At 61.7% G+C, this 57,135-nt stretch carries 54 protein-coding genes, 1 tRNA gene and 2 pseudogenes (1 of these 57 only partly in view); 25 read left to right on the plus strand and 32 right to left on the minus strand.

Annotation, left to right across the window (positions count from 1 at the left end; translation table 11 throughout):
* The 5 genes from XH81_RS15955 to mdeB all read right to left on the minus strand — a co-directional run.
* On the minus strand, positions 1-455 hold a 455-nt coding region (locus XH81_RS15955), incomplete at its 3' end, for a biotin carboxylase N-terminal domain-containing protein (RefSeq protein ID WP_271596275.1).
* An 8-nt stretch (positions 456-463) separates the two neighbouring features.
* Complete coding sequence (locus XH81_RS15960) at positions 464-1,993, minus strand: acyl-CoA carboxylase subunit beta (RefSeq protein WP_028140588.1); 1,530 nt, start codon at positions 1,991-1,993, stop codon at positions 464-466.
* Between the two features lie 17 nt (positions 1,994-2,010).
* Entirely contained in the window at positions 2,011-3,723 is a 1,713-nt protein-coding gene (gene lpdA / locus XH81_RS15965; protein WP_028140589.1) for a dihydrolipoyl dehydrogenase, read from the minus strand.
* An 8-nt stretch (positions 3,724-3,731) separates the two neighbouring features.
* Positions 3,732-5,012: a 2-oxo acid dehydrogenase subunit E2 gene (locus XH81_RS15970; protein ID WP_028140590.1), complete on the minus strand. Its 1,281-nt coding sequence runs from the start codon at positions 5,010-5,012 to the stop codon at positions 3,732-3,734.
* Between the two features lie 17 nt (positions 5,013-5,029).
* The gene (gene mdeB / locus XH81_RS15975) at positions 5,030-7,708 is read right to left on the minus strand and encodes an alpha-ketoglutarate dehydrogenase (RefSeq protein WP_038974831.1); all 2,679 of its coding nucleotides are present in this window, start codon (positions 7,706-7,708) and stop codon (positions 5,030-5,032) included.
* 371 nt (positions 7,709-8,079) lie between these two features.
* On the opposite strand from mdeB, the gene XH81_RS15980 reads away from it, so the two are divergent.
* On the plus strand, positions 8,080-8,940 hold the full coding sequence (locus tag XH81_RS15980; RefSeq protein ID WP_173015766.1) for an AraC family transcriptional regulator: 861 nt from the start codon (positions 8,080-8,082) through the stop codon (positions 8,938-8,940).
* Between the two features lie 72 nt (positions 8,941-9,012).
* Here XH81_RS15980 and XH81_RS15985 read toward each other — a convergent pair whose 3' ends face one another.
* From XH81_RS15985 to XH81_RS16040, 12 genes are all read right to left on the minus strand, one after another.
* Positions 9,013-10,236: an ABC transporter substrate-binding protein gene (locus XH81_RS15985; protein ID WP_028140593.1), complete on the minus strand. Its 1,224-nt coding sequence runs from the start codon at positions 10,234-10,236 to the stop codon at positions 9,013-9,015.
* A gap of 77 nt (positions 10,237-10,313) precedes the next feature.
* Positions 10,314-12,179 carry an AMP-dependent synthetase/ligase gene (locus XH81_RS15990; RefSeq protein WP_028140594.1) on the minus strand — a complete coding sequence of 622 codons (1,866 nt, stop codon included), beginning with the start codon at positions 12,177-12,179 and terminating at the stop codon, positions 10,314-10,316.
* A gap of 1 nt (position 12,180) precedes the next feature.
* Positions 12,181-12,960 carry an enoyl-CoA hydratase/isomerase family protein gene (locus tag XH81_RS15995; RefSeq protein WP_028140595.1) on the minus strand — a complete coding sequence of 260 codons (780 nt, stop codon included), beginning with the start codon at positions 12,958-12,960 and terminating at the stop codon, positions 12,181-12,183.
* Between the two features lie 16 nt (positions 12,961-12,976).
* Complete coding sequence (locus tag XH81_RS16000; protein ID WP_007594451.1) at positions 12,977-14,110, minus strand: LLM class flavin-dependent oxidoreductase; 1,134 nt, start codon at positions 14,108-14,110, stop codon at positions 12,977-12,979.
* Between the two features lie 167 nt (positions 14,111-14,277).
* Positions 14,278-15,069, minus strand: a complete 792-nt coding sequence (locus tag XH81_RS16005) for a creatininase family protein (protein ID WP_028140596.1) — start codon at positions 15,067-15,069, stop codon at positions 14,278-14,280.
* A 4-nt stretch (positions 15,070-15,073) separates the two neighbouring features.
* The gene (locus tag XH81_RS16010) at positions 15,074-15,838 is read right to left on the minus strand and encodes an enoyl-CoA hydratase/isomerase family protein (RefSeq protein ID WP_028140597.1); all 765 of its coding nucleotides are present in this window, start codon (positions 15,836-15,838) and stop codon (positions 15,074-15,076) included.
* A 105-nt stretch (positions 15,839-15,943) separates the two neighbouring features.
* The gene (locus XH81_RS16015) at positions 15,944-16,663 is read right to left on the minus strand and encodes an ABC transporter ATP-binding protein (RefSeq protein WP_028140598.1); all 720 of its coding nucleotides are present in this window, start codon (positions 16,661-16,663) and stop codon (positions 15,944-15,946) included.
* On the minus strand, positions 16,656-17,381 hold the full coding sequence (locus XH81_RS16020; protein ID WP_028140599.1) for an ABC transporter ATP-binding protein: 726 nt from the start codon (positions 17,379-17,381) through the stop codon (positions 16,656-16,658). The genes XH81_RS16015 and XH81_RS16020 overlap by 8 nt, the downstream gene beginning before the upstream one ends.
* The gene (locus XH81_RS16025) at positions 17,378-18,409 is read right to left on the minus strand and encodes a branched-chain amino acid ABC transporter permease (protein WP_240536500.1); all 1,032 of its coding nucleotides are present in this window, start codon (positions 18,407-18,409) and stop codon (positions 17,378-17,380) included. The genes XH81_RS16020 and XH81_RS16025 overlap by 4 nt, the downstream gene beginning before the upstream one ends.
* A complete protein-coding gene (locus XH81_RS16030; RefSeq protein WP_028140601.1) occupies positions 18,393-19,262 on the minus strand; it encodes a branched-chain amino acid ABC transporter permease in 870 nt (289 codons plus the stop codon). The genes XH81_RS16025 and XH81_RS16030 overlap by 17 nt, the downstream gene beginning before the upstream one ends.
* A 114-nt stretch (positions 19,263-19,376) precedes the next feature.
* The gene (locus XH81_RS16035; protein ID WP_018316668.1) at positions 19,377-19,901 is read right to left on the minus strand and encodes a flavin reductase family protein; all 525 of its coding nucleotides are present in this window, start codon (positions 19,899-19,901) and stop codon (positions 19,377-19,379) included.
* Positions 19,902-19,991: 90 nt separating this feature from the next.
* Positions 19,992-20,345, minus strand: coding sequence for a VOC family protein (locus XH81_RS16040; protein ID WP_028140602.1), 354 nt, complete (start codon positions 20,343-20,345; stop codon positions 19,992-19,994).
* A 675-nt stretch (positions 20,346-21,020) separates the two neighbouring features.
* On the opposite strand from XH81_RS16040, the gene XH81_RS16045 reads away from it, so the two are divergent.
* Entirely contained in the window at positions 21,021-21,578 is a 558-nt protein-coding gene (locus XH81_RS16045) for an Lrp/AsnC family transcriptional regulator (RefSeq protein WP_240536499.1), read from the plus strand.
* A gap of 142 nt (positions 21,579-21,720) precedes the next feature.
* Entirely contained in the window at positions 21,721-22,797 is a 1,077-nt protein-coding gene (gene ribB / locus XH81_RS16050) for a 3,4-dihydroxy-2-butanone-4-phosphate synthase (protein WP_028140605.1), read from the plus strand.
* Here ribB and XH81_RS16055 read toward each other — a convergent pair.
* The gene (locus XH81_RS16055) at positions 22,756-23,694 is read right to left on the minus strand and encodes an AraC family transcriptional regulator (RefSeq protein WP_028140606.1); all 939 of its coding nucleotides are present in this window, start codon (positions 23,692-23,694) and stop codon (positions 22,756-22,758) included. The two genes, ribB and XH81_RS16055, sit on opposite strands and share 42 nt — an antisense overlap.
* Before the next feature lie 189 nt (positions 23,695-23,883).
* On the opposite strand from XH81_RS16055, the pseudogene XH81_RS16060 reads away from it, so the two are divergent.
* Positions 23,884-24,342 (plus strand): annotated as a pseudogene (locus XH81_RS16060) (FUSC family protein); the annotation flags it as partial.
* A 69-nt stretch (positions 24,343-24,411) separates the two neighbouring features.
* On the opposite strand, the pseudogene XH81_RS16065 reads toward XH81_RS16060, so the two are convergent.
* The 3 genes and pseudogenes from XH81_RS16065 to XH81_RS16075 all read right to left on the minus strand — a co-directional run.
* Positions 24,412-24,651 (minus strand): annotated as a pseudogene (locus XH81_RS16065) (DUF3363 domain-containing protein); the annotation flags it as partial.
* Positions 24,652-24,755: 104 nt separating this feature from the next.
* Positions 24,756-25,031 carry a hypothetical protein gene (locus XH81_RS16070; RefSeq protein ID WP_085968048.1) on the minus strand — a complete coding sequence of 92 codons (276 nt, stop codon included), beginning with the start codon at positions 25,029-25,031 and terminating at the stop codon, positions 24,756-24,758.
* Positions 25,032-26,442: 1,411 nt separating this feature from the next.
* Positions 26,443-26,787: a DUF1488 domain-containing protein gene (locus tag XH81_RS16075; RefSeq protein ID WP_049801955.1), complete on the minus strand. Its 345-nt coding sequence runs from the start codon at positions 26,785-26,787 to the stop codon at positions 26,443-26,445.
* Positions 26,788-27,282: 495 nt separating this feature from the next.
* Between XH81_RS16075 and XH81_RS16080 the strand changes: the two genes are divergently transcribed.
* The 3 genes from XH81_RS16080 to XH81_RS16090 all read left to right on the plus strand — a co-directional run bounded on the left by XH81_RS16080 (position 27,283) and on the right by XH81_RS16090 (position 29,571).
* On the plus strand, positions 27,283-27,666 hold the full coding sequence (locus XH81_RS16080; RefSeq protein ID WP_028140609.1) for a response regulator: 384 nt from the start codon (positions 27,283-27,285) through the stop codon (positions 27,664-27,666).
* A gap of 77 nt (positions 27,667-27,743) precedes the next feature.
* The gene (locus XH81_RS16085; protein ID WP_028140610.1) at positions 27,744-28,628 is read left to right on the plus strand and encodes a transglutaminase family protein; all 885 of its coding nucleotides are present in this window, start codon (positions 27,744-27,746) and stop codon (positions 28,626-28,628) included.
* A 130-nt stretch (positions 28,629-28,758) separates the two neighbouring features.
* Positions 28,759-29,571 carry a transglutaminase-like domain-containing protein gene (locus XH81_RS16090; protein ID WP_028140611.1) on the plus strand — a complete coding sequence of 271 codons (813 nt, stop codon included), beginning with the start codon at positions 28,759-28,761 and terminating at the stop codon, positions 29,569-29,571.
* 222 nt (positions 29,572-29,793) lie between these two features.
* On the opposite strand, the gene XH81_RS16095 is transcribed toward XH81_RS16090, so the two are convergent.
* A complete protein-coding gene (locus XH81_RS16095; protein ID WP_028140612.1) occupies positions 29,794-30,471 on the minus strand; it encodes a Crp/Fnr family transcriptional regulator in 678 nt (225 codons plus the stop codon).
* A 502-nt stretch (positions 30,472-30,973) separates the two neighbouring features.
* Between XH81_RS16095 and XH81_RS16100 the strand changes: the two genes are divergently transcribed.
* The 3 genes from XH81_RS16100 to XH81_RS16110 all read left to right on the plus strand — a co-directional run bounded on the left by XH81_RS16100 (position 30,974) and on the right by XH81_RS16110 (position 33,819).
* Positions 30,974-31,345, plus strand: coding sequence for a hypothetical protein (locus XH81_RS16100; RefSeq protein ID WP_028149229.1), 372 nt, complete (start codon positions 30,974-30,976; stop codon positions 31,343-31,345).
* 561 nt (positions 31,346-31,906) lie between these two features.
* On the plus strand, positions 31,907-32,701 hold the full coding sequence (locus XH81_RS16105; protein WP_028140614.1) for an alpha/beta fold hydrolase: 795 nt from the start codon (positions 31,907-31,909) through the stop codon (positions 32,699-32,701).
* Between the two features lie 26 nt (positions 32,702-32,727).
* Positions 32,728-33,819: a PAS domain-containing sensor histidine kinase gene (locus tag XH81_RS16110; RefSeq protein ID WP_049801957.1), complete on the plus strand. Its 1,092-nt coding sequence runs from the start codon at positions 32,728-32,730 to the stop codon at positions 33,817-33,819.
* Positions 33,820-33,886: 67 nt separating this feature from the next.
* On the opposite strand, the gene XH81_RS16115 is transcribed toward XH81_RS16110, so the two are convergent.
* Both XH81_RS16115 and XH81_RS16120 read right to left on the minus strand, forming a co-directional pair.
* Entirely contained in the window at positions 33,887-35,059 is a 1,173-nt protein-coding gene (locus tag XH81_RS16115; RefSeq protein WP_038944704.1) for an AI-2E family transporter, read from the minus strand.
* 178 nt (positions 35,060-35,237) lie between these two features.
* Positions 35,238-36,275 carry an alpha/beta fold hydrolase gene (locus tag XH81_RS16120; RefSeq protein ID WP_028149230.1) on the minus strand — a complete coding sequence of 346 codons (1,038 nt, stop codon included), beginning with the start codon at positions 36,273-36,275 and terminating at the stop codon, positions 35,238-35,240.
* Between the two features lie 174 nt (positions 36,276-36,449).
* Here XH81_RS16120 and XH81_RS16125 point away from each other — a divergent pair, with 174 nt between their 5' ends.
* Together XH81_RS16125 and XH81_RS16130 are read left to right on the plus strand one after the other, a co-directional pair.
* A complete protein-coding gene (locus tag XH81_RS16125; protein WP_049810602.1) occupies positions 36,450-36,686 on the plus strand; it encodes a hypothetical protein in 237 nt (78 codons plus the stop codon).
* A 351-nt stretch (positions 36,687-37,037) separates the two neighbouring features.
* Positions 37,038-37,262 (plus strand): hypothetical protein, encoded by a 225-nt coding sequence (locus XH81_RS16130; RefSeq protein ID WP_028149231.1) that lies wholly within the window; start codon positions 37,038-37,040, stop codon positions 37,260-37,262.
* Positions 37,263-37,921: 659 nt separating this feature from the next.
* On the opposite strand, the gene XH81_RS16135 is transcribed toward XH81_RS16130, so the two are convergent.
* On the minus strand, positions 37,922-38,131 hold the full coding sequence (locus tag XH81_RS16135; RefSeq protein WP_014493181.1) for a cold-shock protein: 210 nt from the start codon (positions 38,129-38,131) through the stop codon (positions 37,922-37,924).
* Between the two features lie 1,038 nt (positions 38,132-39,169).
* On the opposite strand from XH81_RS16135, the gene XH81_RS16145 reads away from it, so the two are divergent.
* Positions 39,170-39,313, plus strand: coding sequence for a hypothetical protein (locus XH81_RS16145; RefSeq protein ID WP_240536492.1), 144 nt, complete (start codon positions 39,170-39,172; stop codon positions 39,311-39,313).
* A gap of 113 nt (positions 39,314-39,426) precedes the next feature.
* On the opposite strand, the gene XH81_RS16150 is transcribed toward XH81_RS16145, so the two are convergent.
* The 4 genes from XH81_RS16150 to XH81_RS16165 all read right to left on the minus strand — a co-directional run bounded on the left by XH81_RS16150 (position 39,427) and on the right by XH81_RS16165 (position 42,223).
* The gene (locus tag XH81_RS16150) at positions 39,427-39,624 is read right to left on the minus strand and encodes a hypothetical protein (RefSeq protein WP_080670088.1); all 198 of its coding nucleotides are present in this window, start codon (positions 39,622-39,624) and stop codon (positions 39,427-39,429) included.
* A gap of 188 nt (positions 39,625-39,812) precedes the next feature.
* Positions 39,813-40,151, minus strand: coding sequence for a response regulator (locus XH81_RS16155; RefSeq protein WP_256379480.1), 339 nt, complete (start codon positions 40,149-40,151; stop codon positions 39,813-39,815).
* 331 nt (positions 40,152-40,482) lie between these two features.
* Entirely contained in the window at positions 40,483-41,643 is a 1,161-nt protein-coding gene (locus tag XH81_RS16160; protein WP_028140621.1) for a sensor histidine kinase, read from the minus strand.
* Positions 41,644-41,986: 343 nt separating this feature from the next.
* The gene (locus XH81_RS16165) at positions 41,987-42,223 is read right to left on the minus strand and encodes a DUF6894 family protein (RefSeq protein WP_028140622.1); all 237 of its coding nucleotides are present in this window, start codon (positions 42,221-42,223) and stop codon (positions 41,987-41,989) included.
* Between the two features lie 859 nt (positions 42,224-43,082).
* On the opposite strand from XH81_RS16165, the gene XH81_RS16170 reads away from it, so the two are divergent.
* The 3 genes from XH81_RS16170 to XH81_RS16180 all read left to right on the plus strand — a co-directional run bounded on the left by XH81_RS16170 (position 43,083) and on the right by XH81_RS16180 (position 46,192).
* On the plus strand, positions 43,083-43,274 hold the full coding sequence (locus XH81_RS16170; RefSeq protein ID WP_028149236.1) for a hypothetical protein: 192 nt from the start codon (positions 43,083-43,085) through the stop codon (positions 43,272-43,274).
* A 292-nt stretch (positions 43,275-43,566) separates the two neighbouring features.
* Complete coding sequence (locus XH81_RS16175) at positions 43,567-43,938, plus strand: hypothetical protein (protein WP_049801952.1); 372 nt, start codon at positions 43,567-43,569, stop codon at positions 43,936-43,938.
* Between the two features lie 763 nt (positions 43,939-44,701).
* Positions 44,702-46,192, plus strand: coding sequence for a recombinase family protein (locus XH81_RS16180; protein WP_063615303.1), 1,491 nt, complete (start codon positions 44,702-44,704; stop codon positions 46,190-46,192).
* A gap of 162 nt (positions 46,193-46,354) precedes the next feature.
* Here the strand turns inward: XH81_RS16180 and XH81_RS16185 are convergent.
* Positions 46,355-46,431: transfer RNA gene (locus tag XH81_RS16185), tRNA-Met, on the minus strand.
* Between the two features lie 367 nt (positions 46,432-46,798).
* On the opposite strand from XH81_RS16185, the gene XH81_RS16190 reads away from it, so the two are divergent.
* Together XH81_RS16190 and XH81_RS16195 are read left to right on the plus strand one after the other, a co-directional pair.
* Positions 46,799-48,175 (plus strand): coniferyl aldehyde dehydrogenase, encoded by a 1,377-nt coding sequence (locus XH81_RS16190; RefSeq protein ID WP_249155796.1) that lies wholly within the window; start codon positions 46,799-46,801, stop codon positions 48,173-48,175.
* Between the two features lie 128 nt (positions 48,176-48,303).
* A complete protein-coding gene (locus tag XH81_RS16195; RefSeq protein WP_028140628.1) occupies positions 48,304-49,902 on the plus strand; it encodes a GMC family oxidoreductase in 1,599 nt (532 codons plus the stop codon).
* 175 nt (positions 49,903-50,077) lie between these two features.
* Here the strand turns inward: XH81_RS16195 and XH81_RS16200 are convergent, their stop codons facing one another.
* Positions 50,078-50,839, minus strand: coding sequence for an SDR family oxidoreductase (locus tag XH81_RS16200; protein ID WP_028140629.1), 762 nt, complete (start codon positions 50,837-50,839; stop codon positions 50,078-50,080).
* 111 nt (positions 50,840-50,950) lie between these two features.
* On the opposite strand from XH81_RS16200, the gene XH81_RS16205 reads away from it, so the two are divergent.
* Entirely contained in the window at positions 50,951-51,463 is a 513-nt protein-coding gene (locus XH81_RS16205) for a CvpA family protein (RefSeq protein ID WP_028140630.1), read from the plus strand.
* Positions 51,464-51,592: 129 nt separating this feature from the next.
* Positions 51,593-52,375: an SDR family oxidoreductase gene (locus XH81_RS16210; RefSeq protein WP_028140631.1), complete on the plus strand. Its 783-nt coding sequence runs from the start codon at positions 51,593-51,595 to the stop codon at positions 52,373-52,375.
* A 177-nt stretch (positions 52,376-52,552) separates the two neighbouring features.
* On the opposite strand, the gene XH81_RS16215 is transcribed toward XH81_RS16210, so the two are convergent.
* Complete coding sequence (locus tag XH81_RS16215; protein WP_028140632.1) at positions 52,553-53,029, minus strand: DUF3775 domain-containing protein; 477 nt, start codon at positions 53,027-53,029, stop codon at positions 52,553-52,555.
* A 127-nt stretch (positions 53,030-53,156) separates the two neighbouring features.
* Between XH81_RS16215 and XH81_RS16220 the strand changes: the two genes are divergently transcribed.
* The 5 genes from XH81_RS16220 to XH81_RS16240 all read left to right on the plus strand — a co-directional run.
* A complete protein-coding gene (locus XH81_RS16220) occupies positions 53,157-54,005 on the plus strand; it encodes an MBL fold metallo-hydrolase (protein WP_028140633.1) in 849 nt (282 codons plus the stop codon).
* 241 nt (positions 54,006-54,246) lie between these two features.
* Positions 54,247-55,089 (plus strand): fumarylacetoacetate hydrolase family protein, encoded by an 843-nt coding sequence (locus XH81_RS16225; protein WP_038973158.1) that lies wholly within the window; start codon positions 54,247-54,249, stop codon positions 55,087-55,089.
* 183 nt (positions 55,090-55,272) lie between these two features.
* Positions 55,273-55,884 (plus strand): glutathione S-transferase family protein, encoded by a 612-nt coding sequence (locus tag XH81_RS16230; protein ID WP_028140635.1) that lies wholly within the window; start codon positions 55,273-55,275, stop codon positions 55,882-55,884.
* A 123-nt stretch (positions 55,885-56,007) separates the two neighbouring features.
* Positions 56,008-56,874, plus strand: coding sequence for an MBL fold metallo-hydrolase (locus tag XH81_RS16235; protein ID WP_028140636.1), 867 nt, complete (start codon positions 56,008-56,010; stop codon positions 56,872-56,874).
* A gap of 128 nt (positions 56,875-57,002) precedes the next feature.
* Positions 57,003-57,135, plus strand: the 5' end (the start) of a protein-coding gene (locus tag XH81_RS16240; RefSeq protein WP_049801951.1) for an alpha/beta hydrolase. 1,052 nt of this gene lie beyond the right edge of the window; only the first 133 of its 1,185 coding nucleotides appear in the window; its start codon is at positions 57,003-57,005; its stop codon lies off the right edge, out of view.

The following is a 57,135-nucleotide window of genomic DNA, read 5'->3' on the forward strand; positions in this document are numbered from 1 at the left end:
CCGATCTCGTCGGCGATCCTGACCGCGTGCTTGTCGTCCTCGATGACGCCGAGATAGCCGGGCACGGTCGAGACCCTGGCCTTGGCGGCCGCCTTCTTCGACTCGATCTTGTCGCCCATCGCCGCGATCGCGCCCGGGTTCGGGCCGATGAAGACGATGCCTGCGGCCTCCAGCGCGCGCGGAAACGCCTCGCGCTCGGACAGGAAGCCGTAACCGGGATGCACGGCCTCGGCGCCTGTCTTGCGGCAGGCCTCCACGATCTTCTCGATCACCAGATAGCTCTCGGCTGCCGCCGGCGGGCCGATCAGCACGGCCTCGTCGGCCATCTCGACATGGAGGGCGTCGCGGTCGGCCTCGGAATAGACGGCAACCGTCTCGATTCCCATCTTGCGGGCAGTCTTGATGACCCGGCAGACGATTTCGCCGCGATTGGCGATCAGAATCTTCTTGAACACAGCTCTTCCTACAACGGAATGTTGTCGTGCTTCTTGGCCGGCATCTCGACCTTCTTGTCCCTAAGCATCTCCAGCGCGCGGGCGATGCGCTTGCGGGTCGAGTGCGGCATGATGACGTCGTCGATGTAGCCGCGTTCCGCCGCGATGAACGGCGACAGGAAGCGGTCTTCGTATTCCTTGGTGCGCGCCGCGATCTTGTCGGGGTCGCCGATGTCGGAGCGGAAGATGATCTCGACCGCGCCCTTGGCGCCCATCACCGCGATCTGGGCGGTCGGCCAGGCGTAGTTGAGGTCGGCGCCGATCTCCTTGGAGGCCATGACGTCGAAGGCGCCGCCATAGGCCTTGCGGGTGATGATGGTGACGAGCGGCACGGTGCACTGCGAATAGGCGAACAGCAGTTTCGCGCCGTGCTTGATCAGGCCGCCATATTCCTGCGCGGTGCCCGGCAGGAAGCCCGGCACGTCGACGAAGGTGACGATCGGGATGTTGAAGGCGTCGCAGAAGCGGACGAAGCGCGCGGCCTTGCGCGAGGCGTCGCTGTCGAGCACGCCCGCCAGCACCATCGGCTGGTTGGCGACGAAACCGACAGTACGGCCCGCGATACGGCCGAAGCCGGTGACGATGTTCTTGGCAAAACCCTCGGCGATCTCGAAGAAGTCGCCCTCGTCCACGACTTTCAGGATCAGTTCCTTCATGTCGTAGGGCTTGTTCGGATTGTCGGGGATCAGCGTGTCCAGCGACATGTCGACCCGCTCGATGGAATCGAAGCTCGGCCAATCCGGCACGCCGTCGGTGTTGTTCGCCGGCAGGAAGTCGATGAGACGGCGCATCTGCAAAATCGTCTCGACATCGTTCTCGAAGGCGCCGTCCGCAATCGAGGAGCGCGTGGCGTGCACCGAGGCGCCGCCGAGCTCTTCGGCGGTGACGACCTCGTTGGTGACCGTCTTCACGACGTCGGGGCCGGTGACGAACATGTAGCTGGTGTTCTTCACCATGAAGATGAAGTCGGTCATGGCCGGCGAGTAGACGTCGCCACCGGCGCAGGGGCCCATGATGACCGAGATCTGCGGGATCACGCCGGAGGCAAGCACGTTGCGGCGGAACACGTAGGAATAGCCGGCGAGCGCGGCGACGCCCTCCTGGATGCGCGCGCCGCCGGCATCATAGAGGCCGATGATGGGCGCCCGCGCCTTCATCGCCAAGTCCTGGAGCTTTGTGATCTTCAGCGCGTGGGTCTCGGACAGCGAGCCGCCGAACACCGTAAAATCCTTGGCGAAGACAAACGTTTTGCGGCCGTTGACGGTACCCCAGCCGGTGACCACGCCGTCTCCTGGAATCTTGGTCTTCTCCATCCCGAATTCGGTCGAGCGGTGCTGGACGAACATGTCCATCTCCTCGAACGAATGCTTGTCGAGCAGCAGGTCGATCCGCTCCCGCGCGGTGAGGCGGCCGCGCGCATGCTGCGCGTCGATGCGCTTCTCGCCGCCGCCGAGTTTGGCACCGGCGCGACGTTGTTCAAGGGCTTCGATAACGGACATCGATTGGGCCAACTGATCTACCGCTTTCTGGCGATTGGAGGCAGGTCGGTGCAAATGCCCTCATGGACTTCGGCAGCCATGCCGATCGTCTCGCCGAGGGTCGGATGCGGGTGAATGGTCTTTCCGATATCGATCGCGTCAGCCCCCATTTCGATAGCGAGACAGATTTCCCCGATCATATCGCCGGCATGCGGTCCGACGATCACGCCCCCGACGATGCGACCGGTTTCGGCGTCGAACAGCAGCTTCGTCATGCCATAGGATGCGCCCGACGCGATGGCCCGGCCGGACGCGGCCCATGGGAATTTTGTCGAACGGATCTTCCGTCCGGATTCGGCGACATCACGCTCGGACTTGCCGACCCAGGCGATCTCAGGATCGGTGTAGGCGACATTGGGGACGATCTTCGCGGTAAAGGCCGCCGGCTTCCCGGCAGCTACTTCCGCGGCGACGTGCCCCTCGTGAACGGCCTTGTGCGCCAGCATCGAACCGCCGACGACGTCGCCGATGGCGAAGACGTTGCGCGCCGTCGTTCTCATCTGCTCGTCGACCTGAATGAAGCCGTTCGAATCGATGGCAACGTCGATCCGTTCGAGGCCGAGCTCGCTACTGTTGGGAACACGGCCGGCCGATTGCAACACCAAATCGTACGATCGTGTCCGTACCGATGCGCCTGTGGTACCGACCCTCACGCCGTCCGGCGTGATTTCGGCGGTTGATACGCTGCTTGCGACGTCGATATGCTCGAAGCGATGCGCGTTGCGCGAACGCCAGATCTTCACCGCGTCGGCATCCACGCCCGCCAGGATATCGGGAAGCCTTTCGACAAGATCGATCTTGGTGCCGAGCGAGTTGTAGACGGTCGCCATCTCCAGCCCGATGATCCCCGCTCCGATCACGAGCATGCGGCCCGGAATGCTTCGCAGCGCGAGCGCGCCGGTCGAGGTCACGACCCGCTCATCCTTGGGAAGCACCGCTAGCTGCACCGCGCGCGAGCCCGTGGCGATGATGCATTGACCAAATTCAATTTGCTGCGAGCCTGCCCCCTCACCGACAATCTCGAGCCGCGTGGCGGAGGCGAATTTCGCGATGCCGCGGATCACCGTGACGCGGCGCGCTGCTGCCATCTGGCTCAGCCCATCCGTCAGCTTCTTGACAGTGCCGTGCTTGAAGGCGCGCAGCTCCTGCAGATCGATCTGCGGCGCGGCGAAGCGAATGCCCTTGTCCGCGATCCGTTTGGCTTCCTCCTTGACGGCCGCAACATGAAGCAGCGCCTTCGACGGGATACATCCAACGTTCAGGCAAACTCCGCCCAAGGTGCCGTAGCGTTCGACGATCGCGGTGTTCAGTCCAAGGTCTGCGGCCCGAAACGCTGCTGAATAGCCGCCCGGCCCGCCTCCGATCACGACAAGATCGTAGCGCGTATAATCTGTTGCGCGCTGGCCAACATCCTGATCCGCTGAGATCGTCTCGCCTTGCGCGCCCGCTTCGTCCGACGCCGACGCCGTGCCAATCATGGAGCCTTGAGACACCTTGTCTCCAACACGCAGCGACATGCTCGTGATCACCCCTGCGATCGGCGACGGAATCTCCAGCGTGGCCTTGTCGGATTCCACTGTGATCAACGCCTGCTCTCGCACGACGACGTCGCCTGCCCTGACGTGGACCTCGACGACCTCGACGTCTCGAAAATCCCCGATGTCGGGGACCCGGATTTCCTCTGTCCGCATCTGCGTCCTCACAACGCGAAGCGCCGCAGATCGGAGAGCACCGACGCGACGAAGCCCAGGAACCGGGCCCCAGCCACGCCGTCGACGACCCGGTGATCCCACGACAGACTCATCGGAAGGATGAGGCGCGGTTCAAACTCGCGGCCGTTCCAGACCGCCTCGGTGGCGGCCCGCCCGGCGCCGAGGATCGCCACCTCGGGCGCGTTGATGATGGGCGTAAATCCCTGACCGCCGATGCCTCCGAGAGACGACACCGAGAAACAGCCGCCCTGCATGTCGCTCGACGCGAGCTGCCCCGCGCGCGCCTTGTCGGCGAGCGAGCGCATCTCCGCGGCAATTTGCCGAAAGCCCTTCTTATCGCAGTCCCGGATCACCGGCACGACCAGACCTCTCGGCGTGTCGACAGCGACGCCGATGTGGACATAGTGCTTGAGGATCAACTCATCGCCATCGAGCGACGAATTGAAGCGCGGGTATTTCTGCAGCGCCAAGGCCGCGGCCTTGATCAGCAGCGACACCATGGTGAGCTTCGCCGTGTCCTTCGCGGCCTCGGCATTGGCGAGTTGACGAAAGGCTTCGGCGTCGGTCACATCCGCTCTGTCGAAATTCGTTACATGGGGAATGACGCTCCAGTTGCGCGAGAGGTTCGTACCGGTCAGCTTCTGGATCCGTGTCAGCGGCAGGCGCTCGACCGCGCCGTACCTCTCGAAATCCACCTTGGGCCAATCGACCGGGGCGCCGGGCTCAGGCGCCGTCGCCGGTCTCGATCGCACCAGTCCGTTGACGAAGGCCGCCACATCCTCGCGCAAAGTCCGGCCCTTGGGGCCTGTGGGCACGACAGAGTCCAGCGTCACGCCGAGCTCACGCGCCAAAGCGCGGACCGACGGCGATGCATGCGCCGCCCCGCTAAGCTGCGGCTGCTGTGCACGTGCTCGCGAGTCATCGACTGGAGCCACGGGCGCCGGCCGTGACAGCGCCTCCTGCTGCGAGATCCGTTGCTCCACCTGCGGTGCCGACGCAGTCGCCGGCGGAGGCGCGGTGGATTCGCCGCGCCCTTCGAGGACCATCAGAACCGAACCTTGAGAAACCCGCACCCCGACGTCGATCATCAGTTTGGCCACCGTGCCTGCGGCCGGGGATGGCACCTCCATCGTCGCCTTGTCGGACTCGATCGACAGCAACGGCATGTCGATCGTGACCTCGTCGCCGACCGACACATTGATTTCGACTACCGGAACATCCTTGTAGTCCCCAATATCTGGCAGAACGACTTCAATTGAACGAGACATGCGCGCTCCGCCCTCTCTCAGCGCGACCAAGGCGATGCAACGCCGGTCGGCAATTCGTAGCTGGCGATGGCTTCGGCGACCTGCTCACGCGCCACTTGACCCAATTTTGCCAGCGCCGAGAGCGCCGCAACGACGATCTGCTTGCGATCGACCTCGAAGAACGATCTCAGCGCGGCGCGTGTATCGCTGCGCCCGAAGCCGTCGGTGCCCAGCACCGTATAGGGCGCCTCGATGTAAGAACCGATCAGTTGCGGATACGCCCGGACATAATCCGATGCCGCGACGATCGGCACCTTGCCGCCGAGGCATTGTACGACGTGGCTCTCGACCGGGGTCGACAGTGGCGAGAGCCGATTAGTTCGCTCCACATCGCGCGCCTCCCGCGCCAGCTCGGAAAAGCTCGTTGCCGACCAGACTTCACAGGCCACTTTCCATTCGCTTTGCAGCATCGCTGCGGCGGCGAGCGCCTCCGGGAGAATGGCGCCCGAGCCGACCAGCCTGATCTTCGCCGGCCCGTCAGCGCTCGGCAGAACCCGATAGAGACCCTTGATGATGCCGTCGCGTGCATCGTCGGGCATCGAGGGCTGCGCATAGTTCTCGTTCATCGCCGTGAGGTAATAGAACTCGTCGTTGCCCTGCTCGAGCATCGACCGCATGCCGTGATCGACGATGACGGCCACCTCGTAGGAGAATGCCGGATCGTAGGCCCGGCAGTTCGGAACGGTCGCCGCCATCAGATGGCTGGACCCGTCCTGATGCTGCAAGCCTTCGCCGCCGAGCGTCGTCCGGCCGGCCGTCGCCCCGATCAAAAAGCCACGCGCGCGCTGGTCCGCCGCCGCCCAGATCAGATCGCCGACCCGCTGAAAGCCGAACATCGAATAGTAGATATAGAACGGCAGCAACGGGAAGTTATGGATGCTATAGGAGGTCGCCGCCGCGGTCCATGACGAAATCGCCCCCGCCTCGGTGATCCCCTCCTCCAGCAATTGACCGTCGATCGCTTCCTTGTAGTACAGCATCGAACCGGCATCTTCCGGCTCGTAGAGCTGTCCCGCCGGCGAGTAGATGCCGACCTGTCTGAACAGGTTCGCCATTCCGAAGGTGCGGGCTTCGTCGGCGACGATCGGGACGATGCGCGGGCCGAGCGTTTTGTCCTTGAGCAAATTGGTGAACAGCCGCACGATCGCCATCGTGGTCGACGTCTCCTTGCCGTCGCCGCGCAGCGCGAACTCCGCGTAGGATTGCAGCGGCGGCACCGGCAGCGCCGCCGAAGCGCGTCGCCGCGCCGGCATGTAGCCACCGAGTGCCGCGCGACGGGCGCGCAGGTACTGAATTTCCGCGCTGTCTTCCGCAGGCCTGAAGAATTCCAGATCCTCGACTTGCTCGTTGCTGAGCGGCAGGGCGAACCGGTCGCGGAACGCATACAGCGCGTCGACATCGAGCTTCTTGGCCTGGTGCGACGTCATGCGCGACTCGCCGGCGCCGCCCATGCCGTAGCCCTTCTTGGTCTTCGCCAGAATGACGGTCGGCCGACCCTTAATGTCTTTCGCGGCGGCAAAGGCCGCGAACAGCTTCTTGAAGTCGTGGCCACCGCGCTTAAGGCCGTCGATATCCACGTCCGACATGTGCGCAACTAGCGCCCGGACCTCGGGATCCTCGCTGAAGAAGTGGGCGAGGTTGTAGGCCCCATCCTTGGCGCCGAGCGTCTGATATTTGCCATCGACGGTGTCGGCGAATTTGCGCAGCAGCGCATGCTTGCTATCGCGCGCGAAGATATCGTCCCAGTCCGATCCCCACAGCACCTTGATTACGTTCCAGCCGGCGCCCTGGAAAAGTGATTCGAGTTCCTGAATCACCTGCCCGTTGCCGCGGACCGGCCCATCCAGGCGCTGCAGGTTGCAATTGACGACGAAGGTGAGGTTGTCGAGATTTTCCCGCGCCGCCAGGGCGAGCCCGGCGATCGATTCCGGCTCGTCCATCTCGCCGTCGCCGAACACACCCCAGACGTGACGACCAGCCGTCTGCACCAGGCCGCGATGCTGCAGATACTTCATGAACCGCGCCTGGTAGATCGCGCTGATTGGCCCAAGGCCCATCGACGCCGACGGCACCTGCCAGAACTCCGGCATCAGCCAGGGATGCGGATAGGACGACAGACCGGGGCCGCTCAGTTCCTGGCGATACAGCTTCAGATTTTCGTCCGACAGTCGGCCTTCGAGATACGCTCGTGCATAGACTCCGGGGGACGAATGCGGCTGGAAATACACCAAGTCGCCCTCCGACTCGGAGCTTGACGCGCGAAAGAAATGATTGAAACCGACTTCGAAAATCTCCGCGGCCGAGGCGTAGCTGGCGACGTGCCCGCCGAGCTCCCCATAGGCCTTGTTGGCACGGACCACCATCGCGAGCGCGTTCCAGCGAATGATCGCCGTCAGGCGGGTCTCGATCGCGATGTCGCCGGGGTAGGGCTTCTGCTGCTCGAGCGGAATAGAATTGCGATAGGGCGAAAACGGCGGAGAGTCCGGCAGAACGCCGAGCTCCTTCGCGCGCCGATCGAGCGCAGCCAGGATGTAACGCACGCGCTCGGCACCGGCGCTGTGGTGGAGCGATCCAAGCGAGGCGAGCCAATCGGCGGTTTCGACCGCATCCTGATCGGCGTTGACGACCTTGCGTGGCGGATCGATGTGTGCAGTCATGCGTCGGGCTCCGAGAAAGCCCGCACTTGGTAGCATCGGGTGCTATGGCACGTGCTGCTGAATTCGGCCGCGTTCCGACGGATTGCCCGGCTCCGGCGGGACGCGGAGGCTCGCATCGCAGCATTCTCTGCTGTTGGTTTAATCGGGCGAGTGATCGAGCCGTCGGCCGCCTGACAGGTGCTCCCGCTTGGTCACGGCGCAGCATGCCGCATCGCTCAGCGCTCACGCCGCAGTAGCGGGCATCTTGTCGCAGATCAGCGAACTCGACGGCTCGCCGCGACTAGTGACCTGACCTTTCAAAACAGCTAACCTCGGCTAGCAGCAGGATCTGCATCAAGGCTTGACTGACTTGACGAATTGGCAGGATTGAAATGCCGCCCGAGACCGAGTTCGATCGCGATTTTGCGCGAATGGATCTGCCCGATCTTCGGATCAACTATGATCCTGTCGATCCGGATCAGTTCGATCGTCCCGTCACTTCATTCTGTCTCGAAACCAGCAAAGACAACGACGACCTGCCGCTGCACTCACACCGCAAAGGCCAATTGGTCGTCGCATCTCACGGCTCGGTGATGTGCCGGGCGCCCGGCGGCTTGTGGATCGTGCCTCCGCAAGGCGCGGTATGGATCCCGGCCGGCGTGCAGCACAGCAATTGCGTGGCCGATTTCGGCAAACTCTACACAGTGTTCATCGATCCGCAGGTCAGCATGCTGCCGCGGACCTGCTGCACGCTGATGATCACGTCGCTGGTGCGGGAATTGATCCACCGCCTCTCGGTGTTCCCACCGCTCTATCCGCTGGAAGGACCGACCAGCCGTCTCGGCCGGGTTTTGCTCGACGAACTCGTGCAGATGTCGACGACGGATGAAATGTATTTGCCGATCTCCCCCGACGCCCGTCTTCAACACCTCGCGACCTCCTTGTTGAATAATCCGGGCGACCGCAGCACGATGGACGAAGTCGCCTCGCGCTACGCGATGAGCGAGAGTACCTTCGCACGCTTCATAGCCAAGGAAACGGGGATGACCTTCGGGCGCTGGCGCCAGCGTCTCCACATTCTGATCGCCATGCAACGCCTCACGGCGGGCACTTCGGTCCAGGCCGTGTCGCTGGAACTGGGGTACGAAACCCCCAGCGCGTTCATCACGATGTTCAAGAAGACGATGGGAAAGAGCCCCCGCCGCTTCCTTGCCGAGCGGTCGCGCCTGATTAATTCGGACAGTTTGCCCTAGCTCGCACGTCCCTGCCTGGGCACTTGACGACCGCGACCCCGCGACGCTTTCGCGGGGCCGCCCGTAACGACGTCAGCGTTTGCTGTAAGGCGCAAGCGGATACTCGAGCGACGCTTCCGCAATGGCCTTTGGAGCCACCACCCGAGGCCTGCCTTTCAAACCCTGCAGCATCACCATCGAACAGTGGATGTTCTGGCCGGTCTCGTCGAACTTGGTGTTGTCGCCGTACATCAGGATCGGCTTCATGTCGGTCTTCTTGAGCGCGCCGTGAATCGCCGCGGACTCCGGCGAAGCCGCCCGCGTCACGGCGTCTGCGACGATCTGCACCGCCTCGAACGCGCAGCCCGCATTGGCATCGAACCAGTCGTTCGGGTAGTCGGCCGCGAACATCTTCATGATCTTGTCGGTCTCGGCGCCCTTGGGATTGAGCCACAACGCCGACAGAACCGGACCGTCACCATACTTTCCGAGCGCGTCGTGATACGCCTTGTCGGACACGCCGTTGGAGTTGGGCGAAAACACCATCTTCGGGTCCCAGCCCTGCTTGATGCATTCGCGCGCGATCATGATCGCGTCGTTGACGCGCGTGACCGAGATCAAAGCATCGGCACCCGACGCTTTCGCCTTGGCAACTTCCACCGACAGATCCTTGGCCTTCTCGTCATAGGCAACGTGCTGCGCGATCTTGAGCGGAACATCCACTTCCTTCCACGCCTGATCGATGCTGGCCGCCGTCGACTGCCCCATCGTGTTGTTGAGATGCAGAACGACGGCGCTGCTCGGCGGATCCTTCAGCGTGCCGAGCACGGACTTCAGCTCGGCCAACGATTGCCGCACGATGGTCAGCGACGTGGGGTAATAGCGGAACACCTGGGTGAAGCCCTGTGAAGTTACCTGGGTGGCGCTCGCGATGTGGACCACCATCGGCACCTTGGCGGCCTCGCAGGCCTGCAGCGCCGAAATGGTGGCACCGGAATCCCACGCGCCGATCAGCACGGTGCAGCCCTGCCGGATCAGGCTCTCGGCGGCAATCCGGCCGTTCTCCGGACGGCTTTGCGTATCGGCGTGAACGATCTCGATGTCGAGGCCGAACTTCTCACGCGCGAATTTGGCGCCGAGATCGATGCCGCGCACGCAGGCCTGACCGGGAAACGCCAGCACGCCGCTGCTGGGCATGATCGCTCCGACTTTCACTTTCGTGTTCGCCGCAAACGATGGCCTTGATACCAGGCCTACCGCAATTCCCAATCCGCTTCCGACAATCGTCCGCCGCGTGATTCCGCTTCGCTTGGTCATCTCGATGTCCTGTTGCTGAAGGAGTGAAATCTTATCTCGACTGTTAGCTTCGTACGTTTTGGGACCGACCGCCGACCTCAAAGGCCCATCTCGGCCTTGATCAATTCTTCCTCGGTTTCGTCGTAGAGCGACGCGATCAGCGACTGATAGCGCTCGTTGATCTGCTTGCGACGCTTCTTCCGCGTCGGCGTCATCACGCCGTTCTCGAGCGACAGCTCCTCTGGCAGAATGCGGAACGCCTTGATCTGCTCGGCTCGCGCCAGCCTTCCGTTGGCCTTGCCGATCTCCGCCTCGATCAGCCGGTTGACGATCTCGGAGCCTGCCAGGTCCGCGTAACTCGCGATCTTGTCGTCGCGCGACTTCGCCCAGTCCATTGTGGCGGTGGCATCCACTTCGATCAGGGCGGTGAGATATTTTCGCCCCTCGCCGATCACAGCCGCCTCGGAGATGAACGGGCTGTGCCTCAGCTCGTTTTCGATCTGAGTCGGGCTGATCGATTTGCCGTTCGACGTGTTGATGATCTCCTTCTTCCGGTCGACAAGCTTGAAGGTTCCTTCCGGCGACACTTCGACGATGTCGCCGGTGTAGAGCCAGCCGTCGCGAAGCGCCGCTTTCGTCTCGTCCGGCTTGTTCCAATAGCCCGCGAACAATCCCGGTCCACGGACGATCATCTCGCCGTCCTGGAGCACGGCGGTTTCCCAGGCCGGATCCGGCAGCGGGACCCCGACGTTGCCGGCCTTCGGCCACTCCGCCATCTGCACCAGATTGGCACCGACCAGTTCGGTCTGGCCGTAGCACTCCTTGAGCTGCAAGCCCCACAACTGCCACAGCGACATCAGCTCGGACGGCATCGCCGCCGACGAGGTGAACGCGACCTTCAGTTCGTCGAAACCGACCTCCGCGAGCAGCGGCAGGAACACTTGCTCGCGGCAGGCCGCGAACAGTTTCGAGACGAAGGCATCCTCGTGGCCGCGCTGACGGTCTTCGAGCGCCCTGCGCGCGATCGTCACGGCAAGCGTGTAGTTCTGATCTCCCGCTTCACCGGCGGGATGCACCTTGCTGAGGATCTGTGTCGCAAAGCGCTGGTAGAACCGCGGCGGCGCCATATAGTAGGTCGGCTTCACCTCTTTGATCGTCTGGGCGAAGTCCGCGGTCGTCTCGCCGAAATATGGAACTGCGTCGGCGATCAGCGGCAACGTGGTCGCCTGCCCGCGCGCCACAGTGTGCGACATCGGCAAATGCACGACCACCCGGTGTTCCTCTTCGCGCATACTGGGGCCGAACAGGGTGATGCAATGAACGCCGGCGAGAATGGAAAGGTGCGTCAGCATGGCGCCTTTGGGGTTTCCGGTCGTCCCGGACGTATAGCCGATGCTGACGACATCGGACGCCTTTGCTGTCGCGCTCTCCTTCTGCAGATAGTCATGCGCATCGACATCGTGTGCTCCAACAAAGTCGGCCAGCGACTTGATCGACGCCGAGGCCTCGCCGGTCCAATCCGGGTCGAGCACGATGATGCCGCGGAGCTGCTCGGCCCGACCGGAGGCGAGCACGATGCGAAGCTGCGGCTCCCCGCCGACGAACGCGAACTTCGCGCCTGAATCCGTGAAGCAGTAAGCCACTTCTTCGGGTGACGAGGTGAAGTAAACGCCCACCATGACGCCGCCGGCGCACATCGTGGCCATGTCGGCGATCAGCCATTCCTCGGACGAATCGCCCATGATCGCGACCCGATCGCCGCGCTCGAGACCAGCACGCCGCAGCGCGCTGGCCAGGTTCACGACACGCTGCGCATAGGCGCCCCACGTCATGGCGGTCCAGGCGCCGTGACGCTTTTGTTGCAAGGCGATCTTGTCGGGCCGCTCCGCGAGTCGCGCGGCCAAAAGCTGCACGACGGTCGTATCCGCCAACTGGGCGCCGGATGTCATCTCAGCGACGTTCATCTCAGCGCTCCGCGAAACGCTTGCGCTTGGCCGCGAATGCGGCAACCGCCTCGGCCCGCTCGGGCGACTTGAACGTCAACATCTCCAGCGCCGCAGAGGTGTCGAGCAGCAGGTGGGCGTACTGCTTGATGATCTTGTTGACGCTGTACTTGGTCCACACGATCGATTCCTTCGGCCCGCTTGCCAGCAGTTCGGCGTATTCGATCGCGGCATCGAGAACGTTGCCGTCTGCGACCACCTCGTTGATCATACCGATAGCAGCCGCTTTCTCGGCGGAGATGAATGCGCCGGTCATCAGATAGTGCTTCGCGCGTACCGGCCCCATCAGCAGCGGCCAGATCACCGCGCCGCCATCGCCCGCGACGACGCCGGCATTGACATGCGTGTCGGCGAAACGGGCTGTCGAGCTCGCATAGATCACGTCGCAGAACAGCGCGAGCGTGGCACCCAGGCCGACCGCGACACCGTTGACGGCCGCGACGATCGGCACTTCGACTTCCAGCATGTTGCGGATGAGGTGGCGACCGCTGCGCGTCGGGGACGGCAGCGTTCCCTTATCCAGCGACTTCTGATCGCCACCAGAGCAAAATCCGCGGCCCGCACCGGTGAGAACGATCGCGTTGACAGAACTGTCGTGATCCAGCTTGACGAAGACGTCTTCGAGCTCCTCGTGCATCTCCCAGTTGATCGCGTTGAGGATCTCCGGGCGGTTCATCGTGACGATCGCGACGCCAGTGGCGCGCTGCTCGACGATCAGGTACTTGTAGCCGTATTGCGACATTGATTTCACCGTTCGATTACTGCTTCTGGGTCCGCATCAGCCGGATCTGCCCGAGAATCTCCTCGGTCGGCCGCACGACGTTGTTTCCGTCGTTGAAATGCGGGATGACGTAGCGACCGACCATGTCGATCGCCTCCATGATCTTTTCGTGCGGGACGGAGTCCATGTGCAGCAGCACCTCGTCGATACCCATGGCCTCGAACTTCTCGATCTGACGAATGACCGTATCGGGGCTGCCGCACACCGTCGTGGCCGACTCGTTGACCAGATAGTCCCAGTCGTTGGCGGCGCGCTCCATCGACGGCACGCTCTCCCCCATGTATTTGTAGTCGTCGGCAATCGCCGCGAGACGCGGATAGGCATCGGTCGAGATCTTGGCATAGTGCATTAGCGGGCCGGCATAATCCGCCTTGGCCTGCTCGTCCGTTTTCCCGATGCCGATGAACAGCGGAATGCCGATACGCGGACGCTGCAGCGGTCCCTCCGCGTCGCACTTCCAGTTTTTTTGATAGGCGTCGATCAGCTTCTGCTGAGCTTCCCAGCCCTGATAGATGTTGCTGCTCATCACGGCGAAGCCCTGCGAGGCCGCCCAGAGATGACTGCGCTCGCTGGTCGCCGCGATCCCGATCACCGGATGCGGCTTCTGCAGCGGCTTCGGAACCAGCTGGCGCGGAGGGATCTGGTAGTACTTGCCGTCAAACGTGAAAATGTCCTGGCGCATCGCCGTTTTCAGCAGCGCCAGCCCTTCTTCCATCTGCGCCAGCGTTTCGTTCGGATCGACGTTGAACGCCCGCATCGCGATGGTGGTGTTGGCGCGGCCGCCGTAGAATTCCATGCGGCCGTTGGACAGGATGTCGGTCACGGCAAGCCGCTCGGCCGAACGCAAGGCGTGGTTGATGCGCTGCGGCATCAGCGTCACCGCCGCGCGCAGCTTGACGCGCGACGTCACCGCGGCCAGATAGCCGAACACCACTTCGGGCGCCGAGCTCGAGATCCCGCCCAGTGCCACGTGCTGCTCGGAGAGCGCGACGCAGTCGAAGCCGACCTTCTCGGCCAGACGGACTTCGTCGACCAGTTCGTGAAGCCTGCGCGAGTAACTGTGGCCGACCTGGGTTTCCTGTTCAGACCAGAACCCAAACGTAAGTGCCATGTCTCAATCCTTTTAGCTTGCGAGATGGCACAGGGTTTCATAGGCGTGGCGATATTTTCGCCCGAAAGCCGCGTTGCGTAGTAACGCTTTCCGAATTTTATGCTGTCAGCATTCGCAACATGGCAGACGCCCCGGGAAGCTTCGCCACGCAGCGGACGGGCTGACCGTCAACGGCGGGCGATGGCGGCTCCGGCCTCGCTATCGAAGGTCTTGATCAGCAACTCGGCGACCGCCGCGAGGCACGCTTCGCCGATGGCGTAGCTCGAGCCGATCGGACTTCCGATCACGCCGTTCTGCGAAACCGATCGGATGCCGTTCTTCCACATCAGTTCGAGATCAGCCTCCGACAAGCCGCCAAGATGGCCCACCTCGAAGCGGTCCGGTCTGACGCTGTCGGGCCTAATGACCATCATCAGCGACGTCTCGGCGATGTCGGCGTGGCCGCCGACGGCCAACACGTCTCCTCCGGCTTCGCGCACCGCATCGCGCCACGTGTCGATCCATTTCGTCGAGTCGAAGAACGCCAGGATCTCGACATCCGAGGGGACGGCCTCGCGCAAGCGACCGAGCATGTCCTTCAGGACCGGAAAATTGCCGATGTGACCCGAGTGAATCAGGATACGCTTGAAGCCGTGCCGCGCCAGGCTTGTGCAATAATCGACACAAATCGCTTCCAGCGTCCCCGGCCGTAGCGAGATCGTACCCGCGAATGGCAGATGGTGAGACGAGCAGCCGACCGTGATGGTCGGCGCCACCAGCGTGTTGCCGCGGCTGCGCGCGATCCGCTCGGCCAGAGCATCGGCATGATCCGCATCCATGCCCAAAGACAAATGCGGCCCATGCTGCTCGACGGCCCCCAGCGGGATCACTACCGTCGTGCACCCATCGGCCAGCGCCGCGGCGACTTCCTCGTGGCTCATCTGCTCCAGATAGATCTGATCGGGATATCCGCGCGTCATCGGCTCAACCCTTACTGTTCTTTGATAGAAATCTTGCACGCGCTTTGGTTGAGCTCTCGGCTGTGACATAGGCGTCGAGGTCGGCCACGGTCATTTTTTCGAGCGCCTGATCGCTCATTTGCGCGGTGAGGTTGAGCGATCGCTTGATGGCATGGAACAGCTTGCGGTCTTTCTGCCGCAACACGCCGCACACGTCTCGCGCACGGGATGCGACCTCCTCGGTCGGGACGATCTCGTTCACGGCGCCGATCGCCACGGCGCGCTCCGCGCCGACGAGCTCGCCCCAGTACAGCAGCTCTTGCGCCGCCCGCACGCCGAGCTTCTCGACGGCCCGGCGCATGCCTTTGGTCACCGGCAGCAGGCCATGGTTGATTTCCGGAAATCCAATCTTGCACGCCGCATCGGCCACAACATAGTCCGCATGCAGCAGAAACTCCAGGGCGCCTCCGACCGCATAGCCGCGGACGGCGCAGACGATCGGGCCCGGATAGTTCTCCATCGCCACGAGGAGTTCGTGGAAGAACCGGATGCGCGGCCTAGCGACGTCGATCCCGACGACTTCCTTGATGTCGCCGCCTGCGCTGAAGAAGCGGTCGCCGCTTCCGGTGAGCACGATGCCGGGCGGATTCTCGTCGTCGGCAAGGCGCCGGATCGCCTCCAGCAACTCGACGATTAGTTGCGCATTCAGCGCATTGGCCGGCGGCCGGTTCATCGTGATCGTGACCAGGTCTTGATCACGCTCGATCAGGAGAGAAGTGGCAGTATTCATCAATGAGACCCAAGCGAGAGGCGGCTGCAACAGCCGGGGAGCGGTGGACCGAACGGCGGCGAGACGAGAGCCGCAACGCCCGACGCCTCGCCGAGACGGCGCGCCTCACAATCCCAGATAGGCGCGCTGGACATCGGGGTTCTCGAGCAGATCGCGGCTAGATCCATGCAACACCACGGAGCCGTTCTCGAGCACATAGCCGCGGCTGCTCAGAGCGAGCGACTTGGCGACATTCTGCTCGACGAGAAGGACCGTGATGCCCTGCTCGTTGAGGGATTTGACGACGCTGAACATCACATCGGTCAGCGCCGGCGACAGTCCGATCGACGGCTCGTCGAACATCACGATTTCTGGCTTCGACATGATCGCCCGACCGATCGCCAGCATCTGTTGCTCGCCGCCGGACAGCGTGCCGGCGAGTTGGTCGCGGCGCTCGCGAAGTCGCCCGAACAGCTGATAGACGGAATCAAGCGTATTTGCCAGGTCGTGCCTGGCCCGCTTCAGCGAGCCGCCGATCAGCAGATTGTCCTCGACGGAGAGCGCACTGAAAATCTGGCGGCCCTCGGCGACCTGAGCGATGCCCATTTCGCAGATGTCCCACGGCGGTAGCCGCGAGATTTCGACTCCGTTGATCCTGACGGAACCGCGCGACGACGGCACGATCCCCGCGATTGATCGGATCAGAGAGGTCTTGCCGGCGCCGTTGGCGCCGACCACGCAGATCAGTTCACCCTTGCCGATGCGGAGCGACACGCCGTTCAGCGCATTGGAGCCGTCATAGGCCACGCACAGGTCGTCGACTTCGAGAAGCGCGTCGTCAGGCATGGAAACCGGCTCCCAGATAACTTTCCAGCACCGCAGGATCCGCTACCACCTCTGACGGCTTGCCCTCGGCGATCTTGGCGCCGTGGTGTAGCACCACCACGGTCGACGCCACTTCCATCACGATCCGCATCACGTGCTCGACCAGTAGGATCGTCAGTCCACCCTCGGCGAGCCGGTGCAGCACGCCGACGACGCCTGCCGCTTCGGTCGGACGCAGCCCCGCCATCACTTCGTCGAGCAGCAGCAACTTGGGGCGAGTCGAGAGCGCCTTCGCCATCTCGAGCATCTTGCGATCGGGCAACGTCAACTGATCCGTCCGGGCATTCGCCTTGCCGGCGAGCCCGACATTTTCGAGCGACTCATACGCCTTGTCCCGCGCCTCCTTGACGTTCGTCGTCCAGCTGAAGGCGCCCACCATGGCATTCTCGAGCACCGACATATCTTTCATCGGTCGGACGATCTGGAAGGTGCGCGCAATGCCCATGCGGCACACCGCTTCGGGCGGCTCGCGCTCGAGCGAACGCCTCTCGAATAGCACCCGCCCGGCGGTCGGTCTCAGCGCCCCGGCGACGAGATTGAAGCAGGTGGTCTTGCCGGCGCCGTTCGGCCCGATAAGGGCGGTGATGCGGCCTGCCTGCAGTGAGAAGCTGACGTCATTGACCGCGACCAATCCAACGAACGCTTTGGTCAGGTTCTTCACTTCGAGCAGCGCGGTCATTCCTCGACCTTCCGCAATTGTGAGATCCGGCCGCGCGCCGGCAGCTGGATCGCCTCGTAGAGCCGGACGATCGCCGGCCAGATGCCGTCGGGCAGAAACCACACGACCAGGATCAGCACCGCCCCGTAGGCGACGCTGTTCAGTCCGGGGAGCCCCAGGCTGTCGCCGAGCGCCCCCATGGCGTGATGCAGCGGGATCGCGGCCATCGAGCCGACCAGCGGGCCGAACGCAGTGCCCAATCCGCCGACCACAGGGCCGATCAGTACGTCGACCGAGATCGCCATGCCCATGATCGAATCCGGAAAGATCGCACCCTGCACCAAGCCCAGCACGCCGCCGCCGACCGCGGCCGTCGCGGCCGATATCGAGACCACCAGCACCTTGTGGCGAAACGTCCGCACCCCCAGTGCGCGGGCGGCCTCTTCGTCGTCCCGCATCGCCCGCCAGACATAGCCCCAATAGGACCGCGAGATCAGCTCCGTTCCCGCGACGCCGATGGCCGCAAGCGCGAGCGCGACGAAGTAGTAGAACCGCGCGTCACCGCGCAGCATCCCGAGGTCCATCGTGCCGCTCGGCGCCTGATAGAACAGGCCCTGCATGCCGCCGACATAGTCCCACCCGCCGAACATGATCCGGGCGAATTCGGCGGCTGCGATCGTGAGCAGCGCGAAATAGATGCCACGGACCTCGAAGCGGAAGCTCAGCCACGCCAGCACCGCGCCGACGAAGCCCGCAATCACCGCGCCCAGCAGCAGACCGATCCACGGGGTGACGCCGTATTTGATGTTCAGGATCGCCACCGCATACGCACCGATTCCAACGAACAGCGCGTGACCGATGGATAGCTGCCCGCCGATCCCGAGCATCAGGTTCCACGATTGTCCCATGAAGGTGAACAACAGGACGATCGTCAGAAGTGAGATGACGTAGGCGTTGGACATGCCACCCACCACGGCCAGGGCGGCGAAGACCAGAGCGCCGGCACCCCAACGCTTGGTGTCGCTGGCTTGATCAGATGTCCTTTGCACCGAAAAACCCCCTCGGACGGAAAATCAGGATGATGATCAGGAGCGCGTAAGGGAGTGCTGTTTTCATCGACGGCGTGAACATCAAGGCCGCGATCGCTTCGGCGACCCCGATCGTCAGGCCGCCCAGAAGAGCGCCACCGAAGCTGCCGAGACCGCCGACGATCACCGTCACGAAGGCCAGCAGCGTGAAGTCGACGGCGAGATAGGGCTGCGCATCGAACAGCGGCGAGATCAATGCGCCGGCGACGCCAGCGCAGGCGGCTCCGATGCCGAAGGTCACCGCATAGACCCGAGGGATATTCAGCCCGACCACCAGTCCGCCCAGTCGATTATTGGCGGCGCCCCGCAGCGATCGGCCGAATGCGGAGTACTTCAGATAGGCTCCCAGTGCGGCGATCAGCAGTCCGGCCGTAGCGGCCGCCTGGATGCGGGCCCAATCCAAGGTGAGCGGACCCACGCTCACGGTCTGGAAGGACAACTGAGACGCCGTCGGCCGCGGATCCGGACCGAACGACATCAGCAATACGCCGCTGAAAAGCAGTGAGAGGCCGATGAAGACGATGAACTGATAATGATGCGGCCGATTGACGAACCGCTTCACGACGAGCGTCTCTAGCAGATAGCCGAACACGAACATGACGACCGCGGCGATCGCGGCGGCTAAAACGATCGGGATGTCACAGATTTGAACGGTCCAGTATCCGATGTAGATCCCGAACACGACCATCTCGCCATGAGCGAAATTGACCACGCGCATAACGCCGAAGATGATGGTGAGACCGAGCGCGACGAGCCCGTAAACCAGCCCGATGAGCACCCCGCCGGCGATGACATTGAGCCAGAGCGACAGCATCAGCGACCGACCGCCGATGGATGCGCGATAGAAAGTCTTCGTCTTCCTTGCATGCTGATCGGTTCCATCTTGGCTGTAGCGGAAACGTAGCGGCGCCTGACGTCGTCCTGTGTTTCAGACCGCCTTTGGCGCGGCGAAACATCCGTCGATGTAGACGAGCGACTCACATCCGGCCCTCGTGGTCTGAGCCACCACCTCTCCGGTGAAAATGGTGTGACTACTGTCGCTGTAAGCATTCACCACGCGGCAATCGAAGCTGCAGACCGCGCCGACCAGACTTGGTGCTCCGGTTTTGAGATCGCACCACAAACCGTCACCGAAGCGGATATCGCCCTTGCTGCCGTCCTGCCCGGAAAACTTGAGCGCCAGATCGCGATGCTCGACTCCTAGAATATTCCAGCAGAACGACCCACTGCTGAGAATGATGTCGTGCGCACCGGCAGATCGATTGACGCAAACCAGCACGCTGGGCGGAGCCGCCGACAGCGAGCAGCCCGCCGTCAGTGTCAGACCATGGCGGTTCGGCGCCCGACCTGTCGTGACGATCGACACGGTGCCCGGCACGCTGCGCATCGCAGCACGGAATGCTGCGGCATCGAGTGGGCTCGTTTCGGACAGCGGCGGTGTTGCGGACGGCATGGCTACGACCCTTGGATTCATGAGATGGATGCGCCCTCTTTGTCTGGTTGTGAGTCCGGGCATGCAGCGCTGCCCCGGTGAACGTCTGAGCTATCCGGCTGCTTGATAGAACTGGATGACGTTGCCGCCCGGATCCCGCACCTTCACCGCACGGCCGTGACTTTCCATGTCCCGGACCGCGCCGACTTGCGCCCCCATGGCTGCGGCACGCTCCATGGCGGCATCGAGGTCATCGACACCGAAGACAAGAACGGCATCTTGCAGCTGGTCCGAGACCGACTCCGTCGGTCCGGCGACGCAGAACGCAGCCGCATCGCTCACGAACTGTATCCACTTGCCGGGATCAGCGAAGCGCACCTTCAGACCCAGACCTTCGTAGAACTCGGCCAGGCGTCCAGGATCGTTCGCTGTCAAATAGACTTGCTTCAGTTTCACGCTCGACATCCAAACCGTCGCTACCCAAGTGCGATCGTGGGTGGATAGTCGCCCGAGCCTCTCAGCATTACTGCTTGAACAACGCCTGTCACAGAAGCTTCATCAGCATTTTATGCTGTAACGACTTGTCGAGTCGCTAGATCCAACTCTGCATCCGGCCGATCTTTGCCATTTTCTGGTTGACGAGGTGGGCGTCGTTGCTGCCGAACCTTTTGTCTCGCGCAACGCCCGCGGCGTGGTCAGCGACGTGGGACCGAAGCCACACGCGACGACAGGCGGTTGTACGAAACAGGGCAGTTCTCGACATCGAGCTCTGCTGCACGTCCCGTCAAGTGACACGGGGAGCCAATCGATGGAGCGGCGGGCATTACATCTTGACCGAATCCGTGGATCAACGTCGGCCTGCATATCGCATAGGCAAAAAATGTATCGGAAGTAGGCAACTAATCTTTTGATCGCAATGCACAATGCGAAGGTTGACGGTTTTTCGATACAAATCGACGATTTGTCGAAATCCCACAAGCGCAATTGCGGTTAGCTTTTACCACGCGATTGTCATCACCCCGCAAACGACGGTGATACGCGCCGCAGAAGACTGCCATACTTGGGAGATACGCGATGTCGACAACCTCTCTCGACAGAATAGATATCAAGATCCTCAACGAGCTCCAGCAGAATGCGAGCTTGACCAATGTCGAGCTCGCATCACGCGTCAATCTTTCGCCGTCGCCGTGTCTGGCACGCGTCAGAACACTCGAAAAACTCGGCGTGATCGATCGACGGATCGCCCTTCTCGATCCCGCCGTGCTCGGCATTGGTGTAACGGCTTTCATCCAGATCAAGCTGGAAAAGCAGGTCCAGACGTCCCTCGAGAATTTCACCCGATCCATCGACCGGCTGGCCCAGGTAATGGAATGCTATCTCATGACCGGTGAGAGCGACTACATGCTCCGCGTCATGGCGGCCGACATCGAAGATCTCGAAGACCTGATTGTCAACAAACTATCCCGCATTCCCGGCGTCAGCAGCATTCGATCAAATCTGGCCCTCAAGCGCATTTCGCACAAGACCGTGCTGCCGATCGACGCCAATCGGCCGGTCACCGTCAAGGCTTGCGCCACCCCCTCGCGCCCTCTGGAGCGCTCACCAAGACCCCGATACGACCCAACCGGTCCTTTGCTGTCCGATGCGCCGATCGGGCTCGACACCAATCGTCCCAGCTACAGCGTGGAAAGGCTATGAGGCGCCCCGCCATGGGCTCCGGCCAGTTGGCAATAATGGTGAAGTTAAGATCGGCAGAGTGCTCGAGCGGCGCTGCGAGCCTGACAATCCGCACACGACCCAACGCGAGCACCCGTCGGTTCCAGCGAGCAGAGCGACCGAGATGACGGGATCGATCGAAGCGGCCCTGCAGGCGCTCGCCGACGGCGAAATCGTCGTGGTCACCGACGACGACGATCGCGAGGGCGAAGGGGACCTCGTCGTTGCCGCCTCGCGGTGTACGGCTGCGAAGATGGCCTTCATCATTCGCCATACATCGGGAATCGTCTGCGCTCCGATTACCCTCGAAGACGCGAGACGCCTGCGGCTTGACCCGATGGTTGTCAACAACGACTCGGCTCACACCACGGCGTTCACCGTGTCAGTGGACTACCGGCCGGATAACGGTACGGGCATCTCGGCCGAAGAGCGGGCCTCGTGCTGCCGTGCACTCGCCAACCCCAACGTCGGCGCCGGCGATTTTTGCCGGCCGGGACACGTTTTCCCGCTGATCGCAAAAGAAGGTGGCGTACTCATGCGCTCGGGTCACACCGAGGCCGCCGTCGACCTGTGCAGACTGGCAGGTCTCGAGCCGGTCGGTGTCATCAGCGAACTGATGAACGACGATGGCTCGGTGATGAAGGGTCCGCAAGTCGCGGCGTTCGCCGACAAGCACAAGCTGAAACAGGTCACCATCGCAGACCTCATCAGCTTCCGGCAGGCCCGCGAGACGCTGATCGAGCGCGTCTCGAGCGTCACGGCGGAGAGCTCGATCGGCCCGCTCCAGGGCTATTCGTATCGCTCGCCGTTCGACCCCATTCATCACGTCGCCTATATCTACGGAGAACTGGGCGACGGCACCAACGTCCTCACGCGCTTCTATAAACCCAACATCCTGCGCGATTTGTTCTCGGGTCAGGAACAGGCCAAGATGAACGTCATTCTGCAACGCTTCAAGGATAATGGCAGCGGCGTGCTCGTCTATCTGCGCGACGGCGCGGCGGGCGTTCCGCCTGCGCCGCTAGGCCCGATCAGTTCGCGCGAAGACGACCGTAATCGGCAATGGCGCGAGATCGGTGTCGGCGCCCAGATCCTGCGGGATCTCAAGATCAGCTCCATCCGTCACCTCACGTCGTCGACGCATCACTTCAAGGGACTGTCAGGCTTCGGCATCGAGATCGTCCGAAACGAAGCGCTCTAACTCCAGCCATCCGCGTTTCGAAAGTCCATTGAGCGCGTCCCGCACCTCAGGCATCCGGCGAAGCTTGCAGTTCGTATCGCGGCAGGTCTCCCCCGGGCCAGTCTGGCCGGCCTCGCGCTCGGAGAAGTAGCGCGCCGGCGATTTGCCAAGCGCCTTCTTGAACATGGTGATGAACGCGCTCACCGACTCGTAGCCGAGCGCCTCGGACACGGACTGAACCGTGTTGCCAGCAGACAATTTCTGGATGGCGACGATGATCTGAAGCTGCTGACGCCAGCGACTGAAGGTCATGCCGGTCTCGGCGAGCACAATGCGCATCAGCGTCCGCTCGCCGAGCGCGACGGCTTGCGCCCACTCCGCCACGGTCCTACGGTCGGCCGGATTGTCCATCAAGGCATCGGCGATCATACGCAGTTTCGAACTCCGCGTGATCGGAAGATGCAGCCGTTCGGTCGGCATGGCGATCAACTCGTTGAGGAGCACCGCGGCGATCTGCGCGGGCGGGCCGTCGGGATCGTAGAGCGGGGGCAGCGTCGCCATCCGATGGATCAGCTCGTGCAACAGCGGTGAGATCGACAGCGTGCAGCATTCCTGCGGCACGCTCGCCGCATCCATGTCCACATAGAGAAACAGCAGGCTGGCGTTGCCGCTGACGCGATTGCTGTGGGGCATACCGCCGGGAATCCAGACGCCGCAGCGCGGCGGGACCATCCACAGGCCGCTCGGCACTTCGCACGTCACACCGCCGCGCTGGGCGAGGACGAGCTGTCCCTTGCGATGGATGTGAACCGGCAGCTCGTCCTCCTGCTCCCGGGTATCCACCATGCCGGCCACGATCGGACGGTCCAAAATGTCAGGATCGAACCGCCGATAGTGCTGATAGAGCGTGCCGCGCATTGTCATCCTTTAGCAATTAATTGGCAGAATAACGAAATTCTCTCGACGCAGCAACGCCTATGGTCTCCGTGCTTCACGGACGATCACATCATGCCTTCACCATTTCTGTCTCGGCTTCTCGCAACAGCAGCGCCCGGCCGGCTCGATCCGAAATGGGCGCTGTTCTCTTCGAACTCCTTCATCGCGGCAATGCTCGCGATCTATTTTGCCTTCCGGCTCGGATTGGAGCGGCCGTATTGGGCGATGCTCACGGTCTATCTGACCGCACAGCCGTTCGCCGGCGCGGTTCGGTCACGCGCCGTCTACCGCTTTGTCGGGACATTGCTGGGCGCCTGCGTGGCGCTGGCGCTGGTCCCGATCCTGGTCGATCAACCCGCGTTATTGTCGGTTGCCGTTACCGCATGGGCCGGACTCTGCCTCTATATCTCCTTGCAGGATCGCACGCCGCGCAGCTATGCTTTCCTGCTGGCAGGCTACACCGCGACGACAATCGCGTTCTCGAGCGTCAACGTTCCGGCGATGGTATTTGTGACCGCGCTGTCGCGTGTCGAGGAGATCCTGCTCGGCATCGGCTGTGCGACCTTGGTGCACACCCTGCTGTTCCCGAGCGACGTCACTACTCCTGTGCTGAAATCCCTCTGCGCCGCATTGTCGGACGCCTTCGCCCGGACCACCGATGTGCTCTGCGCGCGCGTCGACAAGGCACCGAATACGGGTGTGCATGGTCTTGATGATGTCGCCGCGCATGCCGAGATCGCGCAAGCTGCGCTCGGCCTCGAGCCCAACCATCCATTCCCCCGATGCGGCAGATGCGGCGAGGCCCATCTTCTCCAAATGTTGAAGGCGACCGACCATCAGGCGCCGGATCTCGGGATCGGACTGGCCGGGGTTCTCTGGGCGAAGATCGATCGAGCCGGTCTCATCTGCCGCCAGCCGGATCTCCCGATCGAGCCGCGTCCTGTGCCGGCGCTTCATGCAGATTCCCGGCGTCGGTCCGATCGCGGCGCTGAGCTTCATGACCGCGGTAGCCCAGCGCTAATCTGTCGTCACCTGCACCGCGACTACTGCGCCGGTTTCAACCGCAGCCGCTGCGTGATCTTCGCCAAACCCGACGTGGAAGTCGGTCTCGCTAACCCACATCCGGTGCAGAATGCTTGCCAGCTTCCGTGCCACCGCGGTGATCGCGCACAGCATGCTCGACCGTTTGGCGATCCGCAGGCCCCATGCCCGCAGTGCCGATCATTCCTGACCCGCAGCAGCAGGCTTGCGGCCGCCTCGCAAAGCGCCTCGCGTACGGCGACGTCGCCTCGTTTGCTGATGCGTCCTTCGTAATCGATCGACGTGCCGGACTGGTGATCCCGCCGCTAACCGCTGCGCGCCGTAGCGTACAAATCGGACGGACCGGCCTTTTGTTTGGCACCGTAGGCGATATGGATCAACGCATCCCGGACAGTTGAGCAACGCGCAGATGGCGTCGAAACAAGTCAACAGCAACCTCGTCAGCTACCACAAATCCAGCGCCTTCCTAGGAGGCCCGCATCGACACCAAGGTCGCGCCATGGAAATGCCCATCTCGCTCAACGGCGCTCGATCCGATTCTGGCCGGGATCATCGGAGCACGTGCAGGAACCATGGTTGACAATGATAACAACGAGCGGCGCCGACTCGTCGAGTTCAAGGACGGTTGCCGCTATGGCAAATTCTGAAAGACTAAGGCCTACGAGCTGATCGCCCACGAGAGGATCAGGGCCTACAAGATGGGGGGCAAGACCATGATCGACCTCGACAGCGTGGATGAATATCACGCTTCGCTGCCGAGGCTCGAAACGAGGGCGAGCTAGGCCGCCGTCTGCGTAGCGAAACGGCGGGCGCATCGTCGCTCAGGCTATCAAGGCGATCAACTTTATGTTGTATTAAACGCACCGTTCGGCCCGCTAGGCCGCACGGTTACAGATGCCTGGTTCTTATTGTCCCAAAGCTGGCGCCGTACCACCTCGTCGCGCAGTGGCGCTCTTTTTCTCCGTACTATGGGCGAGCTGGGCTTCCGACTACATCGTCGTCGAACGCGACCTACTCGCTCAGCAGGTCGACGCGGTCGAGCGGACGCGTGCGCGCGGTGGTCGCCGCCGGGGCATTATCGCAGTCCATGGTCCGCAGCGCCTTGTTCAGTGTTTTCGGACATTAGGACGCTCTCGTCATTGGACGCCCAGCAGATCGCGGATCAGCGTCGCGCGATCCCGCGTTATCGATACCGGTTTCGCGTGCACGCGACATAGGCCCGCCCTTAACCTCGCGTTACGTTAGGTCGAGTCCCCGCTGGGACTTCGAGTCAGAACCGGGTTCGATTCCGGTCGGGGGCGATTTTGGAGACCGGAACGCGATGAGCGGTGCCTGCTGCCGAGGCAGCCTGCAGTTTTATTTTTGCCAGTAAATACAGTGCATCATATTGTTGTATTCCTGTGTCGGCAGCCCTCGATCGCGTTGAAAACACACGCAAAAATTCACCGCCTCCGTCCGTTTGGTGGCATTTTGTTGGTATCGGGAGAACAAACAATCGCGGCGATTTTTCGCCATTCCGAACAAGGGAATTGAGCAGATGGCCCGCCAGAACGATGGCGCGTGGCCAAGCTGATCAGGACCAACGTCGATCGACGCGCCGCCTGACATCTTTTCAGATTGAAGGGCCGACGTTTCGGCAAGCGTTGAGCAGTTTCGGATGAGACGAAGCCCTCACAAAGCGCAATCGGTTCAAAAATTACCGGCGACCAAATCGTAAGAGCCCCTACTGCCGCGGACGTACACCTTGGCAGCGGCGGCGCATATCAAGTCGCGATTGCAATCGAACACGCGGAGAAAGCCCGTTTCATCGTAACCGGCATCTGGTTGAATTCGCTTCAGCGCATCTTCGTCGATGAAAAACGATGCCTCGATAGCGCTGTCGTGTCCCCAGAATCGTACGGCACGCCGCGTGCGGTCGTATGAACGGCTATGGTTTGGAAACTCGATCATATGGTCGGGGCCGATCAGTTGTCGGTGAAGGAGACTTCCTTGCCGACTTATCCGATTTTGCGCCGGTCGATGGCCAATCTGCATCGACGCTCGCAACGGCCAAGCATGGCGAGGGGGAAAGAGCGTTAAGGCGATTGCGCCAACCCTTAAGTGGCTACGTTGAAAGCGAACTACAACTCTGCTCGCCCCTGTCACAGCAAATAGTTCTGCTTGACCTCGTTATTCCGCCGATGGGCATTATATCTCGAATATCACCGCGAGTTCACGGCTGTTATCGGTGACTGAGAGCATCGTGCTCCCGCCGCGACCAAGAGGCGGTCAATATGTCGAACATCTCCAAATTCGGACTCCGCGAGTGGCTGGTACCGCCGGTCCTGCTGCCGATCTTCTTCGCGCTTGTGATCGCTGGTGCGGTGCTCATTCAGTGGTAGTTGCTCGCCTGCGCGGGCCCGCGCCGCCAGCGCCAAAAGTCTCTGCATGATGGAACATTTCAGCAGCACGAGGGATACCCCAGCGAGGCAGCCATCGGGGGACGAGATGCCTAGGATCAACTCGCACCCGCATTGCGGAGAGTTACCGATGACGTTCGGTCCGTCACGCAGTCCAGCCATCGTTCTCGTCGTAGAAGACGAGATGGTGCTCCGCATGCGCGCAGTTGGCATGGTGGAAGACGCCGGCTACACGCCGTTGGAAGCGCGGGATACCGACGAAGCCCTCGCAATCCTGAGCTCCAGATCCGACATCGCGCTCGTTTGCGCCGACATCCAGCTGCCGGGCAGCATGGACGGCATGGGCCTCGCGCGTACCGTGCGTAAACGGTGGCCGGCGATCGATATCATCCTGATGTCCGAGCAATTGAACCCGCCCAGCATCGATCTTCCCCCCCGCAGCAGATTCTACGGTAAGCCGCTCCAAGCCTGGCAGATCATAGCTGGGATTCGCACGATGATTGGCCACGCCTGAGGCGCCCAACATCGCCCGACCATCCGCGTCAAGCGGCCATCCTAACTAGCCCTCACCTCTCGTCGATCGGCAACATTATGGCGATCTTCCTCGTCCGGCATGTCACAACATATCGGTACCGGCGTGCGGTCAGGCTGGGCCGACATCAACTGATGGCGCGCCCGCGCGACAGTTTCGACCAGCGACTGATTGATTTCTCGCTCGATGTGACGCCCGCGCCCTCGGAGGTGAGGTGGCTGCACGACGTCTTCGGGAATTGTGTTGCGCAGGTCGAATTTGCCTGTGACAGCGACTACTTGCGATTCGAGTGTATCATCAAGGTCGACCACACGCCGGAGAATGCGCCCGACTTCAGAATTGAGGCCCACGCGAAGGACCATCCATTTGCGTATCAGGATGATGAGGCGCCGGACCTGGCACCCTATGTTCAAAGATGGTTCTCGCACCCGGAAGATCATCTCGGCCGGTGGCTGGATACGTTTCTCGTGCGCGGGACCAGACGCCGTACGGGCCAGGTCCTGATGACCCTCAATGAAGCAATCTCGGATGGCTTTGCATATGACCGCCGCACGGCGCCAGGAACGCAAAGTCCCTCCACGACACTTGAACGCAGGAAGGGCAGCTGTCGGGACTTTGCCGTCTTGATGATTGAAGCCGCGCGAAGCCTAGGTTTCGCCGCACGCTTTATCACCGGCTATATCTACGTACCGGATCGCGATGGTCCAGCCTGGCTGGGCGGGGGAGCCACTCATGCCTGGTGTCAGATTTACGTCCCCGGCTCCGGCTGGGTCGAGTTCGATCCGACCAATGGGATCGTCGGAAACCGAGATCTGATCCGCGTGGCGGTGGCCAGGGTCCCGAGCCAAGCTGTTCCCCTGTTTGGCAGTTATTGGGGAACTCGCGAGGATGAGCTTGGAATGGACGTGGACGTGAACGTCAAAACGACGTCAGCTCTGTCATAGAGTTGCTCAATGAACGGACAGGAACACGGCAACTACTAACGCGTTGGCACTTTTGCAGTGCTGCGCTGTGTCGACGAGCCATGCTCACGATTAGCAGCCGCGGGAATTTGTCGACTTTGGAGGACGCCGCGTGAAGATCCGGGTCGGCTATGAGATGATCTACGACTTTCCGCAGCCCACGCCCATGATCATGGTCCTGGGCGTTCATTTTTCCCGGGCATCGGACGTTATCGTCCCCGATTATCTGACCACCACGCCCTCGGTTGCGATCGTCCCCTATCGTGACGGCTTCGGTAACTGGTGCAGCCGCATCGTTGCGCCAGCGGGTCGAATGCGCCTGGCGGCTGACGGGATCGTTCGCGACACGGGCTTGCCGGACGTCGTTGTGCCCTCGGCTACCCAACACGCGGTCGAGGACTTGCCGGCAGAGACGATCGTGTATCTGCTCGGCAGCCGCTATTGCGAAACCGACCAGCTGTCCGATGTCGCGTGGAAACTCTTCGAGAAGGTCTCGCCCGGATGGGCCCGTGTTCAGGCGATCTGTGATTTCGTTCACAATCACATTGAATTCGGCTATGAGCACGCGCATGCAACCAAGACGGCCCGGGACGTCTTCAACGAGCGCAAGGGCGTGTGCCGGGACTTCGCGCATCTGGCCGTCACGTTCTGTCGCTGCATGAACATTCCCGCCAGATACTGCACCGGCTATCTCGGCGACATTGGTATGCCTCCCCCTTATGCCCCAGGGGACTTCGCGGGATGGTTCGAAGCCTATATCGGCGGGCGTTGGTACACATTCGATCCACGCAACAACGTCCCCCGGATTGGACGTGTGCTGATTTCTCAAGGACGTGACGCTGCCGACGTGCCGATTACCCAGACGTTTGGCCCCAACACCTTGGTCAGCTTCAAAGTGTGGACCGACGAGATCCCTTCTTCCTGAGCACAGGATACAGCGAGTCTGGACCCTGAATCGCTTGGAGAAATGATCGCGGACTTGCGACGGGATTTGTCAGTACGAAACCGAGTTGGGCCTCTGCCGGAACGAATGTCGGTGGCGCAACTTGGTAAGCACGACCGGATGCAAACGCCCCCCAAAGCATCCGAGGAAATGACGGCCTCATTGCGCCCCCACGCTCTGGGGCCGTCGCTTGGGACGGTCCCTCTAGTCGCGCTCTCTCAGCACAGGCTTCTCGTGCAACACCGCACTCAACAACGAGTTGTGGACTTCGATGTGGCCGTTATAGCTGATGAGCCCCAATCTTCGAAACTTGTTCATGAAATAGCTGACCCGCGATCGTGTCGTTCCGATCATTTCAGCCAATGTCTCCTGATTGATGCTCGCGCTGATCGGCTGCGGACTGCCTTCCTTGCCGAAATTGGCGAGGAGCAACAGCAGACGAGCAAGCCGCCGTTCGCTGGAATTGAATAGCTGGTCGATCAGGTCCTCCTCGATCCGGCTATTTCGGGTCAAGAGATACGAAATGAACAGCTGGGAGAATTTCGGCTCGTCACGAATAGCCGACATCATCGATTCTCTGGTTATCGATGTGATGACGCAATCTTCCATCGCCGCTGTCGTCGACATCCGCAGAGGGTGACCATTCATGCACCCCTCGCCGAAGAACTGACCGGGCTCGAGAATGGCGACGACTGCTTCTTTGCCCTGCTCCGAAACGACCGTCAGCTTGACCTTGCCGCTTTGAATGTAGAACACTGAGTCAGCAGGGTCGCCTTGCTGAAACACAAGCTGGTTCTTGCGAAACGTCAGAATGGCTTTGCCGGTGCCCACCCTGGCGAGAAATTTCTGGGGGTCGAACATGTCCTTGGTCGACTTCGCCACGCGTGGACTCCCTTGGATCGACGAGACTTGCCCGCTTCGATCGATTGCCAAGCGAACGACTTTCTCGACCAAGCGACGAACAGCCGCTTCTTGCCGGCTGGAACTTGCGGGAGCGGACCCGTTGGGCAGACTTTACTCCTTGATTGTTCGCAATTCTAGGGAAGAGCCACTTTCCAAGCGGCGCGGCTCACTGTGCGCCCATCAGCGGGCGTTTTCGGTCATCTCAGACGAGGAGGCGCTGGCCCTGTGCGCGGCACGATCTTAAGGTGGAGCATAGAAGCCCGGCGGCGCGACGCGCTGGTCAATATAGCTCACCATGGAGAGGTTGACGGGATTATTGTAGAAGGCAGCAGCGACACGACTCTTTACTGAGTCTGCTTTGCATCCCTCGTTATTCGACCCTCCCATACCCATATCCTATCCTGTGTCTCTGATCGTGCCAGCCGGCAGGAGAGTGGCACCAGCTGCAGATATGAACAGTGGTCGACAATAGGAGGATGCCATGTCACTTGCGCAACTTCGGATCGATGACGGACCGCACACCATGGACGGGCTCCGGCTCATTGCGCGGGACGACAACAAACAGGTCGAGGCGTTCATGAGTCGGAAAGTGATGGACATCTGGGCGGAATCTGTCGAGCATCGCGGAGGACGCCAAAGTCTTTTCCGAGGTCAATACAACGCGCTCGGAAGACTGAACCTGCCCGCACTGCAACGGATTGTGCGCGCGAAATACGAGCGAGGTATCGCGTTCAACCGCCAACATCCCTTCGTCGAGGTTCTGTTCTCTGACATCGCCGAAAGTGGCGAGACTTTGAATCTAAGTGAACTGGTTCGAGAGACACTGCCGCCGGCATTTCACAGGCTGACCTAGGATCCTGAACGCTGTGACCGAAGCGTACGCTCCCGGCTGTCCTAGATGGGTTCAGGACAATTACTTGCAAGTTGAGCAATATTGACCAGCGGGGGGGCATCAAGCCAGGTTCCATTATGGCTTCCGTAGCTCTTCAGTGAAGGAGAGCCAGCACGCCGCCTATCCATGGTTGATGTCATGCGGTCACTTCTGCGCAAGCGAACAGACAAACAAATCGGCTACAGCATCTCGCAACTTGTTCAATTGCGCCATCAGATGCTCCGGTTTGCTCGGACGCTCCCGCCGGGACCTGACCGGAATCAGCGGCGGCAAATCGCGTCTTCCTTGCGAAGCCTTGCCAGACGCACGCGGTGAACCGGCTGTCTCCAGCCAGCAAAGTCAAACATTGCAAGGCAAGACACGTTCCTCATGCCCTTTCTGATCCCGGGAGCGCACCGGGGTATCCCGCTGAGAGCTCGAACGTCCAAACAGGTCCGTTTCCCCTCTAGGGCTCGCAAACCGGACTGCGCCCCGGCAACTGCGGAAAGCTTGCAAGAATGATGCATGATTCAAAGGGGTCGGATGGCAAATGTAATCGAACGGAATAACGTCCAGGTTCGTGGCGCGGGCGACAGGGCGATGGTCTTCGCCCACGGCTTCGGGTGCGATCAGAACATGTGGCGGTTCGTGGCTCCGGCGTTCGAAAAGGACTTCATGACCGTTGTGTTCGACCACGTCGGCGCCGGCGGATCCGATCTGTCGGCCTACGACAGGGCCAAGTATTCGACCTTGTCGGGTTACGCCGACGACGTGGTCGAAATCGGCACCGAACTTGGTTTGAAGGATTCCGTCTTCGTCGGACATTCCGTCAGCAGCATGATCGGCGTGCTGGCCGCGCGACAAGCGCCAGGCACGTTCGGCAAGCTCGTGCTCATCGGCCCTTCAGCCCGCTACATCGACGACGAAGGATATGTTGGCGGGTTCAGTGCCAAGCAGATCGATGAATTGCTCGAATTTCTCGAATCCAACCACATGGGTTGGTCGGCGCAGATGGCACCTATGATCATGGGCAATTCCGACCGGCCGGCTCTCGGTCAGGAGCTCACGAATAGCTTCTGCCGCACGGATCCCGATATTGCCAAAGCGTTCGCCCGAGTGACTTTCACCTCCGACAACCGTAAGGATCTCGCGGAGGTCTCCGTTCCGACCCTCGTCCTCCAATGCAGCGAAGACATCATCGCCTCCCAGGAGGTCGGCGATTTCGTTGCCCGTAGTATCCCCGGCGGTCGAATGATCGTCCTGAACGCGACCGGGCATTGCCCGAACCTCAGTGCGCCCGACGAGGTCATCGCGGCGATTCGAGCCTTCGTCTCGTGAGCGTCTCCGGTCCAGACTTCGAGGACATGGTCAACAACGCCCCGTGCGGGTACGTCACCCTGCACCCGAACGGCCGCATTGAGCATGTCAACCCGACCTTGCTGGCGTGGAGCGGGCACCCGGCAGACCAGATGGTCGGCAAGCGTTTCACCGATTTCCTGACCATGCCAGGCCGCATCTACTACGAAACTCATATCGCGCCGCTGCTGCGGATGCAGGGCTTCTTCAACGAATTCGCTATCGACATGGTGACCACTGCCGGTGAGCCGCTCCACATGATCGCCAACGCGAACGAGCGCCGCGATGCGGATGGAAAGCTGCTGCTGATCCGTCTTGCGTTGATCAAGGCGACCGACCGACGGCGCTACGAACAGGAGCTCCTCGCCGGCCGAGAATTGGCCATTGCTGCCGAAAGGGCGACGCAAGAAGTGCTGCTGCTCGAGCACGAAACCTCCGAACTGCGGGAACAGTTCATCGCCGTACTTGGTCACGATCTTCGCAATCCTCTCGCCTCCATCAGCGCCGGCGCGAGACTTCTCGGCCGTACCGTGCAGAATGAGAAGGAGCAGCAGATCGTCGCCATGATGCAGACGACGGTCATGCGCATGGCCTCGATGATCGACAACGTCCTCGACTTTGCACGCGGTCGTCTGGGCGGTGGCATTACCCTGGAATATGATGCGAAAGGACCGCTGGAGCCCGTCCTTGCCCAGGTGATCGACGAACTGAGGCTGGCTTCGCCCGGTCGCGTCATCGAATTCGAGTTTGCCGTCGACGGGCCGGTAAACTGCGATCGCATCCGCATCGGCCAGCTCCTTTCCAACTTGCTCGGCAACGCCGTGACGCATGGCACGGCCAACAAGCCCATCACCGTTCACGCCGAGACGCGAAATGGATTGTTCGAGCTCTGGGTCGCCAATGCGGGTGAGGCTATTCCGCAAACGGTGATGGACAAGCTGTTCGAACCGTTCTTCCGCGGCAAGGCCCGTGCGAGCAAGCAAGGGCTTGGACTTGGGCTGTACATCGCCTCTCAGATCGCAAAGGCGCATGGGGGCGCATTGACCGTCGCATCGACCCCCGCGGAGACCCGCTTTAGTTTCTCAATGCCGCTGGCGTAACCTGCATGCTGCAATGGCCGCCTTCCGACGGCGCGGTCCTCAATCTTCTCCCAAGAGCGACACCGGACTAGCCTTCGAGGACGTGCCCCAAAGCTCTTAGCGGACGCACGCGATCGCTGACGATCTTGAGGATGGCCAGCATCGGAACAGCCAGGATCGCGCCAGGCACGCCCCACATCCAGAACCAGAACACCAGCGACAGGATGACCAGCACCGGGTTCAGCGTGAAGCGTCGGGCAAGCAACATGGGTGTCAGGGTTTCGCCTTCGGCGAGGTGGATGCAGAAGTAGAGGGCCGGCGGCAGCAAGGCCCACCACAAGCTGTCGAAGCTCAACATTCCGGCCAGGAGGAAGATGACGGTGCCTAACAGTGGGCCCAGAATCGGAACGTAGTTGAGCAGGAAGGCCGCGGCTCCCCACAACAAGGGGTCTCCAAGCCCGCAGAAATACATCGCAACCGCCGTTGCAGCTCCCACCGCAGCGTTCATGGTAGTGATTGTGAGCAGATAGGCAGATATGTCCGCTTCGATCTGCTGGGAGATGTCCACCGCCTGCCTCTTGTCGCGAAAACTTGGGAGGACCTCGACGATACGTCGCAGAAAAACGTCGCCTGCGACCAGGAGAAAGTAGAGCACCAGAACCGTGGTGAACAGGCCGTCGATGACAGCCCGCGTTCCAGCGAAGAGCGCGCCGGTCAGGCCGAGATCGCTGCGGACCGAAACCGTGGCTCCCTTTTTCTCGGGAGCGTCAGCGACGTGCTCGGCCTGCTGGATGACTTTCTGCAGCGCTTCGATCGGGCGCTTTAGAACGACCAGATGAGTTTCGAGGCGAGGCAGGCCCTCCGGCAATTTCTCCGCCCAAGACGCTGCCGGTAGCGACAAGGCTGCCACGAAGCCCACGAGCGCTCCGACGACCACCAGGATCGCCAAGAGTGCTCCTATGGCACGCGGAAGACCTATACGCTCAAGCAGATGCACGACGGGGTGCAGAATGAGCTGCAGCACGAAGGCGAGCACCACGGGCAATATGATCGAGCTTGCCACATGGATGGCTGCGAGCACGGCCAGTGTTAGCAGACTACCGAGAAAGAACGTCTGCGGGCTGGACGGCAGCGGCATTTCGATATCGTCGGCCGCCTGCGGTGGCGAGGCAACCGGTTCCGGTACGCCGACATTCTGCCCTGGGGACCAGGGGGGCTCATGCGGCAACTTTGACAGCGAGACCACGACGCTTTTCTCCATCCCGATCCAGGGGCCTGCCCCAACCCGCTGAGTCAGCTTCGCACCGGTCGGAAGGGCGCGATGCGGCTGCAGGAGCCTCTAGCCGGATAAGCAGTCGGTCCGGCTGGACGGTTCGGCCGCGGCGGGCCTCTTCGCCAACTGAAGAATAAGGAGAACACGTGGCCCCGCCGGAGCGTTCCTAGGCGCTCGCGAACCGATGCGGCGCATTCCCGCCAATCTCGGTCTCGGCAGCGGCTTCATCGATGGCCGCCAGCAACCGAGCCGTGGCAGACTGTTGGATCATGTGCCCTGCCCCAGCGACGCGGTGCAGCTTGCTGTGAGTGACTTCGCCGTGAAGTCTGACCGATTGCTTGTTGATGTCGATGAGGCGATCATCATCGCCGGCGATGATGATGATGGGCATCCTAAGTTGGTCGTAGGTCTTGGACGAGGCAAATGCGGCGGGGATCATCAACGTTGCCTCCGCCGCGCTGGCACGCATCTGTGACGGTCGCAACGCCAATTCCTTGGGGAAGCCGACGAACTTGTCAGGGACTGGCCGCGGACCGAACATCTTGCGCAACATGGAAGGCCACAAGAGGCGGCTGACGATCGGCGAGATGGTGTGACTGATGGCATCGCCGATGCCGGGTATCGCTGACATCGAAGATGCCGCCGCGTCAGCACGAACGGTTGGAAAATAGTATCCCGACGCCAGCACCAAGGCTTCGACAAATGACGAATGTCTTGTCGCCAACGCAAGAGCGACCGCCGCACCCCATGAATGTCCAAGCACGATCGCCCGCTGAACGCTCAGACGATCAAGTGCCTTTCTGAACAGGTCTGCCTGTGCTTCCGGGGTCCAGATCACGTTTCGTGGCCGCGAGCTGTGTCCAAATCCGGGGCGGTCGAATACGATCACCCGAAACCTGTTGGCCGCGAGATCGATCAGGCCGCTTGATTCAAAATCCTGGATCATGCTGCCGTTGCCGTGCAGGAGCACAAGCGGACGCCCATTGCCACGTTCCACGTAGTGCAGTCGGACGCCATCGATCTCCAGGAACTGCCCACGAGGCGGGTTATCGCGTTCCGCTTTCTTGGCGACTCGCCCATTTACGATCGCTATGGCGCCGAGAAGGGAAGCCGCCCCAGCAAATGCCATAAGCGCGGGATGTCGCCGCAAGGCCGTGGTGTAGTCGGACCGGAGCGAGAGGGAGCGTGTTCGCGGGGATGCCATGTGCAGTACCTCAGGTGGCATGCACGATGACTCAGGCAAATTGAGAAATGTTGCAGGCTCATCCTCAACGGTCGCCGCCGAGTCTTCGTTCCAAACGCAACTTGGAGCGCCTCGTTGTCGCTCTCGCCGGTTCAAGATTACTCCGACTGATCAGCCCAGCGCTGAAGGCAATAAATGATGGCATGGAACATGTCGACGTTGGTCTTGTTCAACATTGTTACTCTTACCGAGAAAGCGACTGGATCGATGGCAAACAACAAAAACCCGGATGAGAAGCAGCCCGGTGAAAATCCGAAAGGTAAGTACCATTACAATCCGGGAAATATGGCGGGAAAAACGCCCGGTGACGCGGAGCAGACTGACGAAAATCGGGGCACTCCGTCTCGGCACAAAGAGAAGCCCGCCGAATAGGCCCGCGACTTTGCCCTCTTCGTAGCGGTCGCGGAATGAACCTGAAAGACCAACTCAGGCACCTTCCGAGAACCGGCTCATCGCAAGACGCGCGTCCGACGATGAGCCATCCCGGGTGGATGACGCAAGCTGAGGGGTCAGGTATCGCGCCATAGACCAATATGACAATCCCACGATGGGAGAGTTGTTCCTGTCAGAACGTGGCGAGGGCAAGCTTGTCCCGCCTCTGCCTGCGCTCCGAGACACAACTTGGCTGCCAGCGCCTGATGCCGCGATTAGGTTCTTTTGCTGGCATGCTGTCGGTCTTTGAGGCGCCGCCTGCCATGCTTTCGCTGCACAATGGGAGTTCATATGAAAATGCCTGTTCACTCATCTGAAGAGCCCGAGCCGAGAGCACCACGCGCTGATAGACTGCCGATGGAAGGATTTGCGATCGTTGTCGACGGGCACTTCAAGTCAAGGTTTGATACCGCGGAAGCCGCCGAGTCGTCGGGTCGCGCACTTAAATCGACCTACCCGATGCTCCGGATCGAAATTTATGACGCCGTGACAACCGCCCGAACCTTATTGGGCTGAGAAATCAACTCTCCGAGGATGCTCATCGGAGCGGAAAGGGCCTTGCTCGGCAAAGAGCCGCATCGTCGAGCAAACGGTGACGAGTTGTCTTCGCTACGGAGCGAAAGCCGGCGCACTCGGAGACATGCAGTGGGGGCGCAATCGAAGACGGCCGCTGGACACAGCGAACTATCTAACGCAGGCGCCACGCTGCCGCTCACCGCGAGCCGTTGCTCGGAATCACAATTCACGAAAAACAGTTGGCTGCGCCAACCGAAATTTAGAACCATCGGTCTACGATGACTATCCAAAGCCTAATCGGCGCAAGCCGCTGCCCATTGCCCTCACGTCTTACGACGGGCTTTGGTCGCAAGTCCGCTCCGGTATTACGAACCGCATCTGTCAGCATCTGACGGAGTTCAGCCTTCGTCGCCGCGTTGTCGATTTTTGCCAGTTTGTCATTCATTTTATATGAGAACGCCGGCGGAAAATGCCACTTTTTCGTTCAAGCTGGATTTCCGACGGCGACGAGCGCGGAAGGAAACCGGCATAGCGCGAAGGGCCATCTTCTTTGCGTTCTAAAAAACAACCCCGCGGCCGTTAAACCGGTCGCGGGTTTGCGAAGCCAGGGGCCCTGCCAGTACATCCGTGGTCAAAGCAGCATGGCATCCTATGCGCGCTTACGCGACACGCAGATTCTCTGCTGCGGACTTGCCGGTCCGGCGGTCAGCAACGACGTCGAAGGACACCTTTTGTCCTTCATCGAGACCGCTCATGCCGGCGCGTTCAACCGCGCTGATATGAACGAAGACGTCTTGGCTTCCTTGGTCTGGTTGAATGAAGCCGAAGCCTTTTTGGCCGTTAAACCACTTCACAGTTCCCGTATTCATGGGTGATCTTCCTTTGGGACAGGTGTTCGGAGCCGCGCTCGAGCGCGCAGCAAGCTAAGCGAGATCTGGAGGGAGGTCGTCAGTCAGGCGCGCTGAAAGCGGCGAGGCCAAGTCGTTCGGCCGAAACTCGATAATTACCATATGGCTATTGCTTGTTCGTTCCGCAAGTGGCCGTGGTGAGGGAGAGCCCGCGTTACTGCAACACAAGGGGAGCTGGCAGTGGCCCCTTACGGGTCAAGCACACGCGCCGTCCGCCGATCTGCTGACAGCCGCACTCTCGAAGGGAACAAAGGGTGAGAAGACGGTTTGAATCTGGCGGCAGAACCAGGAGACTGGGAGCCGCGAAGAAAAGCCGTTCGGTGTAACGCCCGGCGGCTTTTGTTTGATGGGGCATCTCTCGATGCCTGTGACGTGTCGTCCCCCGCCTCAAGCAAGGGCACCGAGTTGAGAGCACCTCACTGGGGTCTGCATGTCCAAGCGACCTCGCCGCCTTTTCCTCTGTGCGCAACCAGGACGGAGGAACACTCCGCCCCCAGTCGGTTTGGCTCCCCAAGCAGCATTTTTGTGATGCGGTGCTTTAACACTCGCGCGAATCGGAATTGGCATGGCTTCCGTCATAGTGGGGCTGAACAGATACTTCGCATTGATCGAGCGTCGAGTGCCCACGAAAGTGGGGACTTTCATTCGCTGGCTGCGAGAGCCATCCAAATTCTGGATCCGTGTCATTGTCGCGGGGATATTAATTCTCGGGGGCGTCTTCAGCTTCTTGCCCCTCTTCGGTCTCTGGATGCTCCCCCTTGGGCTTCTTCTCATCGCGCAGGACATGCCGGTCCTGCAAAAGCCTCTCCTCGCCATGTTGCGATGGATTGAGCTGAAGTGGAAGTGGCTGAGGCGACGGTTCAGAGCGAGGTCGTCATAACGGCGACGGCCAATTGCGGAAGCAACCAGATGACGCGACCGTCCCACCCGCGGCGTCGGGGCAATCCCCCTATTTGGAACGTTGTGGCTAAGCTAGGCTTGGTCCAGCAGGAGGTCACCATGACCAAACCATCAGGCCACGGCATCATGCGCGTACGCGGAGAAGACCAGCCGGCGGACAAGGAGCGTGCCCAACTGGCTCAAAAAATTGAACTTGGCCACACGCCCCCTGAGATCAAGGAAGAGGCGAACGACCGGGACTGAACGGCAAATATCGTGCGCAAGCGCGAGGGCTCGCCAGCAGGATGCCGCCAAATATCAGGCTGCTTTCTGTGCTCGGTCATATGGCGGAACGTCCCGGATGCCCTCCCGTTCCTTCATTCCGGAGCCGGTAATCCGGGTGTGGACAGCCATTCGCTGATTTGAGCCCCGGTCTCCGCCTGCCGAGCTTTGCGGATTGTGTGTTCCCGCTCGATACCTGGCGGGAGCGACTTTGCCTTTTGACGAAGGACTCGCCCGTGTTCGGCAAGGCGTTCTTCAAAGGAGGTGGTCTGCTTGAGACGGCGTCGCTGCATAGCGTGCTCCTTTTCCCAGGGAAGGCGGGAGCGCGACAGCGTTCTCGTCACCGACAGATGCCGAGGGCCGCGCGGTGATGCAATGACAGTAGCAAGTTACGGTCCGACGCGCTGGTCAATACTGATCATAGCGGCGCCAAAGGCCCCTTCAGCAACCTGTTGCGCCGGACAAGCAACGCTCTTCACGGTCAGGCAGCAAGCTCTCGGAGCGCCGAGATGATCGCCTCCGACGGGTACGGCTTGTGGAAGAACCTTGCCCCATCGGGCAGCTCAGAACCTTTGACGAGATGGCCCGAGACGATCAGGAGCCTGATCGGTGGCCATCTTTCGCGAACGGCTTCCGCGAGCCCAACGCCGTCCATCGAACCAGGCATCCTGACATCTGTGAAGACAACGCAGACATCCTGTCGGGCTTCGAGTATTCTGATGGCCTCATCGGCATTGCCGGCAAGCAGCGGATGCAGTCCCGCATCCTCGACGAGGTCGTTCGCCATCAAGAGGAGCATTGGTTCATCCTCGACGACCAAGACGCAACTGCCACGAGGAGAGCTTTGCTCTGGCATATTAGTCCTTTCTAATGCAGGAGACGTCACCGGCCGGGATATCCCGCAGTCACGCCTTTAAGCCATCGCAGCAGCCGGCGTTCCGAATGGCCGCTTCTTTTCTGATCAGTCTTTCTGGCGGACCCAATGCGGCTAACGGTTAGCGAGAGGTTTCGCCGTGCGCCGCCACGACTTCCGCCGAATGACCGCAGCACTCGCCTCGCTCGGCAATGTGCGTCCAGCGGCCTTGCCCGATCATCGCCGCAAGGTTAGCGCGTCGACGCCGCAAGCCCTTTCCATAAGGAAGCATGACTGGTCATTTGCGCGGCAGTCGGATTGAAAAGCGCGTGCCTGTTTGTTCGCTGGATACCACAGAGATCTCGCCGCCATGGGCTTCGACGATCAATTTCGCGATGTGGAGGCCAAGGCCAAGGTGGGTACTGTGCTCCGACGGGTCACCGACTTCCTGGCCTCGCGTCCAGGATTGGAAGATTGATTTTTGCGCATCAAGCGGGATCGAGGTTCCGAGATTGTGCACTTCGATGGTCATAGCATCGGGATCGTTACCTGCGACAGTCACCGTGATGGGCGACGCTGCGTCGCCATAATGGACTGCGTTGCCCATCAGGTTGGACAGCACCTGTCCAAGGCGGGCGGGGTCGCAGGAAACCAACGGATCGCCCTCCTTCGTGACCTCAAGTTTCCGATCTGGGTTGACGGCGCGAAACTCATCCGCGATTTCCTGACACAAAGCCGCAACGTCGTTGTTGGTCTTTGTGACGGGGATTTGAGTGCCGAAGGACGAGCGGGTGAGATCGAGCAGATCGTTCAGAATTTGTGTCGCCCGCCCGGCCGCCAGCCTGATCTCGGAAACTACCCTGGCCTGCTTTGCGTCGGTTGTCCCAGATCGCTCCATCCACTGAGCGCCCATTGAAACGGCACCGAGAGGATTGCGCAGGTCGTGGCCGAGGACGCCCAGAAACAGGTTGCGCGAGTCGTTTATCGTCTTCGTATAGTGGGCAACCGACTCGGTCACGGCCTGATCGATCGCTTCGTTGAACCGCGTCAAGTCCTCGATATCGGTGTCCGCAAGGCTCCGATGGTGGGCAACCCATTGCTTGACCACGCTTGCGCGAAGCGCCCTGTATTCCGACACCATCTGATCGATGTCAAAGCCGTCGGCCAGACGCAGAGCGGCATGGAGTTCAGCCGCGCTTTGAGAAAAGGCGCTATCATTCGTGCCGTCGCCTCGCGATTTATCAAATTGCTCCCGCGGGGTTTGTGCGGTTTCGAGGTCGTCCGCCACGAACCCGAGAAGATCGACGATATGATCTTCCAGAGCCAACTTCGTCATCCGGTCGCTGGCCGGTGATAGAGTTCGAGCGAACTCCGTCCATTCCTTCACGATCGGAGCCTGGTTCTGTCGAATGAAGTCAGCCAGGCGTTCGTACGTTGGCCGCTCAGTGGAATTGCTCAAGCCGGCCCCCCCAAGTAGATGACGCGAGCCCTCGATCGAGCAGGCACAAGCCCTCCGCTCGCGAATGCCGTGCCTGCACTCCGAAGCGCCGAGTCTAGAGTATAGTCACTGGCTTCGCGGCTGTCACAACTGACTTCGCCTGCGAGGAACCGCGCGACTTTCGGAGAATCGCTCGACTTTGGCCGAACCTTCGGGACGACGGTCGTTTTGCCCTTGCCGTGCCGGATGTGGGTGTGTCGGAAAGCGATCGCTACACTCACGCCGCGGCAAGACCGGCGCACCTATGCATCGATCGGTAGCGGATCCAAGCGAGCAGGACTCTATTGGCCTTTGGGAACCGGCTTCAATGCGTGGTGCTCGAGTTCCGATGGACTATCGAAACGCAGAACAGCTGTTCGGTGCTCGAGCGCACTTCCACTGCCAAATCCGGCCGCTTGCTTTGGAAGACGGATTCCTTGGCGATTCCAGTCAAGGTTTGCATTGCTTTGACTTCGGCGGCTTTCAGATTGGGAAGGGGTAGACCTTCCTCGTCTGCAAAGAAATCGCGACCACTTTGGATGTCAAAGAAATACCGATTCATGGAGCGCTCCAGAAAATTGGATCACATATAGTCCCACCAATCGGTGTGTCGCTTGCCTGACGACTCGGACATCGATACGGCTGTCGTCCTGTCACACGATCAGCCTCAACTGTTCGATCTGTCCCGCCGCACGTTGCGAAATTCTTCGGGGCCCTTCATTAGTTTCCCCTTCCGGCTTGCCCTGTCTTCAGATGTCGCATCCGCATCGCCCATCCCGTCGATTGCGTCAGAGGCCAGCTCCTTTGCCCGGATCCGAGAGCTCTCACGCTTCGACTTCGGAGCTTGGCGCATAGACCGATCACGCAGGCCGTCCAGCGCCGTCTTCACCAGCAGCTGTATCGCTTCTGATCGGTTGGGCCTTCGCTTCTGGCTGAGTGCCCAAGCGTCAACCTGATCGAGAAGCTCAAGCGTTAGCCGAACTACCCGGCCTTGCTCACCTGTCGCCGCTGGTGACTTCTGACGAACCGCTTTCGACCCAGACATATTGGACATCATTCAATTGGAGTGTGACAACCGCGCCGCCGCGACACTGAGAGGCGGAGACAGTCATGCCTGCGAGGTGGCGCATCAGGCCATTTCGTTCCGCTCTTGAGCTAATCAACCCGGCCGCTTAGGGTTCCAGTGAACGCTTGCCTTGAGCGCGGCGCCGATTTCACTGGCTATTCCCCACCGGGAAGCGCAGCGTGGTCCCGAGCAAGGAGCCCGGCCTTGAGCGGAAGCACGTTTAGCAGCGTGGGTGCTTACAGTGGCTCAAGGTACTCAGTCTCGATCGCGCGTCCGAACGCCCCGCGCCAACGACGCCGAACACGATCAGGTGTCCAGCGCAGGTCTTTCGGCGGGTTTGCAAAAAAGGCGCCGTATGACGGAGATCACCAAGGAGGCCATGGAAGGTGCCGCTGCGCGGCATCTCTCGGCTGGCTTCAACTTCCGTGCCTATACGCCGCACAAGATCGCTTACGATCTTATCCGTTGGGATGAGGAATTCAGACACGCCAATTACACTCGGCTCGTCGTAGCCGTGACGCTCTGGCAAAGCGGCTCGTCTGACTAGGGGAAGCGGCCGCGGCTCGTCGCGCGGCCTGGATCTGCAGTCGAGCCAGAGCGGATCGTCATTTACACGGTCACTCCATTTACACGGTCACTCCAGGGATATAGTGTTCGGCTAGAGGTTGGCGGATGCTCACCTTGAAGCTGCCCAGAAAGCAGCGACCTCCGAAGTCGCCGCGTATCGTCGTAGTAGCAGCTCACGTGCCATCGGAAGGCGCAATCATAAAATTGGGTTTACCAACGTGCGTCAGCAGCGCCGATGCACGTCCTCATGCGCTCACGGAAGGCCAACCATCATGAAACTTCCTGCAATATTACAAGGCGAGGCGCGGACCCGCTTCCTTCAAGGAATCGCTTTCGGCGCGGTGGCGACCATGGCGATTGGATTTGCCTGGGGCGGTTGGGTCACCGGGGAGAACGCTAGAATCATGCGCGCCTCGGCGGAGACCAGTGGCAGGATGTCGGTTCTGGTACCGCTGTGCGTCGCTCAGTTTACAGCCGCGGATGGAGCTATCGCCAAGTTCAAGGCGACCGGCCCTTACTCCAGGGAAAACGTCGTCAGCGAATTCGTGAAGAGTGTGGCGTCCACGAGCATGGATTACTCATTCGCCAAGGCTTGCGCGACCGGCGTCGAGACGGAGATTGCCAAGACGGCGACAAAGACCTGACGAGCCATCCGGAAGCACATGGTGAATTCTGGTGGCGCGGTGGGGTCGCTCGCGCCCAATGACGGGCTAGGACACCTGATGTCGCCGGACCTCTCTCAGCCGCATGTTGCGAGGACAGGACGTCTCGCGGTTTCGTGCGGTGTCGGTGAGGTTGACCCGCTTGTTAGGCGATCCTTGCGAGTCCCGTCCGAATTGACATGAAGAGGCCGGCGGATTCGGCTTCGAAGCGGCCCACTTATACGAAGATGTATCCGAAGACCGCCTCGACGTCCTCGCGTACTTTCAAGTCCACGGAAGCTTTGTTTTGACTGTGCCCAGCGGAGGCACAGCGTTGAAAATCAAGAGCGTCGAAAATTCAAGGCTTCCGACCATAGCGGAAGCAGTCAATCAGGCGAAGCCTTCCCGAGCACTCAATCCTTCGCCTCGCCCGGCTTATCGGACGACAAATGGCCCGTGACGATATCAAAGATCGTCGATCAGCTTGTGCCTCGCCCGAGAAAGAAACCAGCACAATCTAGGCGCGGCTTAGCCGACGCTCATCGCACATCGCCATTGTGTAGATGGAGCTCTCGAGTACCAGCAAATGGGATATGAGCAAAGACGCACACAGCGCAGCGTCTTTTAGTTCACTCCAGAGCGCCGCGATAGCCTTTCCTTGCATCACATATCCGGGTGTGCACGGCATATAAATGCCGCGTTCATTCGATATTTTTTGCTTCACGGCGCCATGTGCCGGCGCAAAGCGGAATGCAAGGACAAGTCAATGACGCGAGTTGCGCTCTATGCCCGATACTCGTCTGACAATCAACGTGACGCCTCGATCGAAGACCAATTTCGTATTTGCAGAGAACGCGCGATGCGTGAGAAGTGGACGATCGTCAATTCTTACAAGGATGCCGGAATTTCCGGTGCGAGCATGATCCTTCGTCCGGGCATCCAAGCCCTGTTGCAGGATGCTCAGAGCCGTGCGTTCGATATCGTGCTCGCTGAGGCGCTCGATCGCATCAGCCGCGACCAAGCGGACGTGGCGACCCTGTTCAAGCAACTGCGCTTTGCCGGGGTTCCGATCGTCACCTTGGCCGAAGGGGAAATCACCGAGCTTCACGTCGGTCTAAAAGGGACTATGAATGCTCTATTTCTGAAGGACCTCGCTGCGAAGACGCACCGTGGTTTGCGAGGTCGGGTAGAGGGTGGAAAGTCAGGTGGCGGGCTTTGCTACCGATACCGCGTTATCAAACGGCTCGACGAGCGCGGAGATCGTATCCGGGGAGACCGAGAGATCGATCCGGCCCAGGCCGGCGTAATCCGGCGCATCTTTCGGGACTTCGCCGCTGGCATCAGTCCGCGAGCGATCGCGGTGAAGCTCAACGCCGAAGGCATAGCCGGCCCTGAGACCCAGCTGTGGAATGACACGACGATCCGGGGCCATGTCAAGCGCGGCACCGGGATCATCAATAACGAGCTTTACGTGGGACGCCTCGTTTGGAATCGGCTGCATTACATTAAGAATCCTTCGACGGGGAAACGCATCTCGCGTCTCAATCCGGAGGCCGACTGGATCGTCACCAAAGTTCCAGAGCTTCGCATCATCGAGGATGAACTCTGGGATCGGGTGAAAGCCAAGCAAAGTGAGATCGCCGAAAAATTTATCAATGTGACAGTAGCTGTCCGCGAGCACCATTCGAACAAACGACTTAACAGTGCTCGTCGCCCAAAGTCGTTGTTCTCGGGACTTGTCCTCTGCGGCTTATGCGATGGCCCCTGTTCACTGCGCGGAGCCGATCGCTTCGTCTGCTCGGCACATGTCAGCAACGGGTCCTGTTCGAACGGCCGCACCTTGGCGCGGAGCGAACTCGAACATCGCGTATTGGGCGGGCTGAAGGACCGGTTGCTGGCGCCAAACGTCATCGCAGAAGCAATGCGCGCCTATGCTGAGGAGATGAACCGGCTGAACCGAGACCGGCGAGCCCGCGGCGATGCTTGGCGCGCTGAACTGGCGAAGGTAGAAAAGCAAATCCATGGAATGGTCGAAGCGATCAAGGAGGGCATGTTCCAGCAGTCGATGATCGCGGCGATGGATGCGCTGGAGGCTCGCAAAACCGAGCTCTCTGCCCTGCTCGCCGAAGCTCCTGCCGATACCCCGGACATTCTCCCGAGCGCCTCGCAAGTCTACGCCAAGAAGGTCGCCCACCTCACTGAGGCTTTGAACCGTCCTGAAGACCGGGCCGAGGCCGCCCAGCTCTTCGTGGTCTGATCGAACGCATCGTTCTCCGGCCGGGTGCCAAGCGCGGCCAAATCGACGCCACCCTCCATGGTGATTTGGGCACAATCCTGAGCTGGACTGCTGCGCGTAACGCGGAAAAGGCGGCACAAACCAAAACTCCCGCAGCCTCGGCTACGGGAGTGTCGGTATCAGTGGTTGCGGGGATAGGATTTGAACCTATGACCTTCAGGTTATGAGCCTGACGAGCTACCGGGCTGCTCCACCCCGCGTTAAACACTTGCTTTGCCTTCGGTCAGATCCCGGGGACGGTCGGTTGAGGCCGGCGCTGTTCGCGTGGCTTTCTCGTCCGTCCCAAAGGCTTCCTTGGAAGGCAACCCCGGGCAAAGCCCTCGGGTGCGGGGCGTATGTACCAACCCGAGCAGCCTTTGGAAAGGGCCGCGGGAACGTTTTTTTCGACTTTATGACAGCGGAAGCGACCGATTTCGGCTGCGTTCCCTGTGCTCTTGCCAGAAGTTCCACAAAGGGCCAGCTTGCGGCAACAAGATGAGGGCCGAAACGCGCCCTTGAGGGAGGAACGCCGTGGACAAATCCCTGACGAGCGCCCCGGTCGGAGCGCTGGAGGAGGCCTTCCACGCCATGGTCGCGCGGTCGCGGGACGAGCCGCCGGCCGGCCTTGCCGAGCGGCTCGACCGGATGGCGCGGCTGCGTGCCGTGGTCGCCGACAACGAAGAGCGTTTCCGGCAGGCGATCTCGGCCGATTTCGGCCACCGCTCGGCGGTCGAGACCACCATCGCCGAGACTATGCTGCTGTTTTCCGAGATCCGGCATGCCACAAAGCACCTCAAGAGCTGGATGGCGCCGCAGCGGGTCGCGACCGCGCTGCAATTCCTGCCCGCGCGCAACCGGCTGATGCCGCAGCCGCTCGGCGTCGTCGGCATCATCGCGCCCTGGAATTATCCGCTCCAGCTCACCCTCGCGCCCGCGATCGGCGCGCTCGCCGCCGGCAACCGCGTCCTGATCAAGCCGAGCGAGCTCACGCCGCACTTCGCAGGCCTGCTGAAGGAGACGGTCGCCGCGCGATTCGATGCGACCGAGCTGCTCGTCACCGGCATCGAGGGCGAGATCGCAGAGGCGTTTGCGCGCCTGCCGTTCGATCACCTCGTATTCACCGGCTCGACCCGGGTCGGGCGGCTGGTCGCGGAGGCCGCGGGGCGTAACCTGACGCCTGTTACCCTCGAGCTCGGCGGCAAGTCGCCTGCGATCATCGATGCCTCGGCCGACCTCGATGAAGCGGCCGAGCGCATCGCCTACGGCAAGCTGCTCAATGCCGGGCAGACCTGCATCGCGCCGGACTATGTGCTGGTGCCGGAGCGCTCGTTGCAGGCCTTCGCCGAGAAGGTGCGCGCCCAGATGCGGCGGATGTTCGGCACCGATCCCTCGAACAAGGACTACACCTCGATCATCTCGGACCGGCATTATGCGCGGCTCGAAGGCCTTGTCGCGGACGCGGCGCAGCGCGGCGCAAAAATCCTGCAGCCGGCGAAGGCGGACGATCCGAACTGGAAGGCGCATCGCAAATTCCCGCCGACGCTGATCGTCGGTGCGACCGAAGCGATGGCGGCGATGCAGGAGGAGATTTTTGGGCCGGTGCTCCCCGTTCTCAGCTATCGCGATCCCACTGATGCCATCGCCTTCATCAACCATCGCGACCGGCCGCTGGCGCTGTACTGGTTCGGCAAGGACGGCACCGCGCGCGACGAGGTGCTGGCGCGCACCATCTCCGGCGGCGTCACAATCAACGACTGCCTGTTTCACTTCACGCAAATCAACCAGCCGATGGGCGGCGTGGGCGCATCCGGCACCGGCGCCTATCACGGCGAATGGGGCTTTCGCACGTTCAGCAAGCTGAAGCCGGTGTTCTATCGCTCCAAGTTCAACCGCCTCGCCGACCTCTATCCGCCCTATGGCGGCAAGATCGCGCGGCTGGAGAAATTGATGCGGTTCATGTCGTAGTTGCTCGTCATTCCGGGGCGACGCGAAGCGTCGAGCCCGGAATCCATATCCACCAGTCGGGGTTATGGATTCCGGGCTCGCGCCAAGGGGCGCGCCCCGGAATGACGAAGGAAATGGGGGAAGCATCGGTGACTGACACATTCGATTTCGTCGTCGTGGGCGCGGGCTCCGGCGGCTGCACGGTTGCAGGAAGGCTGTCGGAGGATGCGGCGACGTCCGTGGCGCTGCTCGATGCGGGCGGGACGAACGACAATTGGCGCATCACCACACCGTTTGGGCTTGCTCTGCCTTACAAAACGGCCAACTGGGCTTTCGATACCGTACCGCAAGTGGGATTGAACGGCCGCATCGGCTATCAGCCGCGCGGCAAGGGTCTTGGCGGCTCCTCGGCGATCAACGCCATGGTCTACATCCGCGGCCACAAATGGGACTACGACCACTGGGCTTCGCTCGGCAATGCCGGCTGGTCGTATGCGGACGTGCTGCCCTATTTCAAGGCTTCCGAGAACAATTCCGATTTCGACGGCGAGTATCACGGCAAGGGCGGCCCGCTGCATGTCAACCGGCTGCGCGCGGACAATCCGATCCATGATGTCTTCCATCAGGCCGCGCGCGAGGCGCAGTTCCGCATTCGCGAGGACTTCAATGGTGAGGATCACGAAGGGCTCGGCAGCTATCAGGTGACGCAGCACAATGGCGAACGCTGGAGCGCGGCGCGCGCCTATGTGCATCCCCACATCGGCAAGCGAGCCAATCTGCGCGTCGAGACGGGCGCACACGCCACGAAAATCCTGTTCGAGGGCGGGCGCGCCGTCGGCGTCGAATATGTGCAGGGCAAGCAGACGAAGCAGCTGCGCGCGCGCCGCGAGGTGATCCTTGCTGGCGGCGCCTTCCAGTCACCGCAGATGCTGATGTTGTCGGGCATCGGCGATGGAGATGCGCTTGGCAAGCACGGCATTGGCGTCGTGCACCATCTGCCCGGCGTCGGGCGCAATCTGCAGGACCACCCGGATTTCGTGTTCGTCTACGCCTCCGACTTTCCGCACTTCGTTCATGCCTCGCTCGGACGGTTGCCGTCCCTGCTCCGTGCCATCCAGCGCTATCGCAGCGAACGACGCGGCCTGATGACCACCAATTTCGCCGAGTGCGGCGGCTTTTTGAAAACCCGGCCCGATCTCGACGTGCCTGACATCCAGCTCCACTTCGTCATCGCGATGCTCGACGACCACGGCCGCAAGAAGCACAAGGAGGCGGGCTTCTCATGTCACGTCTGCCTGCTGCGGCCGAAGAGCCGCGGCAGCGTGTCCCTGAAGAGCGCCGATCCGCTCGCAGCGCCCTTGATCGATCCGAACTTTTTGGGCGAAGAGGAGGATCTCGAGAGGATGGTCGCGGGCTTCAAGACCACGCGCCGTCTGATGGAGACGCCGGCGCTGCGCGCGCTGCAAAAGAAGGACATGTTCACGTCCGACGTGCGAACCGACGACGACATCCGCAACATTTTGCGCGATCGCGTCGACACCGTCTATCACCCCGTTGGCACCTGCAAGATGGGGACGGATGCGCTTGCCGTGGTCGATCCGGCACTGAAGGTGCACGGCGTCGAGGCCTTGCGCGTCGTCGACGCCTCGATCATGCCGACGCTGATCGGCGGCAACACCAACGCGCCGACCATCATGATCGGAGAGAAGGCGGCGGATATGATCAGGGCGGAGATGCGAGCGAGTTAGTCGGCGCTGCCACGTCATTCTCGGTGTCGTCCCCGCGAACGCGGGGATCCATAACCACAGGGAGGATTTGTGGCGCGAGATGATAACTCCGAGTCCTCGCCAAATTTCTCCCTGTGGCTATGGGTCCCGGATCTGCGCGCGCTTGAGGCGCGCTTGTCCGGGACGACAGTGGGGCTTAGTTCAACAGGAAGCCACCATCGACGGTGATCACACTCCCCGTCATGTACCGCGACGCCTGTGACGCCAGCAGCAGAATCGCGCCGTCGAGATCGGACTCGGCGCCGACACGGCGCTGCGGGATGCGTTTGGCCAGGCGCTCGCCGGCCGGCGTCGACCAGAAGGCGTGGTTCATCTCGGTGTCGATATAGCCGGGCGCGAGCGCGTTGATGCGGATGTTCTGGCCGGCGAGCTCCAGCGCCATCGCCTTCGTCGCCTGGATGATGCCGGCCTTGGAGATCGCGTAAGGCGACACCGCCTTCAGGACGCCGGTGCCGAGCACGGAGGCGATGTTGACGATGTTGCCTGACTGCTTGCGGGCGATCATGCGCCGCGCGACTTCCGTCGCGAGGAAATAGGCGCCCTTGAGATTTGCGCCGATCACCGCGTCCCAATCCGCTTCGGTCTGCTCGGTGGCGAGTTTCTCGATGGCGATGCCGGCATTGTTGATCAGCACCGTGACGGGACCGAGCGCGGCCTCTGCTGCGTCGACGGCCCGGGCGATCGAGGCCGTGTCGGTGACGTCGAGCGCGACCGCGGCGGCGCGGCCGCCCTTGCCGCGGATCTCCTCCTCCAGGCTCTTCAGCTTGTCGGCCTGACGCGCCGCGAGCGCGACGGCTGCCCCGTGGGCGGCGAGCACCCGGGCAAATTGCCGCCCCAGCCCCTGGCTCGCGCCCGTGACGAGGATGGTTTCTTTACTGACGTCAAATAGGCCTGACATTGGCGATAGACCCTACGCTCTTGGAGCCATCAATACAGACGATTTTAGCGATCTGAAACCGGAATGATCGGTCCGGCGTTCATTCGTTCCGTCGAGGGCAGGGTTTTGCTGATGAACAATTTCGATCTCGCCGTCTACGCCGCGCTCGCCATCGCGGTCGGCTTCGGCTTCAGGACCGGCCTGCTCCGCAGCGCCATGACCATCCTCGCCTATCTCCTCGCTGCTCCGATCGCGGTCGCGCTGATGCCGTTGATCGTGCCGCAGATCGCCGGCAATCCGAATGCGCCGCTGCTGCAGAACTGGATCTGGCTGTTCGGAATCTTCGTGGTGGTCGGCATGCTGTTCGGCTATATCGGCCGCCTGGCGCTGAACGACACGATCCGCGACGCCGGCATCGGCGATCGGCTCGGCGGTGCCGCGCTCGGCGCCGTCAGGGTCGGTCTCGTCGCCACCACGCTGGTCCTGGTGTTTGACCAGATCGTGCCGGCCAACAGACAGCCGCCTTTTCTCGCCGGCTCGCATCTGCGGCCGCTGTTCTCGACGGCGGGTCAGATGGGCTTCAAGTCGCTGCCCCCGGAAGCGACCTCCGCGATAGACCGCCTCAAGCAGGAACAGCGCATCTGATCTGTCGCATTTGCATCGCTAGCGGCGAGGTGCATGCATTTTGATGCGAGCCCGTGCCTTATCAGCGACGCCGATGTTGGCTAAAGTGGGCGCCATCCAAAACCTGCCTGACATTACGGGAGTGAAACAGTGGATCTTGGGATCAAAGGTCGCCGCGCCATCGTCTGCGCATCCAGCAAGGGCCTCGGTCGTGCCTGCGCCATCTCGCTGGCGGAGGCCGGCGTCGACGTCACGCTGACCGCGCGCGGCGCCGAGGCGCTGAAGAAGACGGCGGACGAGATCCGGAAAGCCTATCCTGATGTGAAGGTCACCGAGATCGTCGGCGACATCACGACGCCGGCGGGCCGCGAGGCCGTGCTGAAGGCCTGCCCCGAGCCCGACATCCTGATCAACAACGCCGGCGGCCCGCCGCCCGGCGATTTCCGCAACTGGACCCGTGACGACTGGATCAAGGCGATCGACGCCAACATGCTGACGCCGATCGAACTGATCAAGGCGACCGTGGACGGCATGATGGCGCGCAAGTTCGGCCGCATCGTCAACATCACCTCGGCCGCGGTGAAGGCGCCGATCGACATCCTCGGCCTCTCCAACGGCGCGCGCGCCGGCCTCACCGGCTTCATCGCCGGCCTGTCGCGCAAGACCGTGATCAACAACGTCACCATCAACGGCCTGCTGCCCGGCCCGTTCGAGACCGACCGTCTCACCGGCACCGCAAAGGCCGAGGCTGACAAGCGCGGCGTCTCGGCCGAGCAGATCCTGACCGAGCGCGCCAAGCTCAATCCCGCCGGGCGCTTCGGCCAGCCCGACGAGTTCGGCTATGCCTGCGCCTTCCTGTGCGGCGCCAAGGCCGGCTTCATTACGGGCCAGAACATTCTGCTGGATGGCGGCGCGTTCCCGGGGACGTTGTGACCGGTCCTCTCCCTCTCCCCGTTCTTACGGGGCCGCGACGAGCTTCGCTCGCGCCGAAAGGGCTGGGGTGAGGGGCTGCTTCGGCAAACACGGTGAGAGTTGGACTCACGGAGAGTCCCCCTCACCCGATCGCTTTGCGATCGACCTCTCCCCGCAAGCGGGGCGAGGTCAGCAAGATCACCGCTGTTTCGTCGGCTCGTCTTCGTCCTGCTGACTGGGAGCGGACGAATCGGCCGTCGTGCGCTCGTCGGTCCAGTCGATGCCGAATTCGTCGAGCCCGCCTGCGAGCAGATCGCCCAGCATCGGCTCGCCAAGCAGGTAATGCACCGTTTCGCGGCGGGGGCTGCGATATTCGGTGCGCGCCTCCACCGCGCGGGCGCGCAAATCGTCCCAGTCATCGATGGTGCCGTCGCCGCGACCGAGCCACGTCAGCGCGACGAGATCAAGCTGCTCGTCCTCGTTCAAGGCGATCATGAAGCTGCCGAGCTCTTGGACGACAGGATCGGAGCCATCATCTTCGAGGACGTCGACCGCGTCGTCATCGGTCGGGTTCGAGCCGGAATCCGGATCGGAATCCCCCTCTTTGACGTCGAATTCACGCGCCTTCTCGATGATGAAGGCGACCTTCTCCGCGGAAATCGCAAGCTCTGGCATGGCTTCCTCTTCGGCTTTTTCCTGGGGTTCCCGCGATAACGCCGCACCGCGTCAGATGATCCATTGCGCTCGATGACGGAAACGGCGCATCTTTCGGCATCAAGGCAAAAACATGGGAAGGCGGCGGATGCAGTGGAAGGTCGGCCAGGTCAAAATCACCAAGATTGTGGAGCTGGAGACGGTCGGCTCGACCCGCTTCATCCTGCCGCTCGCGAGCAACGCAGAGATCCAGAAACTTCCCTGGCTGATCCCGCATTTCGCCACCGAAGAGGGCCGGCTGAAAATGTCGATCCATTCGCTGGTGCTGGAGACGCCGTCGCGCCGCATCGTGGTCGACACCGGCCTCGGCAACGACAAGCAGGGCCGCAATGTTCCGACCTGGAACAACCGCACCACGCCGTTCCTCGCGACGATGATGGCAGCCGGTTTTGCGCCCGACAGCATCGACACTGTGCTGTGCACGCATCTTCATGTCGATCATGTCGGCTGGAACACGCGGCTGGTCGACGGCCGATGGGTGCCCACCTTTGCCAAGGCGCGCTATGTCTTCGGCAAGATCGAATACGAGCACTGGCTGGAGCATTCGACCGAGCCGGACAAGCGAGCCGTGTTCGAGGATTCCGTGAAGCCGATCGTCGATGCCGGCCGGGCCGATCTGATTCCGAGCGATCACCAGCTGTGCGAGGAAATCAGCATGATCCCGACCCCCGGCCACAGTCCCGGCCATATGAGCATTCTCATCCGATCGGACGGTAAGCAGGGCCTGCTCACGGGTGACGTCGCCCATCACCCCTGCCAGATGGCGCATCTCGACTGGTCCTCGACCGCGGACTCCGACCAGAGCCAATCTGCAAAGACACGGCGCGAATTGTTCGGCCGCTTTGCCGACACGCCGACCTTGGTGATCGGCGGCCATTTCTCGGCCGGGCATATCAGGCGGGATGGAGAGGCATTCAGGTTTGTGGCGCTGGCCTAGGTCTCGTGCCCCGGATGCTGCGCAGCACGAAGTGATGCGCTGCTAAGCCGGGGCCCATGTATTTGGATCCCGGCTCTGCGTCGCGTCATTTCATGCCGCGCCGCGTCCGGGACACGAGAGCGCCGTCCGCCCATCGAATCCAGAGGGCTGCAATGCGCCCCGCTCTGGGCGGTTGAATTTCCCCTCGCCCTGTTCCATGAAGCTGCTTAACCGATCGGTCCATTCCTAGGGAGAAACGAGAATGAAGCTTGTTCGTTATGGCGAGAAGGGTGCGGAAAAGCCCGGCCTGATCGACAAATCCGGCCAGTTGCGCGATCTGTCGGCGCATCTGAAGGACCTCACCGGCGAGGCCTATTCGCCCGAGAGCCTGAAGAAGCTGGCAGGCCTGGATCCCGCCTCGCTCCCGGCGGTCTCCGGCAAGCCGCGGTTCGGCGCGCCCGTCACCGGCATCTCGAAATTCGTCGCGATCGGCCTCAACTACTCCGACCATGCCAAGGAGACCGGCGCCGATATCCCGAGCGAGCCGATCATCTTCATGAAGGCCAACACGTCGCTGTCCGGCCCGAACGATGCGGTCGAAAAGCCGCGCGGCTCGACCAAGCTCGACTGGGAAGTCGAGATCGCCGCGATCATCGGCACCCGTGCGAAATATGTCTCGGAAGCCGACGCGCTGAACCACGTCGCCGGCTACTGCGTCTGCAACGACGTCTCCGAGCGCGCCTTCCAGATCGAGCGCCTGGGACAGTGGACCAAGGGCAAGTCGCACGACACGTTCGGCCCGCTCGGACCGTGGCTTGCAACCAAGGACGAGATCAAGGACGTGCAGAACCTGTCGATGTGGCTGGACGTCAACGGCCAGCGCCGCCAGACCGGTTCGACCAAGACCATGATCTTCTCCATGGCCAAGTGCATCTCCTATGTCTCGCAGTTCATGACGCTGCTGCCCGGCGACGTCATCACGACAGGCACCCCGCCCGGCGTCGGCCTTGGCATGAAGCCGCCGACCTTCCTCAATGTCGGCGACGTCGTGACGCTCGGCATCGAGGGTCTCGGCGAGCAGCGCCAGGAGATCGTGGCGGCGTAAGCCGTGCCTTCATCCTGAGGAGCGCGCAACGCGCGCGTCTCGAAGGATGCGCCACAAGCACAGTCGCCCGGCGTTCGCGCCGGGTGAAGAGCGACCGTCCCTCGTTGTCCATCCTTCGAGACGCGCGCCAAGGGGCGCGCTCCTCAGGATGAGGACTGTGTGTCTGGATAGAGGTTATTTCCAATGAAGCTCACCTTCTCCCCCGCCTCGCCCTTCGCCCGCAAGGTGCGCATCGCCGCGATCGAGCTCGGGCTGATCGACAAGATCGAGCTCGTGCCCGCAAGCGTCGCGCCGGGCACGGCCAATGAGGACTATTCGAAGATCACGCCGCTGAAGAAGCTGCCGGTGCTGATCACCAATGACGGCGACGTCATTTTGGACTCCTACGTCATCGTTGAATATCTCAACGAGACCGCCGGCGGCGCCCTGATCCCCGGTTACGGTCCCGCGCGCTGGAAGGCCAAGACCAATCATTCCCTGATCAACGGCATGCTCGATTCCATGCTGCTGTGCCGCTACGAGAAGATGGTGCGGCCGCAGGGCCTGCAATGGCAGGCCTGGTCGGACGACCATTGGAACAGGGCGTGGACCGGCATGGCGCGGTTCGAGAACATGCCTGAGGTTCTGAACGGCCCGTTCGACATCTCGCAGATCGGCCTCGTCTGCGTGCTCGGCTATGCCGACTTCCGCTTCGCCGATTGCGGCTGGCGCAAGGCCTATCCGAAGCTCGACGCCTTCCATCAGAAGATGCTGGAGCGGCCCTCGGTCAAGATCTCGGTGCCGCCGGCCGCCTAAGCGCGATGAAGATCATCGCGCTTTAGGGTTGTTGTTTGAGCATGATCTTGTCGGAAAACCGCTGAACACTTTGCGCTATCGCGGCCCTCCGGGTCCGGATCATGCTGTAAACGCGGAGTTCTCATGAGCCTGAAGTTCTCGGTCGGCGATCTCACCATCCATCGCATCATCGAGCAGGAAACCTCGTTCGTCCCGGCGCTGGAGATGCTGCCGGGATTGACGGCCGAGGTACTGGCCGAGAATCGGGCATGGATGCGGCAAGCCAAGGCGCTGGACGAGCAGGACGTATTGCTCCTGTGCTTCCAGTCCTACGTGGTGAAGACACCGCATCACACCATCCTGATCGACAGCTGCATCGGCAACGACAAGCCGCGGCCTCGGCCGAAATGGAACATGAAGACCGACGACACCTATCTGCGCGGGCTGGGCGCCGCCGGCTTTGCGGTCGAGGACATCGACTTCGTGATGTGCACGCATCTGCATGTCGATCACGTCGGCTGGAACACGCGGCTGGAGAACGGCCGCTGGGTGCCGACCTTCCCCAAGGCGCGCTACGTCTTCGCCAGGCAGGAATTCGACCACTGGACCGAGCAGAACGCGAAGGCGCAGGTCGCCCCCTTCGCCGACAGCGTGCTGCCGGTGGTTGAGGCCGGACGCCACGAGCTCGTCGGCAATGATCATGAGATCGGCGATCACGTCCGCATCCTGCCGACGCCGGGCCACACGCCGGGGCATATCGCCGTCACGATGGGCCGCGGCAAGGACGATGCAGTGTTCTCCGGCGATCTCATGCACTCGCCGCTGCAGACGCTCTATCCGGAGCTGTCGATCAAGTTCGACGTCGATCCAGCCGCGGCAGCGAAAACGCGGCGCAGCTTCCTGGAGCGCTATTGCGACACCGACACGCTGTGCTGCACCGCGCATTTCCCGTCGCCCTCGGTGGGGAAGATCCGGCGGAAGGGCAATGCGTTCGTGTGTGAGTCCATCTAGCGAGATGCCGTAGGGTGGGCAAAGCAAAGCGTGCCCACCATGCCAGACGCGTCGCGGAAAGATGGTGGGCACGGCGCGCGATGCGCGCCTTTGCCCACCCTACGATTCCACCCGAGTGGAGAGACACGATGACCGCACTCCCTGACATCCCCCTGCCCGCCGGAATCCGCTCGCGTTATGTCGACGGCATCAACGGCTTGCGTATGCACGTGCTGGAGGCTGGCTTCGAGACCACGGGGCGGCCGTGCCTCCTCTTGCTGC

Origin of the sequence: Bradyrhizobium sp. CCBAU 25360 (assembly GCF_028128695.1) — a bacterium.
In the GTDB taxonomy this organism is placed as follows: Bacteria; Pseudomonadota; Alphaproteobacteria; order Rhizobiales; family Xanthobacteraceae; genus Bradyrhizobium; species Bradyrhizobium ottawaense.

Coding starts and splice junctions, on each gene's coding strand:
- XH81_RS16175 (WP_049801952.1), top strand. CDS start 43,567: ATGAAACTTCCTGCAATATTACAAGGCGAGGCGCGGACCCGCTTCCTT.
- XH81_RS16190 (WP_249155796.1), top strand. CDS start 46,799: ATGGTCGCGCGGTCGCGGGACGAGCCGCCGGCCGGCCTTGCCGAGCGG.
- XH81_RS16010 (WP_028140597.1), bottom strand. CDS start 15,838: ATGAATACTGCCACTTCTCTCCTGATCGAGCGTGATCAAGACCTGGTC.
- XH81_RS16180 (WP_063615303.1), top strand. CDS start 44,702: ATGACGCGAGTTGCGCTCTATGCCCGATACTCGTCTGACAATCAACGT.
- XH81_RS16035 (WP_018316668.1), bottom strand. CDS start 19,901: ATGCCGTCCGCAACACCGCCGCTGTCCGAAACGAGCCCACTCGATGCC.
- XH81_RS16230 (WP_028140635.1), top strand. CDS start 55,273: ATGAAGCTCACCTTCTCCCCCGCCTCGCCCTTCGCCCGCAAGGTGCGC.
- XH81_RS16170 (WP_028149236.1), top strand. CDS start 43,083: ATGACGGAGATCACCAAGGAGGCCATGGAAGGTGCCGCTGCGCGGCAT.
- XH81_RS15980 (WP_173015766.1), top strand. CDS start 8,080: ATGCCGCCCGAGACCGAGTTCGATCGCGATTTTGCGCGAATGGATCTG.
- XH81_RS15960 (WP_028140588.1), bottom strand. CDS start 1,993: ATGTCCGTTATCGAAGCCCTTGAACAACGTCGCGCCGGTGCCAAACTC.
- XH81_RS16055 (WP_028140606.1), bottom strand. CDS start 23,694: ATGCGCGGCACGCTCTATCAGCACTATCGGCGGTTCGATCCTGACATT.
- XH81_RS16115 (WP_038944704.1), bottom strand. CDS start 35,059: ATGGAGAAAAGCGTCGTGGTCTCGCTGTCAAAGTTGCCGCATGAGCCC.
- XH81_RS16080 (WP_028140609.1), top strand. CDS start 27,283: ATGACGTTCGGTCCGTCACGCAGTCCAGCCATCGTTCTCGTCGTAGAA.
- XH81_RS16215 (WP_028140632.1), bottom strand. CDS start 53,029: ATGCCAGAGCTTGCGATTTCCGCGGAGAAGGTCGCCTTCATCATCGAG.
- XH81_RS16145 (WP_240536492.1), top strand. CDS start 39,170: ATGACCAAACCATCAGGCCACGGCATCATGCGCGTACGCGGAGAAGAC.
- XH81_RS16085 (WP_028140610.1), top strand. CDS start 27,744: ATGGCGATCTTCCTCGTCCGGCATGTCACAACATATCGGTACCGGCGT.
- lpdA (WP_028140589.1), bottom strand. CDS start 3,723: ATGCGGACAGAGGAAATCCGGGTCCCCGACATCGGGGATTTTCGAGAC.
- XH81_RS16000 (WP_007594451.1), bottom strand. CDS start 14,110: ATGGCACTTACGTTTGGGTTCTGGTCTGAACAGGAAACCCAGGTCGGC.
- XH81_RS16110 (WP_049801957.1), top strand. CDS start 32,728: ATGGTCAACAACGCCCCGTGCGGGTACGTCACCCTGCACCCGAACGGC.
- XH81_RS16150 (WP_080670088.1), bottom strand. CDS start 39,624: ATGCAGCGACGCCGTCTCAAGCAGACCACCTCCTTTGAAGAACGCCTT.
- XH81_RS15970 (WP_028140590.1), bottom strand. CDS start 5,012: ATGTCTCGTTCAATTGAAGTCGTTCTGCCAGATATTGGGGACTACAAG.
- XH81_RS16130 (WP_028149231.1), top strand. CDS start 37,038: ATGAAAATGCCTGTTCACTCATCTGAAGAGCCCGAGCCGAGAGCACCA.
- XH81_RS16005 (WP_028140596.1), bottom strand. CDS start 15,069: ATGACGCGCGGATATCCCGATCAGATCTATCTGGAGCAGATGAGCCAC.
- XH81_RS16020 (WP_028140599.1), bottom strand. CDS start 17,381: ATGACCGCGCTGCTCGAAGTGAAGAACCTGACCAAAGCGTTCGTTGGA.
- XH81_RS16165 (WP_028140622.1), bottom strand. CDS start 42,223: ATGAATCGGTATTTCTTTGACATCCAAAGTGGTCGCGATTTCTTTGCA.
- XH81_RS16235 (WP_028140636.1), top strand. CDS start 56,008: ATGAGCCTGAAGTTCTCGGTCGGCGATCTCACCATCCATCGCATCATC.
- XH81_RS16205 (WP_028140630.1), top strand. CDS start 50,951: ATGAACAATTTCGATCTCGCCGTCTACGCCGCGCTCGCCATCGCGGTC.
- XH81_RS15995 (WP_028140595.1), bottom strand. CDS start 12,960: ATGTCGCAATACGGCTACAAGTACCTGATCGTCGAGCAGCGCGCCACT.
- XH81_RS16125 (WP_049810602.1), top strand. CDS start 36,450: ATGATGGCATGGAACATGTCGACGTTGGTCTTGTTCAACATTGTTACT.
- XH81_RS16040 (WP_028140602.1), bottom strand. CDS start 20,345: ATGTCGAGCGTGAAACTGAAGCAAGTCTATTTGACAGCGAACGATCCT.
- XH81_RS15990 (WP_028140594.1), bottom strand. CDS start 12,179: ATGAACGTCGCTGAGATGACATCCGGCGCCCAGTTGGCGGATACGACC.
- XH81_RS16120 (WP_028149230.1), bottom strand. CDS start 36,275: ATGGCATCCCCGCGAACACGCTCCCTCTCGCTCCGGTCCGACTACACC.
- XH81_RS16220 (WP_028140633.1), top strand. CDS start 53,157: ATGCAGTGGAAGGTCGGCCAGGTCAAAATCACCAAGATTGTGGAGCTG.
- mdeB (WP_038974831.1), bottom strand. CDS start 7,708: ATGACTGCACACATCGATCCGCCACGCAAGGTCGTCAACGCCGATCAG.
- XH81_RS16075 (WP_049801955.1), bottom strand. CDS start 26,787: ATGCAGATTGGCCATCGACCGGCGCAAAATCGGATAAGTCGGCAAGGA.
- XH81_RS16030 (WP_028140601.1), bottom strand. CDS start 19,262: ATGCTGTCGCTCTGGCTCAATGTCATCGCCGGCGGGGTGCTCATCGGG.
- XH81_RS15985 (WP_028140593.1), bottom strand. CDS start 10,236: ATGACCAAGCGAAGCGGAATCACGCGGCGGACGATTGTCGGAAGCGGA.
- XH81_RS16015 (WP_028140598.1), bottom strand. CDS start 16,663: ATGCCTGACGACGCGCTTCTCGAAGTCGACGACCTGTGCGTGGCCTAT.
- XH81_RS16100 (WP_028149229.1), top strand. CDS start 30,974: ATGTCACTTGCGCAACTTCGGATCGATGACGGACCGCACACCATGGAC.
- XH81_RS16105 (WP_028140614.1), top strand. CDS start 31,907: ATGGCAAATGTAATCGAACGGAATAACGTCCAGGTTCGTGGCGCGGGC.
- XH81_RS16200 (WP_028140629.1), bottom strand. CDS start 50,839: ATGTCAGGCCTATTTGACGTCAGTAAAGAAACCATCCTCGTCACGGGC.
- XH81_RS16135 (WP_014493181.1), bottom strand. CDS start 38,131: ATGAATACGGGAACTGTGAAGTGGTTTAACGGCCAAAAAGGCTTCGGC.
- ribB (WP_028140605.1), top strand. CDS start 21,721: ATGACGGGATCGATCGAAGCGGCCCTGCAGGCGCTCGCCGACGGCGAA.
- XH81_RS16225 (WP_038973158.1), top strand. CDS start 54,247: ATGAAGCTTGTTCGTTATGGCGAGAAGGGTGCGGAAAAGCCCGGCCTG.